Source organism: Streptomyces sp. NPDC036764, assembly GCF_055609385.1.
This window is the reverse complement of the sequence record NZ_JBVJPT010000013.1, coordinates 255,239-304,711: the sequence shown is the minus strand read 5'-3', so window position 1 is coordinate 304,711 and position 49,473 is coordinate 255,239. Positions and strand designations below refer to the sequence as shown.

Below are 49,473 nucleotides of genomic sequence, written 5' to 3'. Positions count from 1 at the left end.
TGGACGTGAGAGATGGGAGGGGGGGAGGGAGGGGCGGGTGGGGGGGGGGGGGTGGGGTGCTGTAGGGGGGGGGGGTGGGGGGGGGGGGGGGGGGTTGTGGGGGGGGGGGGTCGGGGGGGGGGGGGGGGGGGGGGGGGGGGGGGGACCCCCCCCCCCCCCCCCCGCCGGGCGCGTCCTCCTGCTCCGGGCGTGTCAGGTGCCTTACGGCCTCGTAGTCGGGCTTGCCCGTGGCCAGGCGGGGGAGTTCTGAGAGGACCCGGACTCGTACCGCACGGGCCGGGAGCCCGGACTCCTCCGCGACCAGCCGCCGGATCCGTGCCTCCTCGTCGGTGCCGCCGAGCGCGGTCACAGAGAGCACCTCCCCGTCGCCCGCGCAGTAAGCGGTGACCCCGTGACCATCCAGCAGTGTCTCCACTTGCTGCGGGTCGATCCGCAGCCCGAGGATCTTCGCGAAGCGGCTGCGGCGGCCGACGATCTCGTACAGCCCGTCGGATGCGCGCCGGGCGAGGTCCCCGGTGTGCAGTTCCTGCACGGTCCGGCCGAGTGCGAGGTCGGCCGTGCTCTCGGCGTAACCGAGCATCACGTTCGGCCCCGAGTAGACCAGTTCGCCGACATCCGGACCATCGCCGTCGACCGGCTGCAGGCGGAACGAGCCGTCCGGTATCGGCACACCGATGGCCTCAGGGCGTTCGGCGGCGAGGCGAGGCGGGAGGTAGGCCATGCGGGCCGTGGCCTCGGTCTGGCCGTACATCACAAACAGCTCCCAACCGGCGCTGCGACCCAACTCGGCGTACCGGGAGACGCGTTCGGGCGCGAGCCGGCCCCCGGCCTGGGTGACCCGGCGCAGGTGCGGCAGCTCCATCCGCTCGAAGCCGATCCGGTCGAGCAGGTCGAAGGTGTACGGCACCCCGGCGAGCGAGGTGCCGCGCGCGGTACGGAACTCCTCCCAGAAGGCGGCGTCGGACACCGACCGCTCGGTGAGGATCAGGCCGGCGCCGCGCAGCAGGTGGCTGTGGATGACGGACAGGCCGTAGCAGTAGTGCATGGGCAGCGTGGTGGCCGCCCGGTCGGTGTCGTCGATGCCGAGATAGCTGGCGATGGACTCGGCGTTGGCCTGGAGGTTGTCGTGGGAGAGTCGAACCAGCTTGGGCGAGCCGGTCGAGCCGGAGGTGCTCAGCAGCAGGGCGAGGTCCGGGTGGAGGGTGTGGGCGCTTTCGGGGTGCCGTTCGTCGAGGGCCCACGTCCCGTCGGCGTTCGGGCGGGCGACGACGTCGGGGGCGTACGCCTCGGTCAGTGCGCGGATCGTGCTCTCGTTGTCGCCGGGGACGAGCAGGACGGGGTGACCGGCGGACAGGGCGGCCAAGTGCGTCACGAGCGCGTCGGCGCGGTTGCCCCCGGCCAGCAGCACCAGCCGCCGTACGGGCCCGAGGCGTTCGGCGGTGGTGGCGACCCGCTCGGCCATCTGGCGATACGTCAGCTCTTCGTCCGGCGTGATGAGCGCGACACGGTCGCCGTACGCCGCGAGTCCGCGCGTGAACGGCACGGTTTTCGGCCACGGGGCTGAAGGTGAGTCGGGGACGGCAGGTGCCGGGAGGGATCCGGAGAGGTGGATCACGGGGCGCGCCCTTTCCGCGGCAACGTCCGCTGTGTGCACATGACCCTTGACGATTAGGTAAGCTTTACCTTATTCATAGCATGGTCATAATCAAGCCACAGCAAAGCCACAGGATGGCTTCGCCCCTCGCTCTGCACCGACGTGACCGGTGGCGTACAGGCGAGCCCCGTAGGAAGGCACACACCATGCGACGCCCCTCGGTTCGCCGGATCACTGCGCTGGCCGCGGCCGGCCTGTTGCTCCCCGCCCTCGCGGCCTGCGGCTCCGACGACAAGGACGGCGCGGGCGCGGGCGGCGATTCTGCCCTCGTCATCTACTCCGGCCGCAACGAGAAGCTGGTCAAGCCGCTTCTGGACAAGCTGGAGAAGGCCGTCGGCACCAAGGTCGAGGTGCGCTACGGGGAAAGTGCCGAACTGGCCGCGCAGATCCTGGAGGAGGGCGACCGCACCAAGGCCGGGCTCTTCTTCTCCCAGGACGCCGGGGCGCTGGGCGCCCTGTCCAGGGAGGGCATGCTGCAGAAGCTGCCGACGGCCACGCTCGACAAGGTCGACGAGGCGTATCGCGGCTCCGAGGGTGACTGGGTGGGTCTCTCAGGGCGCGTCCGTGTGATCGCCTACAACCCGGACAAGGTCGCCGAGGCCAAGGTCCCGGACAGCGTCTTCGACGTGGTCGAGCCGGAGTGGAAGGGCAAGGTCGGCTTCGCGCCCACCAACGCCTCTTTCCAGGCTTTCGTCACCGGCATGCGGGTCCTCAAGGGCGACGAAGTCACCCGCAAGTGGCTGGGAGACCTGAAGGCGAACGGCGCCAAGACCTACGCCCACAACCTCGCCACCCTGGACGCCGTCGAGGCCGGCGAGGTCGAACTCGGCCTGGTCAACCACTACTACTGGTACGAGCGGGTCGCCGAGAAGGGCGAGGGCAAGGTCAACTCCAAGCTGCACTTCCTGCCCGGCAAGGACCCCGGCGCGCTGATCAACGTCGCCGGCGCCGGCATTCTCAAGGACAGCGGGCAGAGCGCCACCGCCCAGAAGGCCGTGGACTACCTGCTGTCGAAGGAGTCACAAACCTACTTCGCGGACAATACCAAGGAGTACCCGCTGGCCGCGGGCGTCACCAGCACCGTGGAGAGCCTGCCTTCCTTCGAGTCGCTCCAGTCCCCTGACATCGACCTCGGCAAGCTGGAGTCCCTCCAGGAGACGCTGGTCATGCTCCAGGACGTCGGACTGGTCTGACCGTCGTGCGCACACCGTCGTCCACCTCGCGCCCGACCGGAGCCCCGGCCCCGCCCGGTTGCGAGGCAAGTGGGGGCCGTACGGCTCGCTCTCTCCGTACGCAGGTCAGGGCATTCCGTACGTGGGGCAAGGCCCGCAGGCCCGATCGCAGACCGCCCCTGATCCTGCTGCTCCCTGCCTGCGTCGCCGCCCTCTTCGCCCTGCTGCCCCTCGGCTACCTCGCGGTCCGCGCCCTGGAACGCGGCCCCGCCTTCGCCTGGGAGGTCGTCGCCGACGAGCGGACGCTCGACCTCCTCGGCCGCAGCCTCGGTCTGACCGCCGTGGTCGTCGCGGCGTGTCTGGTACTAGGAGTCTCCCTTGCCTGGCTGACCGTGCGCACCACCTTGCCTGGGGCCCGCGTCTGGTCGGTGCTGGCCACCCTGCCGCTGGCAGTGCCGAGTTATGTCGCCGCGTTTGCATGGCTGTCGGCCGAGCCGGACCTCGCCGGCTTCGGCGGTGCCGCCCTCGCGCTGACGCTGGTCAGCTTCCCGTACGTCCATCTGCCGGTCGCCGCCGCGCTGCGCGGCATCGACCCGGCGCAGGAGGAGGCCGCACGCTCCCTCGGCTGCGGCCCTCTTCGGACCTTCGTGCGCGTCACGCTCCCGCAGCTGCGGCCCGCGGCCGCGGGCGGGGCGCTGCTCGTCGCGCTGTACGTACTCTCCGACTTCGGGGCGGTGTCACTGATGCGGTATGACACCTTCACCCGGGCCATCCACACCTCCTACCGCGCCTCCTTCGACCGCACCCCGGCCGCCGCGCTCAGCGTGGTGCTGGTCGTGATGACCATCGCGCTGGTGGCCGCCGAGGCCCGTACACGCGGACGCGCCGGGCACGCCAGGACCGGAACGGGCACCGCCCGCCCGGCGGTCCCGGTCGCCCTCGGCCGACGGCGGCCGCTCGCCCTGCTGTGGTGCGGGACGGTGGTGGCCGTGGCCGTCGCCTTCCCGCTGGGCACCCTCGGGTACTGGCTGGCCGTCGGCAGTTCGGCCACCTGGGATCTGGGCGGGCTCGCGGAGACGGCCTGGGCCACCTTGGGGATCGCGGCGGCGGGGGCCGGCCTCACCACGCTCCTCGCCCTGCCGGTCGGAGTGATCGCCGCCCGGCACCGGGGGCGTGGCGCCCGTCTGCTGGAGCAGGTCGCGTACGCGGGCCACGCGCTTCCCGGCATCACCGTCGCGCTCGCCCTGGTGTTCTTCGCCGTGCGCTACGCATACCCTCTGTACCAGCAACTCCCGCTGCTGGTCTGCGCGTACGCGGTTCTGTTCCTACCGGTCGCGGTGGCCGCCACCCGCGCGGCCGTGCTCCAGGCACCACCCGTCCTGGAGGACGTAGCCCGCACGCTCGGGCGACGGCCCTGGCAAGTGCTGCGCGAGGTCACCGTGCCGCTGGCCGCGCCCGGCGTCGCTGCCGGGGCCGCGCTCACGTTCGTGGTCTGCATGAAGGAACTCCCCGCCACCCTCCTCCTGCGCCCCACCGGCATGGACACCCTCGCCACCCGGCTCTGGACCGAGACCGGCGCAGGATCCTTCGCGGCAGCCGCCCCCTACGCCGCCGTGCTGATTCTGCTGGCCGCCGTCCCCTCCTACCTCCTAGGCAGGCACCGGACATGAACGACACGAACGCACTCCACGTCGAGGGGCTCACCAAGTCCTACGGAGCCGGAGAGCCAGTCCTGCGGGAGCTGGAACTAACCGTTCCGGCGGGAGCGCTGGCTGCTGTGCTCGGCCCCTCTGGCTGCGGCAAGACCACCATGCTGCGAGTCATCGCCGGATTCCTGCGCGCCGACGCGGGCACCGTCCGACTCGGCGACCGGCTCCTGAGCGGGCCCGGCGTCCATATCCCCCCGGAGCGGCGCCGTATCGGCATCGTGCCCCAGGAAGGCGCCCTCTTCCCGCACCTGAACGTGGCCCGCAACGTCGCCTTCGGACTGACCGGCGTCGACCATACCGAACGGCGGCGCATCACCGCGGAGATGCTCGAACTGGTCGGCCTCGCCGGATACGGCGACCGCATGCCGCACGAGCTGTCCGGCGGCCAGCAACAGCGCGTCGCCCTGGCCCGCGCACTCGCCCCGCGACCCGGGCTCGTGCTTCTCGACGAACCGTTCAACGCCCTCGACAGTGCCCTGCGTGCGGAAGTGCGAGCGGACGTACGGTCCGCGCTGCGAGCGACAGGCGCCACGGCCGTCCTCGTCACCCACGACCAGCAGGAGGCCCTGTCCACCGCAGACCTCGTCGCCGTCGTACGAGACGGACGGGTCGCCCAGTGCGCCACCCCGCAGGACCTCTACCAGTACCCCGCCGACACCTGGATCGCCGGCTTCGTCGGCGACGCCGTCCTGCTCCCCGCCACCGTCGACAGCGACGGCACAGTCCGGACTGCTTTGGGCCCCGTGCCCCTCGCCGAGCCCTCCAAGGGTCTGCGCACCGGTACAGTCCTGCTCCGCCCGGAACAGCTCCGCCTGACCGATGCGGACTCCAAGGGTGCGGTCAGAGGCACGGTCACCGACGTCTCGTACTTCGGCCACGATGCCATGGTCACGGTAGCCGTCGAAGGCCACGACACCCCCGTCGACATCCGCGTAGTGGGCCCGCTTCCGCTCCGGCTCGGGGAGAAGACGGGCATCCGCGTCGAGGGCGGGGCGAGCCTCCATCCCTAGCAGCCGGCCTCCGGGACTGACGGCCTGTACGTTGCCCGCACAGGTCGCATCGGCGTGATGCGGCTGGCGTCGGCGTGAAGCAGGGTCACGAGTGCCGATGGCTGGGCCTGCGCGCAGATGCCACCGTACGGTCCTGGCTCCACGCCGATCCGATGTGTTCGCCGGGACACGACGTGCTGCAGCAAGCGACAGGCTCATGCAGTCACGCGGGATGCACCTCCAGCATCAGGGTCGGCCCCGTCGAGCCGGCCCTGATGCTGTACGCACGATGGCGGTCAGGCCTGATAGGCCACTAGTGCCATCATGCCGACCTCACCGTGATACGCGTTGTGACAGTGCAGCATCCACTGCCCAGGATTGTCGGCGTCGAAGATGACGGACAGCTCCTTCTTCGGCAGCACGATGGCGGTGTCCTTGCGCGGGCCGCTGTTCCCGAGCTGGTAGGTGTGGCCGTGCAGGTGCATCGGGTGCCACATCTCGGTGGTGTTGACGAAGTCCAGGCGGACCCTCTGCCCTTCCTCAACCGTGAGCGGATTCGCGGTCGGGTCGTCCATTGCGAACGCCTTGCCATTGATGGCCCAGTCGTACCTGTCCATGCCACCGGTCAGCTCGACGCGGTGAACCCGGTCCACCTTCGAGGAGGGCAGTCGGACCTCGTGTGCCGCGCGCAGTTGAGATGCCGTGAGGATCACGCCATTCAGCTCCTTCGGGCGCGCGGTGGTCTTCGGTGCGCTCCCGGATCCCGTACGCATCACCGCCATGCCGGTGGCGTCCTTGCCCTCGGCCAGCGCAACCAGCGGGAAGACTCCGTCGCCGAGGGTGACCAGGACGTCGTACCGCTCCCCCATCCCGATCAGCAGGGCGTCGCCCTGTTGGTGCTCCACGGGGAACCCGTCGGTGTGGGTGACGGTCAGCTTGTGGTCGCCGAGCGCCAGCCGGTAGGCCGTGTCACCGCCTGCGTTGATGATGCGCAGGCGGATCCGCTGGCCGGGCTTGGCCTGGTAGACGGCGGGGTCGGCGGGAACACGGCCGTTGACCAAGTGGTACGGATACCTGACGTCGCCGGCGTCGCCGCCGAGCAGCTCGCTCTCGGCGCCCATCAGCATGAACTTCATCGACATCCCGCCGGAGGAGGGGGAGGCAGGCGGGGACGAGGAGGCGTCCCCCATCTCCATGTCCCCCATGCCGTGGCCGTCGTGACCACTGGAGCCGGAGTCGCCACCCATGTCCATGCCGCCCATGCCCTGCCGCAGTTCAGCGAGTACCTCGTCGGGGGTGCCGGTCACTCCGTCGACCCAGTCGTCCAGGACGATGACCCACTCCTCGTCGTACGACAGCGGTTCCTTGGGGTCCTCGACGATCAGCGGCGCGTACAGGCCATGGTCCAGTTGGACCCCGACGTGGGGGTGGAAGAAGTAGGTGCCGGGGGCGTCAGCGATGAAGCGGTACGTGAAGCTGGAGCCCGCCCGTACGGCCTGCTGTGTCACCGGGGGCACGCCGTCCGCGTCGTTGCGCATGGCGATGCCGTGCCAATGGATGGACGTCGTGGTCTTGTTCGGCAGCTGGTTGGAGAGTTCAGCGGCCAGGGTGTCTCCGACGGAAAGGCGGATCGCCTTGCCCGGGGCCTCGCCGCCGAAGGCCCAGCTCTTGGCCGTGACGCCGCCGCCGAGGTCGAGCATGGTGGGCGCGGCCGTCAGGGTCACCTTCTGGGTCCTGCCAGTGCCCTTCCGCTTCTTCTCCGCGGCGGCGACCGCCGAGCCGGAGGGGTTCACCAGGGCGGGCGTCGCGCTGGAGCCGGAGCTGCAGGCCGCAAGCGCGCCCGCGCCTGCGACGCCGAGTCCGGCGAACAGGACGGAGCGGCGGTTGATGCTGTTCATGGGTGTCCTCGATCTCTGTGTGCGCATGCGGGAGTTGGCGTGCTCGGACGACTCCTCGGCATGACAAAGGCGCGAGGAAGCCGGTGGGCACGGCCTAAATGCGCAACTGAGAGAGAACGGAGAGATCTGGGGGCGCCCGGTCCACCGTCCCAGCGGCCTTGGGCCCTGTGGTTGCGGCTCCGCTAGTGGCGAGACTCCACGGCACCGGGGCCTGTGCCGGTGGCGGGAGCTTTACGACCTCGAAACTCGCGGTCGCACAGTGCTGCATGGCCATACCCGAGCAGGCCGGGCCGTCGGCCCTGTTCATCGCCGGCATGGCGGCCGTCGGCCCTGTGCCCTGCGCGGCAGTACTTCCGTGCGCGTAACCGGACATGGCCGTCGCCGGTGCCGGGCTGCTGTCCGCCATCGCCATGCCGGGCGCCATCACGTGCGCTGCGGACGAAGAGGTCGGACCGATCGCCGCAGCGGCTGTCTCGTGGTGAATCAGTACGGCGAGTGCCGCGAGGAGGGCGATGACGGCAGCACACGCCAAGCGGACGGCGCCATACGAGGCGCGGGTCCGCGGAGCCCAGGCTCCCCGTGCTGTCATCGCTTCCCTCTGAGTTCCCGGTGAGACGAGAGCCCTCAATATACCCGGAGGGGGTAAGCATCGCCCATGCACGATTCCGCGGCCCGCATCAGTGGAGCCCGTGAGCGCCAGCGTTCTGGTGCGCTCAGACCTGAGAGACGGACACAGCGCCCGACGCACTGCGACTCTCACGCTCCGTCTGCCGCTTTCGCCGGCCGTAGGCGGTGACGCCGCGCGGCTTGTACACCGCAAGGATCACGGCCAGCAGCAGTGCGACCAGCGCAAGCACGGAGTGCAGCACGGGAGAGAAGCTGCGCACTGCCGACAAATCGAACTTCGGGTCGGCTGCCATCTGTGCCATGGACCTGAACGTGCCCATGTAAGTAAGCAAGACCCCGGTGGCGACCACATTGATCAGGAGCTTGAACAGCACCCAGTAGTGCCGAACGAGACCCCAGGGCGTCCCCAGGCACTGGACAATGCCGGTGAGCAGCGCTGCCAACGACAGGGGGACCAGGGCGCACCAGGCAGCCGGCTCCATCACGAGGTAGGCACCGCGTGCCGTCGCGGGATCCTGGCTGATCATGCCGATCATCGCCAGGGCGAGAAAGACGACGACCGCACCGACCCAGCCCACCGAGGACGTGACGTGCGCAACGAGGGCCAGCTTGCGCAGGCGCGGCGGCATGGTCATCCGATGCTCCGTACATCCGGTCCGGCGATTTCCGTGACGCCGATGACCGGACCCTGCCCCCCGAGGTGACGGCCCGGACCGTGCTCGCCAGGGACCAGCAGCATGACTACGAAGAGAAGAACCACGATCAGTGCGATGAACCCGGACACCTTGACCCAGCGCGGCATCCCCGCAGTCGAGGCTTGGCCGGGAACCTCACCCGACTTGGCGCGACCGTTCGGCTCCTGGGGCAGGTCCACCATGAGGGGGTCTCCTTGTCTCGCCTACCGCTGGGCGGCGTGCCCGTCGAATGACCTCAGTTTTATCGATACACTTTGTCACTGTCAAACCATACTGTCACCCCATCGGCATCGCGTACCCTTTTCTGCGTGCCGAAGCTGTGGAACGAGACGATCGAGGCGCACCGCCGCGATGTGCGCAACGCCATCCTGGACAGCACCGCCGCCCTGGCGGCCGAGCACGGACCCCTGTCGGTGACGATGTCTCAGATCGCCGAGAAGGTCGGTATCGGGCGGGCCACGCTGTACAAGTACTTCCCGGACGTCGAAGCGATCCTGCACGCCTGGCACGCACGCGAGATCGGCGGCCATCTCGCTCACCTGACGGAAGTCCGGGACCGGACCGACGGGACCCGTGCGCGCCTCGAAGCGGTGCTGGAGGCCTACGCCGTCATCACCCACGGATCCCACGGCCATCACGACACGGACCTGGGCGCATTCCTGCACAGGGACAGCGGCGACCACCTGACCCACGCGCACCAGCACCTTCAGCACATGGTTCAGGACCTGCTGGCCGAGGCGGCTCAGGCGGGCGACGTCCGGACCGATATCCCGCCCGCCGAGCTCACTCGCTACTGCCTCAGCGCCCTCGCGGCGGCACGGACCCTGCAGTCCGAGGCCGCCGTGCGGCGGCTGGTCACGCTCACCCTGGCCGGTCTGCGCCCTCCACAGGACTGACGCCCTCGGGGAAGGAAGCCCCTTCTGCTCAACACCTCTCGGCACAGCGAGGCACTAAGGACGTGCGTAGATAACAGCCAGGGGGCGACGGAAGTCGACGCGGCCGCGGAACGACGTGCCGTCGACGGCCGGTCGATGCGGAGGGCAGCGATGGGAAGTCCGGCCGCGAACTGGACGCTGGCGGCGATCGCCGTGCTCGCGGCAGTCGTGGGCGCGGCCCGGCCGGCCGCAGCCGACAGCAGCGAGGCCTGGTTCGCGGCCGGAGGTGAGTTCGTCATGGCCGGCGGCGTGGCCGCGATGTTCCTGCCGGCGCCAGCGCCCAGTTTCGGGGGGGGACCACAGTCTGTGACGAAGCCGTGACAGCTTCCGGCTCACGGAGGACCCCTCGCATCTGCTGGCCGTCGGCCAGACGCCGGCACCGATCAGTGCACGTGGGGGGCGCCGGTCGACTCAGGCTTGCCACGCGGCACAAGGCCCAGGGCTACGATGGCGCCGGCACCGGCCGCCGCGGCACAGACCGTGAAGGCGTCGCCGAAACCGCCCACTGTGCCCCGCTCGAAGCTGGAGGCGGCGACGGTGGAGACTACGGCGACACCGATCGAACCACCCACCTCGTGGAAGGTGTTGACGACGCCGGAGGCGAGGCCTGCCTCTTCGTGCTTCACCCTGGCCAGTGCACTCGTCGTGGCGGTGACGAAAACGGCGCCGAGGCCGAGGGCAGCTATCACGAAGCCCGCCAGCAGCCCGGCGTACACATTGCCCGTGTCCGACAACTGGGTCAGCGGGATGGTTCCGGCGGCCGCGACGGCCATGCCGGCAACAGCCGTCGGACGGCTGCCGATCCGGCCGACGAGCCGGGACCCGAGGTGTGCGCCGATACCGGCGGCCACGGCGACAGGCAGGAACACCAAGCCGGTCCGCAGCGGGCTGAAGCCGCGGATGTGCTGGAGATAGACGGACCCGAGGAAGAAGTACGCGATCAGCAGTGCGGTAGCGATCAGCATCAGGAACGCGCCCGCGAGCACCGGCCGCCGAGTGAACATCCGCAGATCCATCAGCGGCGCCAGGCTGGCTCGTTCCACCGCCGCGAAGACCGCGTACGCAACCACCGCACCTGCCAGCGGCAGCATGGTCGCGGCGTCCGCCCAGCCGCTGTCGCCCGCTTCGACCAGGCCGTAGATCAATGCGGCGGTGCCTGCGGTGACGAGCAGTGCGCCCGGCACGTCGAGTCGTGCGGGCTGCGGGGCGCGGGCCGGGACAAAGGCGGGGAGCGCGACCAGCAGGAGCAGCCCGACCGGCACGTTGATGAAGAACACCCACTCCCAGCCTGGCCCGTCGGTCAGGGCTCCGCCGAGGAGCACGCCGGCCGCGGAGCCGGTCCCGCCGATGGCCGCCCAGACGCCGAGAGCCTTGTTGCGTTCGGTGCCGTGGAAGGTGGTGGTGACGAGGGAGAGCGCGGCCGGGGACAGCAGGGCCGCTCCGACGCCCTGCCCGATCCGGCCGCCGAGCAGCGTCGGGGCGTTCTGCGCCAGGCCGGTGATCAGTGAGGCCGCGGTGAACAGGACGAGTCCGGCGAGCAGGGTGCGTCGCGCACCCAGAGCGTCGGCGAGCCGGCCGCCGAGCAGCATCAGCCCGCCGAAGCAAAGGGTGTAGGCGGTGACCACCCAGGTCAGCGTCGACCGGCGGAGATCGAGGTCAGCCGCCATGTCGGGCAGGGCGACATTCACCACGGTGACGTCGAGGACCAGCATGAACTGGGCCAGGCAGATCAGCCCGAGAGCGGTCCAGCGGCGCGGATCGGCGGATGGACGGCCTCCCTGTTCGGCGGTGTGCGGCGCACCGGGCGCGGGATGGGTCATGACGAGTCCTCCGGGTGCGTGGTTCCGGTATTTCCTCGTCGCAGACGGCGCGAGGCGAGAGGGTGAGGGGCCTCTCTCATCTGAACTGTACTGTTCAGTTCACATGAACTCAACTGTACAGTTCAGATGACTGTTAGGGTCGTGGCATGAGCGTGGACAGCGTCAAGCAGCCCCCAAGCGGACCCCGCAGCGAGCTCAAACGGCAGGCCATCGTGCGAACTGCCCGCGAGCTGTTCCTGCGGGAGGGCTTCGGCGTCGGGATGGACACCATCGCGGCCGAGGCGGGCGTGTCGAAGGTGACGGTCTACAACCACTTCGGCAGCAAGGAAGCCCTGTTCACTGCGGTCATCACGAGCGCCTTGGACGAGCCGCTCGCCGGGGAATCGTCAGCGGCGCTGGAGGGACTGGCGGAGGCGGAGGACCTGCGGGCCGCCCTCGTCGAGGCGGCCCGCACCTGGGTTCATGCTGTGCGCTCCAACCATGAGGTCACTGCACTGCGTAACCTCGTCGCCGCCGAGCTCCACCGCTTCCCCGAGCTGGGCGACGCCTGGCGGCACCACGGAACGGAAAGCCACCACCCCGCCGTCGCCAATGCCCTGCGCACCCTCGCCGAGCAAGGCCGCCTGGAGATCCCCGACCTGCAAGTGGCGATCATCCAGTTCTACGGGCTACTGGTCTTCCCCCACATGGTCTTCAGCTCCTACGGCACGCACATCGACGAGGAACTGACCGGGCGACTCATCACCAGCGGCGTCGACATGTTCCTCGACCACTACGGCCCCCGGGGCGCATAGCGCCCGTTCGCACCGGAGACCGGGAACGGCGCTACGACAGGCCCAGCACGCGTATGGCCAGTCCGGCCGCCGGCTTGGGACCGAACGAGGTGGATTTCCGGGGCAAAAGCACTCCGGCACCGGCCAGATCCCACACCGTGTCCTCACTGAGCACTGGCAACAGCAGCGCACTGCCCCCACCAGGTGCGGAGACAGCCGCAGTGGCCTGGCGAATGTCGTGGAGATACGTCACGGCGCCGGGCAGGTCGGGCGTGGACCAGGCGAGGCGGAGCAGCAGGTGGTCGCTGACAGCGGCGGGGAGTTGCGCCCACTGGTGGGCATGATCCGCCAATGCTTCTCGCAGTGCCCCGGGGTCGGGGTCGGTGATGCTCCAAGCCCGTCCCTCACCCATCAGTATGAGTTCGCCGCGCTCCGGCGGACGCGGCTCTCCCGGGAGCGGCTGGACTCGAGCTACTTCCGCGGCGGCACGTGCGGCTTTCTCTGGTTCCAGCGAAGGCAGTACGCGATGGATGGCGGAGAGCTGCAGGGAGTAGGTATTGGTGTCGACCAGCAGCGCGAGGCTGCTGTCCCACGGGCTTGCCCCATCTCCGCTCAGTTGGAGGCATGCGGCATGGCGGTGGTGGCCGTCGGCGATGAGAGCCTGCCCGACGGACAGTCCGGTGGTGACGAGCGCGAGTTCCTCCGGATCGTCGCAGGCCCACAAGCTGTGGGTGATCTCTTCGATCCGGGCGACTGTGACCGGCGCTCGGCGGGCGACCCGCTCCATCAACTGCGCGGTCGCCGGCTCCGTGTCTCGGTGGGCCAGGAGGAGCGGTTCCATCTGGGCGCGCAGTCCCGACATATGCGTGGCGCGCTGGTGGACGACGTGGGCCGACACGTCTTCGTGTGGCAGCAGCCGTCCTGCTTGGCGTGGCAGCAGCAGGTCGCCGATCAAGCCGCGTTGGAGGATCCGGGCGCCACGCTGTTGTTGGTAGACGTACAGGGCGGGCCGCTCGTCCCGGCGGAGTACGCCGCGCCGCAGCCAACGGCCCAGTTCGCGGGCCGCGCCGTGTGCTGCATCCGCGTACAGCAGGCGGGCCGCGTGGTGGGGGTGACGCCGGAGCGCGCGGGCCCGGGCGGGGTCGAGGTGGTCGTAGGGCGGGGCAACGAGGTCGGAGGGATCGCCGACTCGTTCCGTGTCGTAGCGCACGGCTCGAAAGGGGCGGAGCTGGAGCGGGGCAGGATTCGGGTGGGCCAGGTCGGGTGCGGCCATCAGGAATCTCCTGGTCGAGGGCAGGGTCCAGCAGCGGCGGGGCTCCAAGCGGTGCCCCGCCCCTGCTGGACGGCGGGCTGTTGGGCCGAGTGGGTCAGACGGTCGCGTGCAGCGGTGAGGCAGCGGGTGGTGCTGCCAGTCGGCCGGTGCGGTGCAAGCCGTGAAGGGCGACCGCGCACGCCAGACCGAGCGCGGCGAGCGTGATCCATGGCAGCGCTGGCATACCGGCCGCGCGGGCCCCATCGAGTGCGGCGCCCGTGCCGAGGTTTCCGACGGTGATGCCGATGCCGCAGATCGTGTTGTAGAGCCCGTAGTGCGTGGCGACGAGGCGGTCCCCGGCAAGGCGGACGATGGTGTCCATCTCGAACGGGTAGGCGATCATCGTGCCCAAGGCGAGCAGCAGCGCGGCGAGCGTCGGCGGTACCGCCGCGAGCAGCCACAACCCGATCCCGGGGGCCGGTACGGGAATCGCCGTGGCCAGCAGCAGGGGAACGAAGGCCAGGCCCATCGCCAGCAGCCCTCGCACGAGCGCCTGCCCGGGCTCATAGCGTGCCTTGCACCAGGCCGTCACCCGCGTCTGACCGAGGATGGTGCTCAGCCCGGAGACGGCGAACAGCACCGCAACCGCCGCCGTGCCGAACTCTCCGTCGCCGCCGAGCCGGCGCACCTCCAGCGGCAGGGCCAGGTAGACCTGGAAGGTCAGGACGTACGACCCGATCATGGCGACGGAGAACAGGACGAACGGCCGGTTGGCGAGGATGCCCCGCCACTCGGCGAGCACCCCGGGACCTTCGCCGCTCTTGTGCCCCTTTGCATCCTCGGCCCGCCGGGCGGGCAGCGCGCGGATCTGTACGGCGCTCAGCAGCGCGAAGATCCCGGCCGCCACCAGGCAGGTGACGCGGAAGTCCACCCCGGTCAGCACCATGCCCACGAGCGGTCCCAGCAAGATGCCGGCCTGGTAGAAGACGTTGAACAGGGCGAACGCCTCGACCCTGCGTTCCCCGGCGTCGGCTGCGAGGTACGCCCGCACGGCGGGGTTGAACAACGCCCCGGCCAGCCCGGTGGCAGCCGAGGCGGCCAGCAGCGCGGGGAGCGAGTCCACCAGTCCGAGCGTCGCGAAGCCGAGGGTCCGCAGCACGCACCCGGCGACGATCATCGGCTTGTAGCCCAGCCGGTCGGCCAGTGTCCCGCCGACGAGGAACATGCCCTGCTGGCTGAAGTTCCGTACGCCGAGTACGAGTCCGACGATCCAGCCGGCCAGGCCGAGAGTGCCGGAGAGGTGGGCGGCCAAGTAGGGCATCAGCATGTAGAAGCCGAGGTTGATGGTGAACTGGTTCACCATCAACAACTGCACACTGCCTTCGTACGACCGGACCTGAGCGAACAGCCCCTTCACCGGTCCTCCTCCGACGAGTCGGACTCGACGCCCGGTGCGTCCGCGACGACGTCCTGCTCCGTCCCTTGCAGGGTGAGGGGATCGACCACGGTGGTGCACCGGGTCCAGCGGGTGACCTCCTTCTCGTCCAGGCGGCCGACCAGGTCGGGCTCGGGGGCCGGTGGCCCGTCCAGCAGGCCGTGGGCGGCGCAGTAGTCGTCGTCGTAGACCGTCCCCAGGTAACGCTGCGGGCCGTCGGGGAAGACGGCGACGATGCGTGCGTACGCCGGCATCGTCCGGGCCAGCCAGCCGGCCACGAGCGCGACCGCGCCCACGCTCCACCCGCCGGTGGCGTAGTGGGAGGAGGCCAGTTGGCGGCACGTCCACACCGCCTCGTGCGGGGCGACCCAGTGCACCTCCGAGAAGTTGTCGTAGGCGACGTTGCGGGGGTAGATGCTGGAGCCGAGTCCGCGCATCAGACGGGGCCGGGCAGGCTGGCCGAAGATCGTGGAGCCGGTGGTGTCCACGCCGACGACGGTCAACTCGGGGTAGAGCTGCCGAAGGACCCGGGAGACGCCGGCCGAGTGGCCTCCGGTGCCGACACTGCACACCAGCACGTCGATGTGGCCCATCTCGGAAGCGAGCTCAAGGGCCAGCGGCGTGTAGGCCGCGACGTTGTCCGGGTTGCTGTACTGGTCCGGGCACCAGGAATCAGGGTGCTGCTCCAGCAGCCGCTGAACGCGCTCACGGCGGGCCTGCTGCCAGCCGCCCGTGGGGTGGGGCTCGGAGACGACGTTGACCTGGGCGCCGTACGCGGTCAGCAGCCGGGTCATGGACAGCTCCAGCCCCGGGTCGGTGACCAGGGTGACGGGGTGGCCGTACACCATCCCGGCGAGCGCCAGTCCCAGACCCAGGGTGCCGCTGGTGGATTCGATGATCCGTCCGCCGGGCCGCAGGTCGCCACGGGCGCGGGCCCGCTGCACCATGTGCAGCCCCGGTCGGTCCTTGATGCCGCCGGGGTTGAACCCCTCAAGCTTCGCCCAGAAGCCACGTCCGGCAGGGGCCAGCGGCTGCGACACCCGCAGCAGGGGGGTGTTTCCCACCAGCCCGGACAGGGCCGACTGACCGGGGGCTGCCGCGGTCTTGGTCAATGACTGCATGTCTCTGTTTTCACTCTCGCTCGATGAATGCAACGGGTGCGGGTACATCTCGCGCCCCGGGACGACATGGCGGATCACGGATCCGCGCTCAGGCCTGGGGACGAGGCAGCCGACGAAGCCGGCCGGCTGCGAGCGAGTGGTCTAGATCCGCCACCGAGACGTACGAACGAGTGCCGCACGGCCGGTGCGCGCGCTGCGGCGTCTGCGGATTTCATGCCGTACGACAGGTTTGAACTCCGCCGCGGACACGGTGGCAAGGACGACGAGGGCCGTCGGGGCGAGGGGAAGGTCCTCATTCGACTGGCCCGCCGGACGGAGGATCACGTCCGATACGCAGTCCTCAACACCGTGAGGTGCATGGGGGCCATGAGGATCGCCGCTCACCGCCACGGCCGGAGAGGCGGTGGGAGGCGGCACCGCCCCATGCGCTTCGTCGAGCACACCGTGCATGACGGCGCACAACACGAGCGTCATCACGATCGTGCCGCGAAGCACCGAGACGAGCCAGTGCCATGGAGGTGAGTCGCATGGCGCCAAGGGGGCGCGAGCGGGCGTACGGGAAAGGGTCGGCACAGGTCCTCCGCGCTGCCACCGCTCTCCGACAACGACGAAGGAGAGGCCGCAGACATGGGTGGGGTCAGGACAGCATCGACGAACCTGACCGGCCCTCATGGGCACGGAATCCGAGTTCGTCGCGCGTGATCAGCCGAGCCGGTGAAGACCGGCAGGCCGGTTGGAGGACTCTGTGCTTCTAGACTTGCTGCACAACGGAGGCTGCTCTCAGAGCTGCGGGTGATGCCTCGTCAACGGGCTCCCCTGCCGCAGGTACGCGTGCCGCCGAGGCGTCCACGTCACGGCGTGATTCACGAACCGATGCTGCAAAGCAGGGTGTTACCGAGGGAGAACTCTGCTGCGGCTGTCCGGAGGCGCATTGCTCGCCAGGATGTGACGGTTCGTGACCGCCATGACGGTTGTCCGCTGCTGCGTCGAGCTGCGGCACGGAGTCGACGGCCGCATGGCGCGTGTGCTCGACCGGCTTTGCCACGGGGGCCATTGCGCTGGTGGAGAGGTGTCCCTTGGCACTCTCCACGTATGCGCCGTGCGTCACCAGGACGCCGAACAGGAGCACGGCCAGTGCCACCACGCGTAGCAACGGACCCGCACCGGAGCGGGATCCGCCTATGCGCGGGGGCGACCAAGCCGTAACCATGCCGTGATCATAGCGGCCCGTCGGTGGTGATCGACCACCAGTCCTGGAACATCGGGTTAACTCGCCAGGCTTATGGCTGGTTTGCTGCGGCGAGTGTGCCGGCGTACCCACGAGGGCCCGGCGAGCGCCGCCCTTCATAGTGCGTGTTCCGCTTCGGCGGGTTCGGCCTGCGCCAACTCTTCGGACCCGTGCGTCGTGCCGCCCTCCTGGACCGTGAAGGCTGCCGTGCGCACTTTGCCGTCGTGCTGGAAATCCAGGAGCAGGCGGTACGCCGGCACGGGGCGCCGTTGCGGTGAAGGAGACCTCCGGGCCGGGCTGAGTCTTGCCGTCGCCGGGCTCGCCGTTGGGGTGAACATGGAGGTAGGCGAGGCCACCGGAGCGCAGGGCGACCATGTGGCCGTAGGCGCCCAGTACGAACGGGGAGGCCTTGCGTGACGGCTGGGACCAACCCAGGTGCGGATTCCGGGGAAGTATCCGTGGTCATCGCCCGCTTCGGTAGCTACCGTCACGCCGAGCGCATGCTGGCGTCGCTCGGGCGGGGGTTCCACAAGGGTGGCACGACTGCTGCCGTGGTCAGAGGAAACCCCGACGGGTCGCTGAAGGTAACTGCGTCTCGGGTGCTGTCGGCCGGTGATTTCATGTCCACCCTGATCCGTGTCTCGCTGTCATGAATGATCGGGTTCTTCGGCCTGTTTCCATGCTGAAAGGCGCAAAGAGTGGGGGTCCATGCCGCTCGCGTGCGGAAAGGGCACACCGGATCGGATGAGCACCGGGCCCACGAGCTCCTCGCCGAAGCCGGCCCGCATGGGGCCCTGGTGCTGGTTCGGTGCAAGGACCACCAGACGCGGCAGATGGTTGCCGCGGCAGCGGCCGACAGTGCGGAAGGTAGCTGGGGTGGCTCGCTGGCAGAGTTTCTCGCCGCTCTTGACCCCAATGGCGCTGACGATTGGGTGCGCGCCGCCGTCGGCGAGCCCTCCAGCACGAACCGCTAGGCGGATCGCATCGTGCGGCAAAAGCGAAACCTGTCGTTCCGCGACGCTGTTAGCAGGTTGCGGTGGGGGCGTTGACTGATAGCGCGGGCCCGGGGCCGGACTGCCCGACGTGAGGCCAGACCATCACGCCGCATGATCGCATGGGCCGTGCTGCGGATCGTGGGATCTGCCGCCGCGCCGGTCGCCCTCTACTATGCGCTGCCCCCACTCCTCGGCCTGGGTCACCGCCACGATGCTGATGATCGGGCTTGTGGTGTTCGTCGGACTGGTCGCGTTCCAAGTCCGCGCGATCCTCCGGTCGCCGTTCCCGGGCCTGCGGGCCATCGAAGCCGTGACCACCAGCGTTCCACTGTTCCTGTTGTTGTTCGCCGGCACGTATGTCGTCATGGCCACGATGTCGGCCAGTAACTTCGGCGGCCGGCTGACGCACACCGACGGGGTGTACTCGCCGTCACCGTGTTCTCGACGGTCGGGTTCGGCGACATCACGGCCAAGACCGAGGCGGCACGGCTCGTGGTCACCGGGCAGATCGTCGCTGATCTCGTCATGCTCGGGCTCGCCGTCAAGGTCATCCTGGGCGCGGTCAGCCGTCGTCGGCGGCCGGGAGACGCCGACGGCACACGTCCGCCCAGCGGATCCACCGCTAACCGCCGGGTGTGATGCCACAGGCGCGCTTGACTCGGCGGCCGGGACCGGGCCACGAGAACGCTGGGTGGCCGGGTTGCCCGGGGGAATCTCACCCCCGGGCAACCCGACCACTGAACCACCGGCACCTTCGGGGCTCACTTTGCCTTCAACCTGGCGCCCCACGGGACCGTAGTTTCCAGCGGCACAACAGGGCGAACGTTGTCTGATGCAGCGCTAGGCCCCGCGGCGCCGGGCGTCCCGGACCAGACGCCCGGTGGGTGCCAGCGGCCACGGAGAAACCGGACGGCCCGGATTCTCCAGGTCGAAGGCCAGTTCCCTGAGGAGATAGTGTTCCCGGCCGCGAATCACCACGGTGAGCCAGTAGCGGCGCCTTTGCGGGTCGACCCGGTTGATCAGCAGACTGCCGTAGTTCCGCTCCCCGAGCAGCGCTACCGCCCATTCGGCTCTGTACTCTCCATCCGATGAGAACGCCAGGTGGAACCTGTTTCCCCCCGCGATGCGGAACAGCTCGTTCAAAGTGGTGGGTTCGTGGGAAATAGGCGATGACACGAACTGCCAGATCTCAGGGATCGCCCGGTGGCGGGGCGAACTCGAAGTGATCCGGTGGATGCCTCCGGAATGGATGTCGCCGCCGAGCACGATGACGACTCGCGGCCGGGCACCTTGGTTGCGGGTGTCGTTCGCCGGATCGAACAGGACATCCAGGACTGCCGCCAGTTCGGGCCGGTTGTCCTTGTCGTTCCACTGATCGGCGAGGTCCGGCTCGATCACCTCGCCATCGCGGACTCGTATGGGGTCGACGGCATCCTCCTCCACAAGGATCTGCCCGAGGATGCCCACGGGCGACAGGCTCAGGAACCAGCCGAGCGCCGAAACGGCGGGTCGTAGGAGCCGGCCACCCGGCACGGACTCCTCGATGATTCTGGCGACGAGCTCCGTCCCGCCCTCACCCCAGGGGTTCTTGATCATCGCGGCCACCCGCTCGGTGTTGCCCACCGCCAACGGCACCGGCGCGACCAGCACGATGACATCCGCCGACTGTGCATCCCCTCGGAACGCCCAGTCACGCAGACGATCGAGCTGCCCGGTGCCGAGCACCGGGGTCCCCGCCGCAGGGCGTCCCCTCTGCGTGCGGTCATCGAGGACATAGAAGGCGACCGGTCCTCGCCGGAACCCCTAGTCGACGGCGTCCGTGCTCGCCCAGTTCGTCTTGTCCAGGCCGCAGGGCCCGTGAGCCTGCCGGCAAGCAGCGTAGGCGCGAAGCCCGGCGAAGACACGCCGCTGGTCGTCCGCGGACCCGATGGTGTCCGCCGCAAAGGTGATTCCCCAGTCATCCGCCACGTCGTGGTCGTCGAGCATCATGTATGTCGGATGGTGTCGCAGCGCATCACGGACGGGACGATAGCGCCAATACCTCTGATACTGCGCCGCGTAGCGCCTGAACCACGTGTCGGTGCTGTCCAGTGCCGGTTTGGCGACGGCGTCCCCATAGATCTGGTCCCCCATGAGGAGAAGCAGGTCGTGCCGGGGAGACGACGCCTCCAGTTCCTGCCAGCGATCCAAGGATTCTGTCGTCCCTGTGGGCTGGTGGCAGGAAGCGAAGGCCACGCTCAGCGTCGTCGGTGCGACGGCGGCCGTACGGAACGACCCGCCGGCCATGCGGAGACAGCGCTTAGGGTGACCCGCCGGCGCCAGGAGGTCCACCGTCTGACCTGGTGTTCGTCCAGTCCGGCCAGCCCTTTCCGGTCCGCGTGAAACGGTCCGCGATCCGGCCCATAAGGGCAGCGAGCATGTCCCGCCGGCGAGCCAGGGCTACGCTACGGCCCGCGGCCAGCTCTTGATCTTCGTTTGTCCACACAGCACGCGATGATCACCAGCGGCCGCACCTGTCCTCACACCGCCCCTGGCCAGCGAGATCGCGGTCTACGGCTGGGATACCTACGATAAGCATGCTGGTCAATCTCGGCGCCTTCGGTTGGAGGAGGTTCGCGATGACACACGATGGCGGGCTGAGGCTGCATCTGCAGCGTGTCCTCCACGCACCGCGCTCGGTCGTATTCCAAGCGTTGACCGAACCGCAGGAACTGGCCAAGTGGTGGGGCCCTGACGGGTTCACCATCCCAAGTGTGGAAAGCGACCTTCGGCCAGGCGGTAGGTATCGGATCGCCATGCAGCCTCCGGAGGGCGATCTGTTCTACCTAGTAGGGGAATTCGTTGAGGCCGACCCTCCGGAACGCCTGTCCTACACCTTCCGGTGGGAGGATCCCGACCCCGAGGATCGGGAGACGGTGGTGACGCTGTCGCTTCGCGATATCGGCGGTACACGGGCCGAGTTGGTCATCAGCCAGGGTGACTTCGCCACTGAGGCGCGCCAAGCTCTTCACGAGGAGGGCTGGACTCAGAGTCTCAACAAGCTGGAGGAGCTGGTGTCGTCGGCCTGAGATCTTTGCCACGGGGAGGGGCCCTGACGGTGGCCGTACCTGTCTTCGCACCGCCCCTGAACAGCAAGATCGCGATCTACGGCTGGAGTATTAGAGGGCGGCTACGCTTGACTCTCTCCGGCGGGAAAGTCGGGTGGTCGGCGAAGAACTGCGCCTCCGCCTGCATCCAGTCAAGGGACTCCATCGCCTGCTCGACGTCGCCGTGATCAAGGTATGCGCTCAACCGGGCCGTACGCCTCACCGAGCATCCGGTGATACTTCGGCCGTCGCTCCACATCCTCGAACCGCGCCTGGAGGAAGTCGGGCCAGCGCGCCGCCTCGCTATCCAGTAGGTCGACGGCCACGCCACCGTGGGTGAGTACTGAGAGGTCGTCCGGGTCGGGCCCTAGTCCGGCACAGAGCAGCCAGCGCAGGAGACGCCGGTGGTTCCGACAACAAAGGTCTTCTTCGACGAGGTCCGAACGACGTGCGCTCCCATGGCGGCCTCTCTGGGACTCACTGGTCCCGAGGAAGAGGATGTGGTGATGCCATGCGCTCGCTACAAGGGCACTGTGGTTGAGTACTGGGTCTCTCTCGATTACTCAGAGGGAAGCAAGACGTGCAGCGCCGTAATCAATACAGAGGCCTACCTGCTGACGGTCGGCCTCAAGCCGCTTGCCATCACCGCCGGCGTCGTGGACAAGCGCGGCGGCATCTCCTTCAGCGCCCGCAACCAAAAGCAGCTACTCAAAGCCCTCCTGGGACATGCCGACTACGCCAGCGTGTGCACCCGTTCCTCGATGACACCGCTGCCGCGTGAACCGTGATCCGACCCGACAGACGGGGTGGCGGAGCGGCGGCTAAAGGGTGTTGCACAAGGCCGTGATCAGGGCATCTCCGTTGTATGGCTGGGGTGTTGAGGGCTGAACGGGTGTGGGTGGAGACGTTCACGGGGCTGCGCTTGACGCAGTTTTCGCGGTTGCTCAAGGCAGTGCGGGAGCGCGGTGGCAACGGCACGATGCAGGGCCGGCCGTGGAGCCTGCCGCTGGCGGAGCGGGTGCTGCTGGTCGCGGTGTACTACCGGACGAACCTGACCATGCGGCAACTGGGACCGCTGTTCGGAGTGTCCTCGTCCACCGTGTGCCGGGTGATCCAACGTCTCGGTCCGCTGCTCGCACTGGAACCCGTCTCCCGCCCGGCCGACGCCGCGGACCGGTTGTGGATCGTGGACGGCACCCTGATCCCGGTCCGCGACCGCAAGGTCGGCGCGTCCAGCCGCAACTACCGCTTCTCCGCGAACGTGCAGGTCATCGTCGACGCCGACACCCGCCTCGTGATCGCAGCGGCCCGACCGGCACCGGGCACCACGGCAGACGCCCACGCCTGGCGCGCTTCCGGCCTGGCCCAGCACTGCCAGGACGTGACCGTCCTGGGCGACGGCGCCTACCTCAATTGTGGAATGGTCGTGCCGCACCGCAAACGCCCGCGCCGGCCCCTGCTGGCAGGCGAAGAAGCGGACAACGCCGCCCACCGCAAGGTGCGTGCCCGGGTGGAGCATGTGATCGGACGCATGAAGAACCACAAGATCCTCCGCGACTGCCGACAGCACGGCGACGGCCTCCACCACGCCGTCCAAGCCGTCGCCCACATGCACAACCTCGCCCTCGCATCATGACCAGAAGACCGCAGTCACACGCCCTGACCTGCCAAACACGGCCTTGTGCAACACCCTTTAAGGCTTGTCCCGTATCACCTGACCGCAATTGAGATTTCTTCGGCGTGCCTGCCTCCACGACATGCTCCTCGAAGCCGAGGTTCTGCAGGTTCTGCAGGTAGTGGCGGCTGCAGTCGGGCAGAAGACGGATGCGGATCAGCTCAGGGCTCGAACGAGTCCTTCGTGCTGGTCCTCCGAGAGCGTTTGACACCGCTGCACGCCAGGAGCTCGGTCCCGGTGGCGTCGAAGTACAGAGTGAAGAACCAGAGCCGGTCTGCTGCGTCGATGATCCAGGTACGCAGTTGCTCGCCGCGGTGCCGCGCGAGGATCTCAACGGTCTCGTCGAGGCCGATGATCTCCTGCAGGCCGCGGGCCAACGACCGTCGCAACCTCGCTGCGGCGATGCCGGCGACCATCCAATGGAGCCCCTCGCCATCCAAAACCCTTACCTCGGTGCCGGCGGCGATGGCCTCGCGTGCTGGCCTGCACGCGCTCGTCTGGTTGGTGAGCATCGCGGCGATGCCGGGCTGACTTGGGGGCTCGTCTTCGGTGGCCATGCGGCGACTGTAGAGATTGAACGTGGGCGTTGCTACGGGATGCCCGGGTCGCTGAGCCCGGCGACCCGGCCGGTGGGGCGGTCCTGCTCATGGACATCGGCCTGGACGCCCGCGCTCCGCAGCCGGGCCACCAAGGCATCGAGATCGCGAACTCAGAAGTTGATCGCCCACTGCTGTCCGGGCGTGCGGAAATGCTCCAACCCGCTCGGGAGCGGCGCGAACACAGTTGGCACAGTCTCGGTCTCCCAGGACCGCTCATCGTAGGTATCCCGTGGGCGTCCTACGACGAGGCGAGTCTCATACCAGGCTGGCCAGCGCCCCGGGGTCGCCAGCACGGGAGAAGACCCCGCCGATGCCCGTCACGCATTCCACGCCCCCATCCTGCCCTGCCGGCCCACTCGGCGCCCCTGGCTTGAGTCTTGACGTCCGAAAGTAGGGCACAACTACCCAGTCACTAGCTCGACCCACCAGGGCAACTCGCGACGGACTTCATCCCTAGCGCGACCATGTTCGATACGACAACGGCTTCGAAGACCGCATGCTCTCGTGGTGGGGCGGACGAACCCATCACGCCCGTCGAACACGCCGCCAGGCCGGCGCTCGCGTCTGCGTGAGATCTCCATGGGTTCAGGCATGAACGGACGTCAAGCCACGCATGGACGGAAGGCCGCGCACTTCTAGACGGAAGTCGTTCGCTCCTGGACGGAAGACGGATGCCCGAGCGTCGGCGGTGTTTCTAGCGTCGACCGGACCGATGACGACCCGCACCGCTGAACCATCACGCAGAGGATTTTCATGCCCGCACTGTCCACCCTTGCCGCACTGCCGCGGTTTCGGCACCGCTGGGCGGCCGTGGCCGGCCTGCTGGTGCTGTCCCCGATCAGCGCGGAGTACCTCATCGGCTACGGCGAAAGCACGGGTCGGCCGCTGGAGCTGCTGGCGGGCCTGTTCATCCTCGCGCCGCTCTACGGAACCGTCGCGTTGCTCATCCGCGAGACCGCTCGGCGCGCCGGTTGCGGCTGGCCGACGATCCTGCTGTTGAGCGCGGCCTTCGGGGTGGTCCAGGCCGGCTTGATCGACCAGACCCTGTTCGACAATGAGGTCGACGCCGATGGCCCCGACTGGGCGGCCCAGGCGCTGGTCACCCTCATCCCGGGCCTGGGGGTCGATGCGGCGAGCTTGCTGAACTATGTCGGGGGGCATGTGATCTGGAGTTTCGCGGCTCCGATCGCGGTGGTCGAATCCTGTGCCCCGCGCATCGCGAACCGGCGGTGGCTGGGCCCGGTCGGCGTCGGCGTCATGGTGCTGCTGTGGGCGCTGAGCGCCGCGCTGGTCCACAACGACACGGCAGCGGACTCCACCGCCGGTCCGGCGCATCTGATCGGCGCCGCAGTGGCCGCCATCGCCCTGATCGCCGCCGCGTTCACCGTCCGGCCTGCGCGGACCCGGTCGTCTGCGAAAGCGCCGTCGTGGTGGCTGGTCGGCGGTGTCACCGGGGCCGCCTGGTGTGCCAGTCAGCTCCTGCCGGCGACCTGGGCTGGGGTGACGGTGAACGTGGCCGCCATGGTCGTAGTCGGCTGGCTGCTGCTGCGCCGGTCGCGCCGCCAGGGCTGGGACCGTCGGCACGTCCTGGCCGCCGCGGGCAGTGCCCTCGTCGTCCGCGCCGGGCTGTCCTTCCTGGTCGAACCGCTCGGCGACAACGTGGATTTCACAGCGAAGTACGCGGTCAACGCCGCGATGCTCGGTGGTGTCTGCGTCCTTCTCCTCATAGCCGCTCATCGTCTGCGTCGACAGGAGCCGGGCGCATGCTGACCGTCCGCGGCATCTCCTACCTGGTCGGCGAGGCGAGCTCCGATGAGGTGCGGCGGGACATGGAGGTCATCGCCCGGGATCTGCTCTGCACCACGGTGATGCTCATCGGGGACCGCAAGCGGTTGATCGATGCTGCCCGCACCGCCCTCGAGACCGGTCTCGGCGTCTACCTGCGGCCCAGCGTTGCCGAGCTGCCTCAGCCGAAGCTGCTGGAACACCTGGACACCGTCGCCGAGGCGGCCGAAGAACTCCGCCGGGAACACCCCGACCGAGTCACGCTCCTGGTCGGCAGCGAGTTCTCCCACACCGTGCCCGGCATCGTCCCCGGACCTCGCTCGTTCCTGCGCCTCAAGCTCATCGTGCGTTTCCACCGCCTGCTGCGGCGCAGGATCGACCGGCGGCTCCACATGCTGCTCGCCACCGCCGTGACCACCGCGCGCCACCGCTTCGGTGGGCCGGTTACCTACTCCGCAGCCGGATGGGAACACGTCGACTGGTCGCTGTTCGACCTGGTCGGCGTCAGCCTCTACCGCTCTGGCCGCAACCACACCACCTACGCAGAGCGCCTGCGTGCCCTGGTTCGCGAACACGACAAACCCGTCGTCATCACCGAGTTCGGGTGTGGTGCCTTCACCGGAGCCGACCAGCGGGGAGCCGGTTCCTTCTGGATCGTCAACTGGTTCGCCACACCGCCTCGTATCCGCGGCGACCACCCCCGTGACGAGAGCGTCCAGGCCCGCTACCTCGGTGAACTCATCGACCAGTACGACGCCGAGGGCGTGCACGGCTGCTTCGTGTTCACCTTCGCCATGACCGACTTCCCGCGTCATGAAGATCCTCGTCTCGACCTCGACAGGGCCGGCTTCGGGGTCGTGGCGGTGACCGGCGACGGCGCGTGCAGCCCCAAGGAGGCGTTCCACGAGGTCGCGCGGCGCTACCGGGACCTAGCCGTGGAGGAATGACCGAGCGAGCGCAGCGGCCAGGCATCCAACACCGAACCCCCTAACCAGCCACGCACACACCACACCCCAAACCAGCGACACGGATCCAAGCCCCCGCCACGCAAGGGCATCCGCAGCACCAGCATTGTCATAGTGCTTCCGTCGGTGGGGGGTTGTCGGAGTCCTGAAGTTGCTCCAGGAGAAAGGCCACGACTTCTGATCGAGCTTCGAGAGCGGGATGGCCCGGGATGTCGCGGACTTCATGGGTGAGAACTGCGTGGGCTCCGCGTTTGAACCACCGCTGTTGCCGGGGGTCGGAATTGAGTGGGATCACCCGGAAGGCGGGCCCGAATCGGGCGCTCAGGGTCGCGAAACGCTCTCGTGGGGCCTTGCGGTCCTCACTGAAACGCAGGCCCAGAAGGCAGAGGCCGTCATCTTGGGCACGCTCGTAGGCGCGCTGCACCTCGCCTTCGGACGCACCCGCGTCAGCTCGTTGGGCAGCAGTGAGCGGCAGTGGGACAGACGGCTGACTGAGGACAGCAGCCAGAACAGCGTCATCTGTGGCAGCAGCCAGAGCGAACCCGCCGGTGAAGCAGAGGCCGATGACGCCGACACCCGCAGCCCTGGTGCGGGTAGCCAGATCGCCGGCGAGGGCCCGGATGAAGTTGGCTACGGGTCGGTCGGCGTTCGTGGCGAAGGCACAAAATTCGGCCGAGACACATACACGAGCCAAAGAAGCGATTGTCCGGGCGCGAGAGGCGGATTTGCCCGGCTCCCCGAACAGCGACGGGATTGCGACGGTGAAGCACTCGGTCGATACCAGGTACTGGCCGAGTCCCAGTACTTCCGGGGTAATGCCGGGGAGTTCAGGAAGAAGGACCACGCCCCGAGCGCCTTCCCCCTTTTCGTAATAGTTGTATGTGCGGCTACCGAATGGGAACGACTTCTCCCGCCAACCGGCCAGGTCTGAGGTAGGGGCTTTGCTGGTCATGACCTCTCCCTTCCGTCAGGTTCGCCAGAAGGACGCGCAAGGTCTGCTTCGAGTGGCGACTCCGAGGTGAACGAGGCGCTTGTTGGTGTGGGGCATTCCGTCGGATGCGTTCTTCACAGCCGTGTCGGTCCGCTTGCTCCAGGCCTCGCCCCCAGCAGGACGACGGCAGCCATGCCGGCCACTACACCACCGCGTCCATCCTCAGGGCTGCGGCAGGCCTCGATTGCGGCGCTGACCCTGGGCATCGCTGCTTCGGCGTGGTGCCGCGCTGCGTGCGCTCTGCCGATTGCATTCCTCGTGTGCTCGATCCGTTTCCAGCATGGCACTCGCCGTCCTCGTCGCCTTTCGCGCGCCTCACCTTCCAAACGTGCAGCGAGCCGCGCCCTACCGCAAAAGGAGCTGACGCGAGAACTGCGGGGGCTGACGGACTGATCGCAGCCCGACCAATTCGGGGCCCTCTGAGACCGAGAGGCGTAGCACTTCGGGCGTAGAGCCGAGCCAACGGGCGTGACTGGCGGTCGATACGGCGGCGCTCATCCACGCGGTGCGTTCAGATCCGCTGTGCGGCAGCAGCAGTTGACGCTGCTATCAAAGGCGAAGGGAACCAAGGAAAAGATAGCCCTCCCGACACTGCCGTGAGAGGCGCATGCCGCGGTGAGTGGCGAGGCCAGTGCGGCAGTGAGACCATTAGATCAGCGGGGTTGAGGCCCCTCATCTGTGCTGTGACGGCTCGAGCAAGCTTCTCTCGTCACGGTATCAAGTCGCCTCGCCTCTCAACGGGTTGTGCGGCGATGTACTCCGCGATGTGTGGGCTGAATCTTCTCCTTGCAGGAGGGATCTCATGGCCAAGCGTCTGATCGTCTGCTGCGACGGCACGTGGAATTTCGCCGACCAGCCCAACAAGACGAACGTCACCAAGATCGCCCTGTCCATCCCGCAGTATGCCGACATTGAGCAGCGTGTGTACTACCACAGCGGTGTCGGAACTGGCCGGTGGGAGCGTCTGCGGGGCGGCGCGTTCGGTGTGGGGCTGTCCCGCAACATCCTCGACGCCTACCGCTTCCTGGTCCACAACTACGAGCCTGGAGACCATCTGTACCTCTTCGGGTTCAGCCGGGGCGCATTCACCGCCCGCAGCTTGGCCGGTCTGGTGCGCAACTCCGGCATCCTGCACCAGGCATATGCGGACCGGATCAAGGAAGCCTGGGCCCTGTACCGCAGCCGGACAGAGAAGCCGACAGACACAGCATCCACCTTGTTCAGGCGGACGTACGCGCATGAGACGGGGATCCGATTCATCGGAGTATGGGACACCGTCGGATCCCTCGGCATCCCGGTGCCCGAGCCGGGGTGGCTCGCCGCAGGCGCCAACATGGTCAATCGGCGCTGGGCGTTCCACGACACCACGTTGAGCAGCTGGGTGAAGGGGGCATATCAGGCGCTCGCCATCGACGAGCAGCGCTCGCCGTTCCGTCCGACACTGTGGCACCAGCAGCCCGGCGCGGCCTATACGGGTCCCGAACTTGATCAGAGTGACAACAACGGCCAGGCAAACGAACAGACACTCAAGCAGGTGTGGTTCACAGGGGTCCACTGCGACATCGGGGGCGGCTATGCAGAAACCGGTCTCTCCGACATAGCCCTGCTCTGGATGGTGCAACAAGCCGAGGCACATGGGCTGCAGTTCAACGACACGGCATTCAGCGAGACCAGCGATTTCAATCTCAACCCCGACGCCATGGGCGTACTGCATGACTCGCGAACGGGCCTGTACCGACTGGCCGATCCGGTTCCACGACCTATCGGAGCGGCCGTGAACGAGGACAACCAACCCGACGGGCGCGAATGCCTCTCAGAGACAGCCAAGCAACGCCACGACACTGACATGTACTACTCCCCGATGGAACTCATTGAATATCTCGACAATTCGGAGCAATGCATCGAAATGGTGAGCTAGCTGATCCCAGAGGTTGTCCCGTATGGGGTGTGAGTTATCGGGTGAGGGCCAGGTTGTGTAGCCGGGCGATGCCGAGCATGGCCTGGTGAACGCCGTTGCCCTTGAGGCGGCAGTCGCGCAGGATCTTCCAGTTCTTCAGCCTGGACAGGGCGTGTTCCACGCGGGCTCGGGCCCGGCGATGGACCGTGTTCTCCGCCTCCTGCTGCGGGCTGAGGTGCGTCTGGCCACGTCGTCTGCGGTGCGGGATGAGAAGGCCGGTGCCCTGGTAGCCGCCGTCGGCGATGACCGGGGCCTCGCGGCAGGCCCGGTCGACACCGGACTCGGTGAATGCCCGGCAGTCGTTGCGACTGCCGGGCAGCGGGAGGCCGATCGCCACGACCAGGCGGCTGTTGGCGTCGATGACGACCTGCAGGTTGGTCGAGTACCGGTAGTTCTTGCTGGAGGCGGCGATGCTCCGGTCGCGGGTGGGCACCAGGGTGCCGTCGACGATGTAGACGGTGTCCTTGGGCGGCCGGCGGGCCGGGGAGATGGCCAGCAGCGGTGCGAGGTGATCGAGGATGCGGTCGGCCGCAGACTTCGAGACCCCGAACAGCGGTGCCACCTGCCGCAACGTGAGATTGGTTCGCCAGTACGTCGCCACCAGCAACACCCGGTCCTCCAACGGCAGTCGCCAAGGCCGGCCCCGCTGAACGTCGCCGCCACGACGCCGTACCAACGCCACCAGCCTGGCGAACTGCACCTCGGTCAGCCCGGAGAACGGCTCGATCCATTTCGGATCAACCGCTGAGATCACCCCACCCATGCCCAGCCAACGCATCAACCGCCACATCGGTTACGGGACAACCTCTAGACGCAGAACCAGCGCCCGCCGACACGGCTGGAACACCTCCGGACCCAGCAGCACCCGTTGCCCTCTCGACCGGACGGCCGTGACGCACTTCTCCAGTCTGGCTCGCCGCTGGGCACAGCTCCCGGCGTAACGGTCGGATAGCTCGGCGTCCGCGGCGCGGTAGGTCGGCGCCGGGCCGCCGGCCATCTCGCGCCGACAACCCCTGGACCAGTACGTCATACATCGCCCCGTCGATCACGGCGGTGGCATACCTTCCGCTGTCGTCGGCAGTCCAGTTCAGGGGTTTCGGCGTCGACTCCGAAACCCCTGAACGAGCACCATCTCGTGGATGCGACGCACGGGATGAGGCGTGCGGGGAGGTACCGGTCGTCCGGTCAGGGCGCGCAGGGCGTCGAGCAGTTGCGTCGGCGGAACCCCCAGTGCGGTGCACGCCCTCGTCAGATGACCGGCCATCCTGATCATTCGTCCAGCACCGCCAGGGCGTCGACCTCCACGAGCAGTCCCGGCGGAAGCTGCATGTAGATGGTGGTGCGGGCGGGGAAGGGCTCGCCGACGGCCGCTGCGTACGCCTCGTTCATCTCGGCCAGGTGGGCCGGATCGGTGAGGTACACGCGCAGCATCACGACGTCCTCCAGACTCGCGCCGCCCGCCTTGAGTACGGCGGTGACGTTGCGCAGGGTCTGGGTGGTCTGCTCGGCGACCGTGGTGCCGACGACTTCGCCGGTGTCCGGGTCGAAGGGGAGCTGCCCGGACACCTGCAGGACGGGGCCCTTGCGGATGCCCTGGGACAGCGGAGCCGGCAGGGAGGGTGCGTTCTCGGTGGTGATGACGGTTCTGGTCATGGTGTTCCTTGAAAGAGGGTGAGCAGGAAAGACACAGGTGCGGGGTCAGCTCCAGGCCTGTCGTTCCTGGCTGCGGGGGTCGTCGGTCTGGGTCCACTCGGCGTCGATGTGCATGGTGGCCCGGCGCTCGGTGTCGTACGGGTCCCAGCCGGGGTCGCCGGTCCTGGCGAAGCGAACCCAGGTCTCGTGTACGCGGGCGGCGAGGTCCGCGGGGGGCTTGTCGGGGCCGAGCAGGGCGGCGGGGCCGTTCAGCTCGGGCCGGTCCGCGAGGTCGAAGACGAAGGGCAGCTCGACCGCGTGGGTGGCGCCGAGTTCTCCGTCCAGGGCCTGGGAGCGCCAGGCGAACTCGTAGGCGTAGGTGGCGGACTTCGGGTGGGCGGCGTGGGCGCCGGCCAGGGCGCGGCTGCCCGCGCCGAACAGTGCGTCGGCCATGATGGCGGAGCGCAGTTCCGCGAAGGACGCCTCGGGGCGGGACTTGCGGTAGGTCTCGACGAGCTGCGCCGGATCCGGGTGCGAGCGCGCCGCGGCCTCGTCGACGTCGGCGGCGGTCGAGGTGGCGTACTTGCCCACCGGGACCAGGTAGAGGTTGCCCTCTTCGGTGTTGGTGCCGACGAGCAGGTCGACGTCGGCGCTCAGGCCGGCAGCAACGGACTCGGCTGGCTGTGTGTCGTGGACGAGGCTGAAGGGGCTGAGTCCGATCAGCGGGTCGCCGTGGGTCTCGGTCTGCAGGTCGATGCCCGCGAGCCGGGAGGCGGCGTCGACCAGGCGCTCGTCGGAGATGTCCGCGAAGGCGTCGACGTGGGGGGCGATGTTCAGGGCCTCGGCCGCGGCCCGGGTGACGCGGGCGGCCTGCTCGGTGGTGAACGCGCCCAGGCCACTGCCGCTCTGGACGATCGCGCGGCGGAAGAGGCCGGCGGCCTCGGGGGTGGCGAGGACGCCGCCGACGATGGTCGCTCCGGCCGACTGGCCGAAGAGGGTGACGTTGTTCGGGTCACCGCCGAAGGCGGCGATGTTCTCCCGTACCCAGCGCAGCGCGGCGACGACGTCGAGCAGGCCGCGGTTGGCAGGCGCGCCGGGGATGTCGAGGAACCCGGCGATACCGAGCCGGTAGTTGAGGGTGACGAGAACGATGCCGTCGCGGGCGAAGGCGGAGCCGTCGTACATGGCGGACCGCGTCGATCCGGCGACGAATCCGCCGCCGTGGACGAACACCATGACGGGCAGGCCACCGTCCGCGGCGGCAGGCGTCCAGACGTTGCCGGGCAGGTCGCCGTTCGCGGCGGCGGGCGTCCAGACGTTGGCGGTGAGGTAGTCCTCGCCGCGGCTCCAACCCGTGCCGAAGTAGGGGGCCATGTCCACGCTGCCGAGCTTGCGTTCCGACTGCGGCGCGTTGGGCCCCGGGATGGTGGCGTCCCGTACGCCGTCCCACGGCTCGTGCGGCTGCGGCGGGGCGAACCGGCCGGCGCCGCGGGGCGGGGCGGCGTAGGGGATGTTGAGGAAAGCGGTGGTGTCGCCCTGGCGCAGGCCTCGGACTGCTCCCTGGACCGTGGTCACGACGGGGTCGGGGTGGTGGTTCATGTCTCGTGTCTTTCCGCAGGCCTCAGGCCTGCTCGGTGTACGGGGCGAAGGGGGCCCAGCTCTTGATGGCGAACTTGCTTCCCTCGCGTGCCACTTCGGCGGCGCCGTGGCCGCCCAGGTGTGCGGGGATCACGAGTGCGTTGTTGTCGGCCGCCCAGCCCAGCACCCTGCGGCGGGTGGCGCGGGCTTGTGCGGGGTCCTCGCAGAAGCAACTGTTGGCGTCCGGTTCGAGGATCTGCACGGGGCTGTGCAGCATGTCGCCGACGAACACCGCGCGGTCCGTCCCCGAGGTGAGAGTCAGTACGGAGGAGCCGGGGGTGTGTCCGGGAGCCGCGTCCAGGCGCAGGTCGGCGTCGATCTGGTGGCTGTTCTCCCACAGCAGTGTCTGGCCGGCCTGGTGCACCGGGGCCACGCTGTCCTCGAAGACGTTCTGGTTGCCGCGGCCGAGCAGCGGTTTGTGGCCGTTCTCGGGATTCCAGAAGTCGAAGTCGTCCTTCGGCATCAGGTAGGTGGCGTTGGGGAAGGTGGGCACCCATTGCCGGCCGTTCAGGTAGGTGTTCCAGCCGACGTGATCGATGTGGAGATGTGTGTTGATCACGATGTCCACGTCCTCGGGCTCGACGCCAGCCCGGGCGAGATTGGCCAGGAAGCCTGTTTCGAGGCGGTTCCAGACCGGTGCGTACGGGCGATCCTTGTGATTGCCGACCCCGGTATCGACGAGGATGGTCTGACCCTCGCTGCGCAGCAGCCAGGTCTGGATCGCGGAATTCACGACGTTGGTCTCGGAATCCAGGAAATGCGGGGTCAGCCAGGGTGCACCGTCGTCCCACACTTCCTTCGGGCTTTCCGGGAAAAAGGTGTCGGGCGTCATTTCGACAGGGCCGAAGTATTCCCATATCCGGGTGATGGAGACGTTGCCCAGCTTGATTTGTTCCATGAGACATCCTTGGGAATGCGGAGGATTTCACTGGAACCGTACGAGAGGCCTCGGCGCGCCCGGTATCCGTCACGTGACTGCACCTGCGCGCTGGCCCGGCCGGCAGGCTCGGCCGCTTGTAGCCTGGGTGGCCAAGGCAGAGCGGCTCCCGTTCGAAGAGCAACAATTCCTGGAGACTGCGTGGACGAGCACACAGGCGACCTCGGTTCGGTCACGACACCGGAGCCGGATCCGGGGGAGCTCATCGTCGGCCGGGACGAGGAATTGGCACGCCTCTTTCGGGCGGTGGACTCGGCCTCGGCCGATCCGGTGCTGATGCTGGTCGGTGACATGGGCACGGGGAAGAGCGCACTGCTGGATCGTGCCGTGCGCCGGGCTGAGGCCGGCGGCGCTCGCGTACTGCGTGCCGAGGGGAGCGAGTCGGAGTCGAGTCTGGCGTTCTCCGCACTGCATCAGTTGCTGCGGCCGGTACTGGCCGAGGTGGACGCACTGCCGGGGAGGCAGCGCGCTGCGCTGCAGGACGCCTTCGGCATTGGGTCGGCCGCATCGGGACCTGATCTCATGCTGATCGGAGTGGCCGTCCTGAGCATCCTGTCTGCCCTGGGCGACCACCATGCCGTGCTCGTGGTACTGGACGACGCTCAGTGGTTCGACCGTGCTTCCCTGGATGCGCTGTCCTTCGCGGCCAGACGGCTGGAAGGTGAACCGGTCACGATGCTGATCGGAGCCCGTGGCGGCGATCACCTTCCGGGATTCGACCGTCATGTGCCCACGCTCACCCTGGGACCGCTCGACAGCCCTGAGGCCGATCGGCTGCTGGATCTGCAGCCGAACCGCCCCACCGGCCGAGCCAGGACGCGGATCCTCGACCAGGCAGGCGGCAACCCGCTGGCTCTGGTGGAACTGACGAGGGCAGCCTCCGACGACGACATGGCTGCGGCGCTCACGTCCGCGGGTCCACTTCCGCTCACCGATCGCCTGGAGCGCATTTTCGGCGCCCGCCTGAACAGCCTCCCCTCCCCCACCGCGCGGGCGCTGCTGCTCCTGGCCGCCATGGACAGTGCCGACTCCGCGATCGTCGACACGGCGGGGCTGCCGGGCGCCGAGGACGCGGCCTGGCTGCCCGCCGAGCAGGCCGGGCTGGTCCGGCGCGCCGGCCGGGACCTCCGGTTCCGCCACCCACTGGTCCGGTCTGCCGTCTATCACGCGGCGTCCTTGGTCGCGCAGCGCGAGGCTCACCTCACGCTCGCCGAGATACTGCGGGACGAACCGGACCGGCGTGCCTGGCATCTGGCCGCCGCCTGCCCGGGCCCCGACGCGGCCGTGTCGGCGGACCTGGAGCGGACCGCCACCCGGGCGCGCCGGCGCGGCGGCCACGCGGCGGCGGCCAAGGCCCTGCAGCGCGCCGCGGAACTCGCACCGCGGCGCGAGGACAGCGCCCGGCTGCTCGTCGAAGCCGCTTCAGCGGCCGTGTTCACCGGAGACATCGCCTGGGTCGAGGAACTGGTCACGGCGGCAGGCGCGCGCACGGATGACGAGGCGCTGTTGGCCTCCGCCACCGTGCAGGCCGGACGACTGGCGGTCCTGACCGGACGCCACACCGCGGTCTTCTCCCGACTGACCGACGCCGCCGGGCAGTTGGCTCTCTCCCAGCCCGCCACCGCGCTGGACCTGGTGGCCGGCGCCGCCGTGGTCCGCTTCTACTGCGGCGAGGACACCCAGCACCGCCGCATCCAGGACATCCTGCGGAGCCTTCCCGAGGACGCCTCACACGCGGGCCTGCGCACCTGGGTGAGGGCCGTATCGAACCCCTTCGACGACCGAGCCGGCCTTGTTTCCCTGCTCCGGCCGTTGGTCGCCGAGGCGCAAGCTCGGCCGGAGCAGCTCACCACCGTCGGGATCATGGCGTGGCTCCTGGACGAGACCCCGCAGGCCGTCCGCGCCTTCGACGAGGCCTTCGACCGCTGGGAGCTGCAGGGACCGCTGCCCGAGGGCCTGGGCGGCGCAGTCGCCTGGGCCTACGTGGAACGAGGACGGTGGGAACAGGCCCGTCAGGCCTGCGCCCGCACCACCGCGGTCGGCCGGGCGGCCGGCCTCGATCACGCCGTGGCCTGTGCGGCCGCCGTGGACGCAGTCGTGCTCGCCTTCCAGGGTGACGCTGCCGCGGCCCGCGCCCGGGCCGAGGATGCGCTCACGCTGATCGATCCGCTGGAAAGCCGCTCGGTCTCCGTCTATGCCCGTCGTGCGCTCGGCGCCGCGGCAGCCGCGGAAGGCGCCTACGAGAACGCGTACGACCAACTCCGCCTGGTCTTCACGGCAGATGGCGCGCCCGTGCACTATCACGCTTCCTACCCTGCCCTCGCGGATCTGGCCGCCGCCGCTGTGCGCTGTGGCCGCCGTGCGGAGGCCGTCTCGATCATCGAGCGTTCCGCCAGCGCGCTCGGGGACGACGCTTCCCCCCGCCTGCGTGCGCTGATCAGCCGAGCCCGTGGCCTGCTGGCGGACCCCGAGGACGCCGAGCCGCACTTCCGGGCGGCGCTGGCAGATCCGGTACTGGAGAACTGGCCCTTCGAACGGGCACAGAGTCTGCTCGACCTCGCCGAGTGGCTGCGGCGCCGTCGGCGCATCGCAGAGGCGCGGGCGCCATTCGCAGAGGCCTTGGAGGCCTTCCGGCGCCTGGGCGCACGCCCGTGGATCGAGCGCGCCCGGGCCGAATCGCGCGCCGCCGGCCTCAACGTCACAGATGCGGCCTCCGACGCGCTCGCCGAACTTTCCCCGCAACAGCAGCAGATCATCCGGTTCGCCGCCCGCGGGCTGACCAACCGAGAGATCGGCGAAAAGCTCTTCCTCTCCCCGCGCACGGTCAGCTCGCACCTCTACCGCAGCTTCCCGAAACTGGGCATCACCGCCCGATCCCAACTGCGCGACCTCATCGAGGGCAGCCTCGCTACGGCCGGCCACCAGGAGTAAAAGGCACCCCGGCCACGGAAGCAGTCACCTGACGCATACCGCCCGCCATCGCACCGGACCAGACTGGCCACCAGGGCGAGGCAGCAGTAACCCGCCAGGCGGCCCCCTTCGCCCCGCTATCCCGAGGCCCCCAATTGCTCCCGGAGGCCTTGCGAGAGGCAGGCCCCAGGCCAACGCTCCCGGGCTGCTTGCGGCCCCGCTCGTCGTGGCCGTACGGGGACGGCTGACCACGACGAAGGACCGGAAATCCATGGTGGCTGCGAAGACGGCGTCGCTATGGGAGCGATTTGCCGCAGCCGACCCGGGTCTGCTACGTCTGACCGCAGGGCTGCGTGCCGTGCTCGACCTCACTCTCACCCTCGTCGCGCTGACGGCACTGGATCAGTCCGCTGTCGTGCTCCTGACCGGCGGCTTCACAACGGTGGTCATCTCGTTGGCGATCAGCGACCTGCACCCCCGACAGCAGTTCCGCACCCTGCTCGCCGGGGCTCCTGTGACCCTTGCCGCCCTGTCAGCCGGCGGCCTGCTGGCACCTTTCCCCTTCGCATCCCATCTGGCCTTCCTGCTGTTGATCTTCACGGCCGTCTATGCGCGCCGCTTCGGACGACCGGGCCTGGGCCTCGGGATCTTCGCCTTCATGGCCTACTTCCTGTCCCAGTTCGCCGGGATCCAGTCCCACCAACTCCCCCAACTGACTGTCGCGTTGGCCCTCGCCTTCGCGTCATGTGCCATCACTCGCCTCTGTCTGGTGCCCACGACCTCCTACGGAATCCTCAGGCGCCTGAGGGCGGCATTCACCAGACGGCTTCGCGAGGCACAGCAAGCCACGTCGGATCTACTCTCAGACGGCGGGGCCAGCGCCCGCAGAGTCGAACGACGCCTCGACCGTCTGCACGCCTGCGCGCTGCTGCTTCAGGAATTCCTCGACCAGGCTCCGGCCGGGCTGCTCCGCGACACGACGGCGGAGCTGGAGCGGACTGCACGTGCGGACGCGACTGCGCGGCACCTCGGAATACTTGCGATTCGCGCATCGGAGGATTCGACGGCGCCTTCCGCCAACACGCTCAGGGAGACCGTGGCCCTGACGGATCGAGCAGAGGGCGACCTGGTGGAGTTCCGTCCAAGAGCAGCACGGCCTTCAGGCCCGTGGCGGCATACGACGCGGCAGGCGTTCCAGGTGAGCGCTGCGGCCGCGCTCGCGGTACCCGGCGGGCATCTCCTCTCCCCTGACCTGTGGTACTGGGCCGTGGCCACGGCATGGGTCGTCTTCATCAACGCCGAGCACACCGGGGACGTCCTGCTGCAAAGCGCCCGGCGGCTGATCGGCACCGTCGCCGGCGTGCCGTTCGGATACGGCCTCGCGGTCCTCGCCGACGGGCGCACATCCTTGACCCTGGCCTTCCTTCTCGCCTGCATCTTCGGGATGTTCTACACCCCTCCCGGCAGCTACTGGGCGGTGACATTCTTCATCACCGGCTCGCTCAGCATGGTGCTCGCAATCCTGCACACGCTCTCTCCAGAACTGCTCACCCTGCGCATCCAGGAGACCATTCTCGGAGCCGGGTGCGGAATTCTCGCAGCCGCACTGGTCGCCCCCACGACCGTCCGCACAGTCGCCGAAATACGCCTGAAGGAGCTGCTGTTCATTCTCGACCACCTCGCGGGCTGCACGCCGCACGTCGGCACACCAATACCCGCACTCGATGCGCATGATCTTGATCAGGCACTCGAGGCCTTCCTCACGGCCTGCCGCCCCCTGGTCCATCCGCTCAATCCCCACCGCGCCGAGCGCGCCCGAGTCCGCCGGGTTCTCGAACGCGCAGAGGCCACGTCCTTCCACGCGCGAAACCTGGCCATCGAAACAGGACGTGTACGAGACGCAGCAGCGCTGCCCGCGTCTCAACTCTCGTCAACAGCTCGGCGGGATCACACGAGCCAAGGCACCTTGTTCCCGCAGCCCTGTACACCCTGCCCGTACACCACCCGGCCTGACATCTGACAGCAGCCGCAACCCGTGCGCGTATCCCTCCCTGTCCGGGAAGTCGCATACGGGTTCCGGTGCGCCGCGGCTCAGGATTTTGCGAACCGATCCGCACCAAAGCCGACCAAGACCTCGCCGAATTGCTGCCGCCCTAGAGGACTCGGCCGTGTCGGCGGCCGACGCCGCGCCGGTGCAGAACCTATTGGCGGCGACGAGGAAACTGTCACCTGGGCGTGTCGCCAGATCAGTCCGATCGAATTGGTGCACCGTCGTTGTCATGACGACGACCGCCCAGTGCCCATTCGCGGCGCCGGCCCGCGGGATGGAATGGATTCCCGGAAGTTCCTTCCCGATGAGATCCGAAAATTTCCCGGAGGAACGCCCGGTACACCCGGCGATGGTCGACGTCTTCTGGATGGACGAGCATGGAACCGGCTGGCCGTGCCGCCGCCCGCAGAGGCGGGAACCGCGGCAGCACCGGCCCAATTGGTCGGCCGGTCCTCTCGTCCACAGGTGGCAGACGGCCCTTACACCCGGGAGCATCTGATCCGATGGTCCTCGACCTGATCATGATCGGTACGGCCATCACACTGGGGCCATTGCACAACAGCGCCTTCATCCTGCTGCTCTCCTCGCAGCGCGGCGTTCGCCTGGGCCTGGCATTTCTGTTGTCGTGGCTGGCCAACCTGATTGTGGTGATCGCCTGCGTGGTGCTGCTGACCGGCGGTCAGCCCCCCGCCCGTCACAGCGCGCCCTCGACCGCCGTGATCGATGCGAAACTCGCCATCGGCCTGGCACTGATGCTGTACGGCGCATACCGGCACCACCGACCACCCCGCCCGCACAGCCCGCCACGCTGGACCACCCGGATCGACCACGCCTCCACGTTCACGGCAGCCGGCCTGGCATGGGTGCTGCAGCCCTGGGCACTCGTCGGCGCCGGCGCCGCGACCGCCGTCGACGCCAACCTCTCCACCCTCGCCGACTGGCTCGCACTGACCGGCTACTGCCTGCTGGCCACACTCAGCCTTATCGTCATGGAGATGTACGTGGTCTGGGCACCCGCAGCCGCGCACGCCCGGTTGAACGCCCTGCGGAGCTCGATGGAGCAGCACCAGGAGCAACTGATCGTCACGCTCTCCCTGCTCGTCGGCCTGTTGCTGACGGCCCGGAGCATCGCCGAGCTGGTCTCCTGACACCGACGGCTCCGGTGGCACCACCCCGACACGCGTCCCCGGTGATGCTGACACCCCCACCCACAAGAGGGAACCGACCGGAGTCACGGGCGAGGGATTCACCGTACGGGGGACCACGTGGCGTCTTTCGCAACACCGAGGGCCGGACGAACACGGCGGTTCAATCGCAGTGGAAAGCCCATGGGCCGGGATCCGCTACGCGACGACGCGCGAGCCGGGCCGAGGCCGGCTGTGTCCGGCCGGCGGTGGAGGAGCACAGCCCTCGGCCGCCTCAACAACCGACGCGCGTCACAGCACGCCCTGCGCAGACGGAAGCGGCATGGACGCAGCCCCGGAAGTGGGCTTGTCAGTGATCAGGGCCGCGCCGGGTGAACGTGGTCACCAATTCCTCTCGTCGTCGTGCGGTACGTGCACCGCCACGCGCGTCGTCGCCGTCAGGTTCCCTGCCGCAACCACCTCGCCGTGCCCTTGGCAGCAACTGTCGCGCTGCAGTAAACGGTTGACCAGGGCGAAGGCGTCCTCGGTTTTGGGGTGGGTCTTGCCCAGCCGGGTGTTCAGGATCAGCGCTCCCCTGCGCGCGAGGTTCGCTGCGGCTGGGTCGTTCAACGCGTGCACGGCTCGGGCCTTGAGCAGCAGGGCGTACCCGATGTACAGGTGGTCCGGCGCGTAACTGGCCTCGCGGATCCGTAGCGCACGAGAGATCAGCGGCACGGCCACGGCGTGGTCGTCCAGGTCGAGGTGGACACTCGCCAGGGCTATCAAGTCGAAGCTGACGTACGGGTCGTCCGGCCCGTACGCCACCTCGTCGATCCGCAGCGCCCGCTCGGCCAATGCCACCGCCGCCTCGTGATCACCGAGCAGGTGTCGGATTCGCGCCAGGGTCGCCAAGTCCGTTGCGATGGCGGGGCTATCCGCCGGCAGACAGGACTCGTGCAGGCGCAGAGCACGTTCCGCCAGCGGGCGCGCTTGCTCAGGCGCGCCGCGGTCCCGGTGGATCTGCGCCAAGGTGATGAGGTCGAAGCCGATTTCCGCATCCCTCTGTTCGAGCGATTCATCGATCGCGAAGGCACGCTCACACAGGGGCAGTGCCACCGAATGGTCCCCGATGGAAAGAAGGAACGCCGACGCCAGCCTCAGCAGCGTCGCCGTCTCCGCGGCGCACTCGGTCGGCGGATCGTTCTTGGTCACCAGGAGCGCGTGCGGCAGCAGTTCCTGCCATCGCGATCGCGCATCCGGGTCACCGTGGATGTCGTGTGGCACCGCCTCGAGCAGCGCCCGGCACAGTCGCACCCGAGCGTCGGTGCGCACGTCGTCCGGCATCGCGGCGCGGATGGCGGCCTGCACCAGCCGGTGCAGCACCAGAGAGGAGGATCCGCGCCTCGCGAACCCCAGGCCGGCCAGAGCACCGACCGTCGTGTCCCACGCGACCGGGTCGGCCGCGGCAGCAATCAGCGTCTCCGTGCTACCGCTGAACACGTCCAGCGGGATCGGCTCCGGTGCCAGGAGGGCACACAGCTCCAGCAGCCGCTTCGCTTGCGGCTGCGCGATCTCCAGCCTGCGCAGGCCGAGTTGCCACAGGGTCGCGACCACTACCGTCGGCCGGTCCGCCAGCTCGCCCAGCGCGATCATGTCCTCCAGCCGCGACGTCAACAGAGCCAGGTACTCCTCAGGCTCAGTCTGGTTGTAGTCCATGTACCCGGCAGCCTGCTCCAGCGCCAGCGGCAGGTCCCCCAGGTGCTCGGCGATCCGGTCCGCCGCCACTGTGGTCATGCCGCACACCCGCCGGGCCAGCAGTTCCACCGCCTCGCGCCTGGTGAACACGTCCAGGTCGATGACGCCGGCTCTGCTCGACCAGCCGCGCAACCTGGTCGTGACGATGACGTGGCCGTTGCTGTCCAGGTCGCCCGACGGCAGCGCGTCCGCGAGCGGGCCAGGTCTCTCCCCGTTGTCGAAGATGATCAGCCAGGGCCCGCGGTCCAGTAATTCGCCGTACACCCGTGGGATGACCTGCTCGGAGCTCACTTCCGCCAGTCCCAACTCCCTGGCAAGCGACGCGAACTGCGACGCCACCAGATCGGGATCCTCTGCGTCTACGAACGCCACGAACCGGTACCTCGACCGGTACAGGTGGGCGTACTCGATCGCAAGCTGCGTCTTGCCGACACCACCGAGCCCGTGCAGAACCTGCATCGCACCGGCGTTGCCCGAGGTGAGGCGCTCCCGTAACTCCCGCAATGTGGCCTCGCGGCCGGTGAAGTTGATGTTGCGCGGCGGCAGCCGATAGGACGCCGGACGGGGCCGCGAGCCCGACGGCCGCGCCGCCGGTGCGCGGACCTCCCTGACAGTGGTCTCGAACAGGTCGGTGAGCGTGGCATGGTCACCCCGCAGTCGCGCGAGTTCTTCCTCCGGGGAGAGGTCGATCTGACCGGCGTGCGCGGCGCGGACGCACGCGGTCACGTAAGCGGCGACCCGCTCCCACGGGGGCGGCTTTGTGAACTTGCCTGCCAGCAGGTCCGACAGCGACGACCGAGTGAGGACCTTGTTCTCGTCGTAGGCCAGCAACTGCGCCTGGGTGGGTGACCCCGAGGACGTGCGCAACCGCTGCAACCGGTGGACAAACCAGCTCTGTGGCGAGCTCGGTCCCCTCATATACGCCGCTTCCCCCGTCACGCTCTCCGGAATCGTCCGGACTTCGGAATCCAGAAATGTAGCTCAACCAGCGGGGACGCCCAGCGGATCCGGACTCCTCCGAGACCTCAGCACCCGAGCGGTGCCACCCCTCAACGTATACGGCGGCACGGGTGCCGCAGCAGGGACCTCAATGACCGGGCGGCGCCACAGGCGGCACGCCCATAATCTGAACTCGAGGGGATCAATCATGGAATTCAAGGGAAGCCTCATTCGACTCGCCGGTGCGGGCGCGGCGATCGCGTTCGGCTCGACGCTGCTGGTCGGCGGCGCAACCTCGGCGCAGGCGGCGCCGGTGAACTACCAGGTGATCAACGGCAACAGCAGCAACTCCTGCCTCCAGGTGAACGTCTCGGGAGGCAAGGGAAACCTCGTCCTCGGCAAGTGTGACCGCAGCGCGAAGCAGGTGTGGCAGATCACCGGCGGCATCTTCAGGAACCCCGCGTCAGGCCACTGCCTCGACGGAAACGGCGCGGATGTCTACACCTTCCCGTGCAACGGTGGCGCGTATCAGAAGTGGACGACCACGTCCGGCACTGCGAAGTCCATCAGGCACACCCAGAGCGGCAAGTACTTGGACGCGAACGGAACGGTCGGGGCCCAGGTCGTCTTCCAGCCCACCATCGGCACGGCGTCCCGCTGGGTGATCGACCCGGTGTGATGCGTCGGCCGGCCGCATGAGGACGGCGGGCCGTCGCCTCTGGCGGCCCGCCCTCCCGGAAGACACCGGTGTCCTTGCCGCTCGTCGGTAACGCGGGGCGACGAGGACCTGGCCACCGCGTTCCGTTTCTGTTGGCCGTTATGCCGGGTCGATGCGGAAGACGCTGCCGCCAATGGCGAGCACGTACAGTTCGCCATTGCCGCCCTGTGCGAAGGAGATGACCTCGCCGCCGTTGACTCCGAGGTCGTTCACGGCGGTCACCTTGCCGTTCTTCAACTGCAGGGAGCGCACGGTGCCGTCGCAGTAGTCGCTGTACACATACTGGCCCTTGAGGTCCGGGATTGCCTTGCCCCGGTAGACGTATCCGCCGGTCACCGAGCAGCCGAAGTTGCTGCGGTCGTACTCGTGGACCGGCGGTACGTGGTTCGCGGGTTCCGTGCCGCCACGGAAGGGATGGGTGCCCTCCATCTGGGCCCAGCCGTAGTTCTCTCCGCCCTTGCTGCTTGCCGGGGCCCAGTCGATCTCCTCCCAGTCGTTCTGGCCGACGTCACCGATCAACAGGTCGCCCGTGCCGGCGTCGAAGGAGAACCGCCACGGGTTGCGCAGCCCGTACGCCCAGATTTCGTCCCTCGCGTTCGGGTCGTTCACGAACGGGTTGTCCGGCGGGATCGCGTACGGCTTGCCGCCCCTCGGGTCGATCCGCAGGAGCTTTCCGAGCAGCGTGTCGAGGTTCTGTCCGTTGCCGTGCGGGTCTCCGCCCGAGCCTCCGTCACCGAGCGCGATGTAGAGATAGCCGTCGGGGCCGATCTTGATGTCGCCGCCGTTGTGGTTCGGATAGGGCTGCGTCTGGGTGAGGACCGTACGCCGGGTGTGCGGCTGGATTTTGCCGTGCCGTACGGCGAACTCGTCCACGGTGCTGGTGCCTTCGAGGTTGGTGAACGAGATGTAGAAGTGCGCGAACCTCTTGTCGAACGCGATGCCCAGCAGCCCGCGTTCGCCGTCGGTGGTTGTCTCGGCGGATATGTCGAGGACGGGCTTGCTGAGCCCCTTGTCGTCCAGGGTCCTTACGGTCCCCGGGCGTTCGGCGATCCAGAGCTTGCCTCCGGGACCGGCAGCGCCGGCGGTCGGATTCTGGGCCGTGGCCACGTTCTTGAGGGTGACCTTGGCCGCCTGCGGTGCGGCGGCCGGCTCGTCGGCCGACGCCGCGGTCAGCGCGAGGGAAGCGACGAGACAGATCGTGCCGATGATCGCCGAGCTTCTGGTGCGAACTCTCACCGTGTTCCTCCTGGAGGCGGTGAATCAGGTCGCGCGGCAGCCGAGGCTCGTCGTGCGGTGCCGCTGGCGCCAACACGCAACCTGGTGCGGGTGGGGGGAGAGAGCTGTGTGCTATTGGCCGGCTACGGATGAGGATACTGGGGGCACGGCCGCTTGGTATAGACCAGCTAAACGAGAAGTCGCGAATCAGCCAAGGCAGGGACGCCTACCGGCAGATCGGCCGGATCGCCGCCAGTGGCCCGACCCTTGCCGCGGAGTCGGTCGAGTCCCCCACCTCAGCGACGGCCAACACCTCACCACCGAGACCCCAGGCACTACCCCTCGCCCACAGCGAACAACGGCGATAACTACAGGCGTTCATCGAAGCCAACTGCACCACCATGAATGGCGAACACCTCGCCGCCGAAGCCACTTCCAGCGCGTACGTCAGACGCGGGTGGAGTACTGGTCCAGGAGGGCACGCAGGCGGTCGACGTCATCGGCCGTGCTCAGCCCGTGCTTCGGCAGGACCTCAAGGCACAAGATATTGGGGTCCCGGCTCAGCAAGACGAAATGGCCACGCGTCTCCCGGTAGCCCTGCAGGACCGACCACTTCTGGATGAGCGTGCTGTGGTCACTGCTGGTGGTCATACCGGCCGCGGACACGACAGTGCGGTACTCCCCCTGCCATCCGACGATGCGCTGCACCTGGGCAGCCTGCAACCGCGGATAACCGCCGACGAGCACCACGACGAGCACGAACAGAACTGTAGAAACCACATCGACGCTGCCCCGGCTTATCGTGCCCAGCAGCCACTGGCCCACCCACAGTGCGAGGAACACCGTCCGCAGCACCAGCCCCCACCGCTTGATCCGCTGCCGGGTCCGCAGACCCACCAACGTGTCAGCGGGCTGCGGGCGATACACCAACTGCACCGCCGTCTCGTCCACGACATCAGCGGCGCCTTGCGTACTGTTGTCGGTGCTTTCGCGGCCCTCGGCCATGGTCCCTCCCCGATGAGACAACCCGCGGATCCTACCGGCCCCCCAGTACCAGGGCGCACGGCCACTACGGCGAAACAGCCATCGCCCAAGCACGCCGCACAACCAGCCCATGCCGACCCTGCCCAGATCACGCCTCGGCACGTGCCGGACAGATCCGCTTCTGGGGGCGGTAGAGGCGATTGGCGACATCGCGGAGGCGGCGGGGAAGTTGCGGGCGGCTTCTCGCCGGAGCCGGGCACCCAGTTCAGTGCGGTGCCGGCATCGGGTCCAGGGCGTTCCCGACGGTGCAGCCGCCCTCTCCGGGCATCCGCTGCATCCGGGACGGCACCCACACCTCGGTGGCGCCGGGGCCCACTCGGGCGAGAAGGCAGTCCTGCGGGTCGAAGCCGTTGCCCTTAGCAGACAGGAGAACGCCGACCCGGCCGTCGTCCGCCTTCACCTCGGTACGGATCGCCGGGTCCAGGTCCAGAGCAGTGAGCGTACGGCGCACCTCGGCCTCGTCCGCCCGGCCGCCCTGCGGCACCCTGGGAAGTTTCGCGCGGAGCTCCTCGTACGGCAGCCGGGGCGGTTCCGGAAGCGGGGGGAAGGTCAGCGGAGGGCCATCCGGGCAGTCCACGTCACGCGGATCCTCCCCCCAGTCCGACTTGGGTGACACCCGCACCGCGAAACAGCGCCGCACGGTGACCTCTTCAGGGTCGAGCCATCCGTTGTACGCGGAGCCGGACGTGCGGACGACCACGTCGATGCCGTCCCCGTCGTGTGTCGAGGTACCGGTCACCCGCAGCAGCTCCACCCCGTCGATGCCGGAAGCAGAGCGCCCGACCTCCTCCGCCGTGCGCGGGCGCTGGCTGTAGAGTCGCTGGCCCGCATTCCTGGCCACCTCCCGTGCCGAGTCCGTCGCCTCGTCCTCGGAGGACGGCACCGCCCCGCAGCCGGCGATGAACAGCAACAGGGGGGCGAACAGCAGCAGTCGGCGCATGCGTCCACCCTTCCGGCGCCGCGCGCGGCGGGCGACCGCTCGCGTACTCAGACCGACGTAGGTGATCGTACTCAGCCGGTGCGGCGATCAGACATGGGCGCACCCTGTGAGGTTCCGCGGCGGACGTACAGCGTGCGGTGGCGCAGTCGTTGGAGGACGGCGTCAAAGCTTCGGCCCAACCGCTCACTTGATTACGCCGTGACGGAGGAGCGAGTGCACGAGAGCCGCGCCGCCCGCCGCTGCGCTCGGGCCCACCCGAGGGCGTCGTCGACCGTCGGCGGGGTACCGGGAATCACTGCCAGAATCCGGCTCACCCGGAACTCCGCCCCAGTCGCCCTCGTAGTCGCCTGTCAGCACCAATGCAGTAGGGCGGCGGCGACGCCGAGCAGCCTTCCGGTCACTGCGATGTCGCCGCCGCCCTAACGTGTTGGCCTGCCTGCCCCTGCTGTGGAGGGAGCTGCCTCGTGTGTCAGATCCGGCCACCGGTCATGCGGGTGATCGGACCCAGCGTGCGCCGACTTGAACGCCGACCGGCCGCGTACGACATCGCGCTCAGCGCGGTAAGCCCCGCCCCCACGCCCGCGGTGAGGACCTTGCGGCTGGCGATGAGCGTCCAGGCCGACTTGGCGAACGCGGCAGCCTGCCCCGAGGCGGAGACGACCGCCAGGCGACCGGCCTCGACGCGCTGGGCTGCCGTATGAGCGACCGAGGCGGTCGCCTCAGCCGTGCGGTCGGCGGCGCCAGCGGCGGTCGACGCCGCATCACCGGCCTTGTCGGCAGCCTTGTCCGCCGCCTTCGACGCCGGAGCAGTCGCGCGCGACGTGGTGCGACGGGCCTTGGACGCCGCCGCCTTCGCGGGTACGGAATCTTGACCGGTGTCGTTGTTCGATGCGCTCATGGGCGTCGAGTTGCCAATCCCTCCGAGAGCAAACATGTTCGACCACAACCACCTGAGCCAGGGCGCCGCCCACCGGCACACCGACAGAATCGCCTGACCGAACTCGTTCGCCCGAGGGCCACGAAGCACTCCAGGTTGCGCGTACGCAGCCCGTCGTAGACCGAGCCTGCTCGTGTGGACGGTGGCTCATTCGCCAGGTGAACGTCACGCAGTTCGCCGGATCACCGCTGCCTCGCCTCAACCGGCTGCCGGGTCACTGCGATCGGCGCGATCTGCCACCGAACCCATAACCGGATAGCCCATCCGGTTGCATGTTACTGTCCCAGCTAAACGGATACATCATCCGATTGCTTGTCGGGCGGAGGAACTCATGACGAAAACAGCGGTGGTCACGGCCGGAACGGGCGGCATTGGCCTCGAGACAGCGCTGGGATTGGCAGCCGCGGGATTCGCAGTCACGGTGGTCGGACGCGACGCCGAACGGGGAGCCAGGGCGGTTGAGCGGATCAAGGCGACGAACCCCGCACGCCCCGGCCGGTTCCTGGCAGCGGACCTCTCCTCGCTCGACCAGGTGCGCGCACTCGCCGACGGCACGGCCGCCGAACACGCCGCCTCGGGGGAACCGCTGACAGTGCTGGTCAACAACGTCGGGGCGATGTTCGCCGAGCGACAGGTCCTGAACGGGGTCGAGGCGTCGTTCGTCGTGAACCATCTCTCGCCCTACCTGCTGACGGAACTGCTGCTGCCCACACTGACGGCCGGATCGCCCAGCAGGATCGTGAACGTGACCTCGGGCGCCGTCGGCGTCGCGAAGGGGGTGTTCGACGACGTCGAACCGCCCGGCGGCTACTACGGCTTCCACTGGTACGGACGCGCCAAGCTCGCCAACCTGGCCTACACCCTCGACCTGGCCGACCGGCTGGACGGCACGGGCGTCTCAGTCTTCGCCGCCGACCCCGGAGGCGCCGCGACCGACATGACCAACGGCACCCTGACCGACCCGAAGATCGTCTCTCCTGCCCTGCGGCTGCTGTGGCCGCTGGTCCGCCGCAGGTTCGAACGCTCCACGTCCGCCCCGGCGTCCGTGGCGGCCAAGCCCTCGATTGCCGCCGCCACCGATGAGTCGCTGGCCGGCCGCACCGGCCTCGTCATCGGCCCCCAGGCGCATCCCGTCGCCGCCTTCCGCGCCGCAACCGACCACCGCCTCGCCCAGGCCGTACGCCGGCTCAGCGAAGCCCACGCTCCCCTGTCTGCCTCTGCCGGCGACTGAGCGACCGCCGGTGAACACCGGCCGGCCAGAGCCGACACCGGCTCATTCTCGCCACCGCTTGTCGCCATGTCCCCGGACCGCAGTCGTCCACCTGCCCGTTCGCAGGGCTCGTCACGTGAGGAATCGACCATGACCGCCACAGCCCCAACCAGCTACGCCCGAACCGTCCGTGGCTCCGGCCCAGGCCTCCTGCTCGCCCACGGCGCGGGCGGTGGCATCGACGCCAACTTTGGACCGATCATCGAAGGGCTCGCCGCCGAGCACACCGTCGTCGGGGTCGACTACCCGGGCTCCGGGCAGACCCCCACCACTCCCACGCCCCTGGAGCTCGACACCCTGGCGGACCAGTTGATCGCCGCGGCGGACGCCGAAGGACTCCGCACGTTCGCTCTCTGCGGGTACTCGCTCGGCGGCCCGGTCGCGATCCGAGCCGCCGTCCGCCACCCGCACCGGGTCACCTCACTGGTGCTGAGCGCGACCTTCGCCGGCCTCGACACCCGCACCGACCTGGCCGCCGCGATCTGGCACCAGCTCTACGCATCGGGGCAGCACCTCCTGCTCGCCCAGTACCTGAGCCACCTGGCTTTGAGCGCACCGGTGCTGAACTCGCTCACCCCCGACCAAGTGCGCGCAGCCGCCGAACAGACCGCCTCGGCTCTCCCGGCCGGCACCAGTGCCCAGGTGGACCTGGTCCGCCGCATCGATGTCCGCGCCGACCTCGCCGCGATCACCGTCCCGACCCTCGTCGTCGTGACCACCGGCGACGCGCTGATACCAGCCGCCCTCCAGCGCGAGCTGGCCACGGCCATCCCCGGTGCGCGGACCGCCGAACTCGCCACCGGACACCTGCCCTTCCTGGAGCAGCCGGACCAGTGGCTGGAGCTCATCACCGGCTTCCTCGGCCGCGAGCGGGACCGGTCCTGACAGCCGGGGTGGGGGGGGGGGGGGGGCGGCCCCCCCCCCCCCCCCCCCCAAGAAACCCCCCCCCCCCCCCCCACCCTTCCTAAAGAAAGAACCTCGTACCCAGACACAAGAACGTAGA

General features: G+C 68.7%; 42 protein-coding genes and 1 pseudogene. 20 read left to right on the top strand and 23 right to left on the bottom strand.

From position 1 onward, the window contains the following. Window positions 1-1,543, bottom strand: a 1,543-nt coding sequence (locus ACZ69Q_RS35680; RefSeq protein ID WP_471050265.1) for an AMP-binding protein, incomplete at its 3' end; no start/stop codon positions are given. A gap of 257 nt (window positions 1,544-1,800) precedes the next feature. Here ACZ69Q_RS35680 and ACZ69Q_RS35675 point away from each other — a divergent pair. From ACZ69Q_RS35675 to ACZ69Q_RS35665, 3 genes are read left to right on the top strand one after another with little or no spacing between them, the layout of a single operon-like run. Beyond that, window positions 1,801-2,847 (top strand): iron ABC transporter substrate-binding protein, encoded by a 1,047-nt coding sequence (locus tag ACZ69Q_RS35675; protein ID WP_471050262.1) that lies wholly within the window; start codon window positions 1,801-1,803, stop codon window positions 2,845-2,847. A gap of 5 nt (window positions 2,848-2,852) precedes the next feature. Further along, window positions 2,853-4,496 (top strand): ABC transporter permease, encoded by a 1,644-nt coding sequence (locus ACZ69Q_RS35670; protein ID WP_471050259.1) that lies wholly within the window; start codon window positions 2,853-2,855, stop codon window positions 4,494-4,496. Next, on the top strand, window positions 4,493-5,545 hold the full coding sequence (locus ACZ69Q_RS35665) for an ABC transporter ATP-binding protein (protein ID WP_471050256.1): 1,053 nt from the start codon (window positions 4,493-4,495) through the stop codon (window positions 5,543-5,545). Before ACZ69Q_RS35670 ends, ACZ69Q_RS35665 begins: the two co-directional genes overlap by 4 nt. Before the next feature lie 275 nt (window positions 5,546-5,820). Here the strand turns inward: ACZ69Q_RS35665 and ACZ69Q_RS35660 are convergent, their stop codons facing one another. The 3 genes from ACZ69Q_RS35660 to ACZ69Q_RS35650 form a co-directional block, all read right to left on the bottom strand. After that, window positions 5,821-7,422 carry a multicopper oxidase family protein gene (locus ACZ69Q_RS35660; protein ID WP_471050253.1) on the bottom strand — a complete coding sequence of 534 codons (1,602 nt, stop codon included), beginning with the start codon at window positions 7,420-7,422 and terminating at the stop codon, window positions 5,821-5,823. A gap of 713 nt (window positions 7,423-8,135) precedes the next feature. Further along, entirely contained in the window at window positions 8,136-8,684 is a 549-nt protein-coding gene (locus ACZ69Q_RS35655; RefSeq protein ID WP_471050250.1) for a hypothetical protein, read from the bottom strand. Next, on the bottom strand, window positions 8,681-8,926 hold the full coding sequence (locus ACZ69Q_RS35650) for a hypothetical protein (RefSeq protein ID WP_471050247.1): 246 nt from the start codon (window positions 8,924-8,926) through the stop codon (window positions 8,681-8,683). Before ACZ69Q_RS35650 ends, ACZ69Q_RS35655 begins: the two co-directional genes overlap by 4 nt. Window positions 8,927-9,052: 126 nt before the next feature. Here ACZ69Q_RS35650 and ACZ69Q_RS35645 point away from each other — a divergent pair, with 126 nt between their 5' ends. Together ACZ69Q_RS35645 and ACZ69Q_RS35640 are read left to right on the top strand one after the other, a co-directional pair. Further along, window positions 9,053-9,640: a TetR/AcrR family transcriptional regulator gene (locus tag ACZ69Q_RS35645; RefSeq protein WP_471050244.1), complete on the top strand. Its 588-nt coding sequence runs from the start codon at window positions 9,053-9,055 to the stop codon at window positions 9,638-9,640. Between the two features lie 150 nt (window positions 9,641-9,790). Next, window positions 9,791-10,000 (top strand): hypothetical protein, encoded by a 210-nt coding sequence (locus ACZ69Q_RS35640; RefSeq protein ID WP_471050241.1) that lies wholly within the window; start codon window positions 9,791-9,793, stop codon window positions 9,998-10,000. 62 nt (window positions 10,001-10,062) lie between these two features. Here ACZ69Q_RS35640 and ACZ69Q_RS35635 read toward each other — a convergent pair whose 3' ends face one another. Further along, entirely contained in the window at window positions 10,063-11,499 is a 1,437-nt protein-coding gene (locus ACZ69Q_RS35635; RefSeq protein WP_471050238.1) for an MFS transporter, read from the bottom strand. 146 nt (window positions 11,500-11,645) lie between these two features. Between ACZ69Q_RS35635 and ACZ69Q_RS35630 the strand changes: the two genes are divergently transcribed. Continuing rightward, the gene (locus ACZ69Q_RS35630; RefSeq protein WP_471050235.1) at window positions 11,646-12,293 is read left to right on the top strand and encodes a TetR/AcrR family transcriptional regulator; all 648 of its coding nucleotides are present in this window, start codon (window positions 11,646-11,648) and stop codon (window positions 12,291-12,293) included. A gap of 31 nt (window positions 12,294-12,324) precedes the next feature. Here the strand turns inward: ACZ69Q_RS35630 and ACZ69Q_RS35625 are convergent, their stop codons facing one another. The 4 genes and pseudogenes from ACZ69Q_RS35625 to ACZ69Q_RS35610 form a co-directional block, all read right to left on the bottom strand. Then, window positions 12,325-13,545, bottom strand: a complete 1,221-nt coding sequence (locus ACZ69Q_RS35625) for a DUF1015 family protein (RefSeq protein WP_471050232.1) — start codon at window positions 13,543-13,545, stop codon at window positions 12,325-12,327. 94 nt (window positions 13,546-13,639) lie between these two features. Further along, window positions 13,640-14,941: an MFS transporter gene (locus ACZ69Q_RS35620; RefSeq protein ID WP_471050229.1), complete on the bottom strand. Its 1,302-nt coding sequence runs from the start codon at window positions 14,939-14,941 to the stop codon at window positions 13,640-13,642. Next, complete coding sequence (locus tag ACZ69Q_RS35615; RefSeq protein WP_471050226.1) at window positions 14,938-16,080, bottom strand: PLP-dependent cysteine synthase family protein; 1,143 nt, start codon at window positions 16,078-16,080, stop codon at window positions 14,938-14,940. Before ACZ69Q_RS35615 ends, ACZ69Q_RS35620 begins: the two co-directional genes overlap by 4 nt. A gap of 1,344 nt (window positions 16,081-17,424) precedes the next feature. Next, a pseudogene (locus ACZ69Q_RS35610) lies at window positions 17,425-17,701 on the bottom strand (hypothetical protein); the annotation flags it as partial. 65 nt (window positions 17,702-17,766) lie between these two features. On the opposite strand from ACZ69Q_RS35610, the gene ACZ69Q_RS35605 reads away from it, so the two are divergent. Then, entirely contained in the window at window positions 17,767-17,961 is a 195-nt protein-coding gene (locus ACZ69Q_RS35605) for a hypothetical protein (protein ID WP_471050223.1), read from the top strand. A 444-nt stretch (window positions 17,962-18,405) separates the two neighbouring features. On the opposite strand, the gene ACZ69Q_RS35600 is transcribed toward ACZ69Q_RS35605, so the two are convergent. Continuing rightward, entirely contained in the window at window positions 18,406-18,669 is a 264-nt protein-coding gene (locus ACZ69Q_RS35600; protein WP_471050220.1) for a hypothetical protein, read from the bottom strand. A 69-nt stretch (window positions 18,670-18,738) separates the two neighbouring features. Here ACZ69Q_RS35600 and ACZ69Q_RS35595 point away from each other — a divergent pair, with 69 nt between their 5' ends. Beyond that, window positions 18,739-18,942 carry an ion channel gene (locus tag ACZ69Q_RS35595; protein ID WP_471050218.1) on the top strand — a complete coding sequence of 68 codons (204 nt, stop codon included), beginning with the start codon at window positions 18,739-18,741 and terminating at the stop codon, window positions 18,940-18,942. A gap of 201 nt (window positions 18,943-19,143) precedes the next feature. On the opposite strand, the gene ACZ69Q_RS35590 is transcribed toward ACZ69Q_RS35595, so the two are convergent. Both ACZ69Q_RS35590 and ACZ69Q_RS35585 read right to left on the bottom strand, forming a co-directional pair. Then, window positions 19,144-20,028 carry a hypothetical protein gene (locus ACZ69Q_RS35590; protein ID WP_471050215.1) on the bottom strand — a complete coding sequence of 295 codons (885 nt, stop codon included), beginning with the start codon at window positions 20,026-20,028 and terminating at the stop codon, window positions 19,144-19,146. A 78-nt stretch (window positions 20,029-20,106) separates the two neighbouring features. Further along, window positions 20,107-20,589, bottom strand: coding sequence for an aminotransferase class I/II-fold pyridoxal phosphate-dependent enzyme (locus ACZ69Q_RS35585; RefSeq protein ID WP_471050212.1), 483 nt, complete (start codon window positions 20,587-20,589; stop codon window positions 20,107-20,109). 290 nt (window positions 20,590-20,879) lie between these two features. Between ACZ69Q_RS35585 and ACZ69Q_RS35580 the strand changes: the two genes are divergently transcribed. From ACZ69Q_RS35580 to ACZ69Q_RS35570, 3 genes are all read left to right on the top strand, one after another. Continuing rightward, a complete protein-coding gene (locus ACZ69Q_RS35580) occupies window positions 20,880-21,371 on the top strand; it encodes an SRPBCC family protein (RefSeq protein ID WP_471050209.1) in 492 nt (163 codons plus the stop codon). 422 nt (window positions 21,372-21,793) lie between these two features. Next, window positions 21,794-22,177 (top strand): hypothetical protein, encoded by a 384-nt coding sequence (locus ACZ69Q_RS35575; protein WP_471050207.1) that lies wholly within the window; start codon window positions 21,794-21,796, stop codon window positions 22,175-22,177. Window positions 22,178-22,254: 77 nt separating this feature from the next. Continuing rightward, the gene (locus ACZ69Q_RS35570) at window positions 22,255-23,025 is read left to right on the top strand and encodes a transposase family protein (RefSeq protein ID WP_384194852.1); all 771 of its coding nucleotides are present in this window, start codon (window positions 22,255-22,257) and stop codon (window positions 23,023-23,025) included. 200 nt (window positions 23,026-23,225) lie between these two features. Here the strand turns inward: ACZ69Q_RS35570 and ACZ69Q_RS35565 are convergent, their stop codons facing one another. After that, window positions 23,226-23,621 (bottom strand): hypothetical protein, encoded by a 396-nt coding sequence (locus ACZ69Q_RS35565; protein WP_471050204.1) that lies wholly within the window; start codon window positions 23,619-23,621, stop codon window positions 23,226-23,228. Between the two features lie 795 nt (window positions 23,622-24,416). Between ACZ69Q_RS35565 and ACZ69Q_RS35560 the strand changes: the two genes are divergently transcribed. Both ACZ69Q_RS35560 and ACZ69Q_RS35555 read left to right on the top strand, forming a co-directional pair. Then, window positions 24,417-25,433, top strand: a complete 1,017-nt coding sequence (locus ACZ69Q_RS35560) for a hypothetical protein (RefSeq protein WP_471050201.1) — start codon at window positions 24,417-24,419, stop codon at window positions 25,431-25,433. Then, on the top strand, window positions 25,427-26,395 hold the full coding sequence (locus ACZ69Q_RS35555) for a hypothetical protein (RefSeq protein WP_471050199.1): 969 nt from the start codon (window positions 25,427-25,429) through the stop codon (window positions 26,393-26,395). The genes ACZ69Q_RS35560 and ACZ69Q_RS35555 overlap by 7 nt, the downstream gene beginning before the upstream one ends. A 127-nt stretch (window positions 26,396-26,522) precedes the next feature. Here ACZ69Q_RS35555 and ACZ69Q_RS35550 read toward each other — a convergent pair whose 3' ends face one another. After that, window positions 26,523-27,365 (bottom strand): dienelactone hydrolase family protein, encoded by an 843-nt coding sequence (locus tag ACZ69Q_RS35550; RefSeq protein WP_471050196.1) that lies wholly within the window; start codon window positions 27,363-27,365, stop codon window positions 26,523-26,525. An 841-nt stretch (window positions 27,366-28,206) separates the two neighbouring features. Here ACZ69Q_RS35550 and ACZ69Q_RS35545 point away from each other — a divergent pair. Further along, window positions 28,207-29,322, top strand: a complete 1,116-nt coding sequence (locus ACZ69Q_RS35545; RefSeq protein ID WP_471050194.1) for a DUF2235 domain-containing protein — start codon at window positions 28,207-28,209, stop codon at window positions 29,320-29,322. Window positions 29,323-29,356: 34 nt separating this feature from the next. Here ACZ69Q_RS35545 and ACZ69Q_RS35540 read toward each other — a convergent pair whose 3' ends face one another. The 4 genes from ACZ69Q_RS35540 to ACZ69Q_RS35525 form a co-directional block, all read right to left on the bottom strand. Further along, the gene (locus ACZ69Q_RS35540) at window positions 29,357-30,124 is read right to left on the bottom strand and encodes a transposase (protein WP_471050301.1); all 768 of its coding nucleotides are present in this window, start codon (window positions 30,122-30,124) and stop codon (window positions 29,357-29,359) included. 506 nt (window positions 30,125-30,630) lie between these two features. Beyond that, a complete protein-coding gene (locus tag ACZ69Q_RS35535) occupies window positions 30,631-31,014 on the bottom strand; it encodes a RidA family protein (RefSeq protein WP_471050191.1) in 384 nt (127 codons plus the stop codon). 45 nt (window positions 31,015-31,059) lie between these two features. Continuing rightward, window positions 31,060-32,592 carry a carboxylesterase/lipase family protein gene (locus ACZ69Q_RS35530; RefSeq protein ID WP_471050188.1) on the bottom strand — a complete coding sequence of 511 codons (1,533 nt, stop codon included), beginning with the start codon at window positions 32,590-32,592 and terminating at the stop codon, window positions 31,060-31,062. Between the two features lie 22 nt (window positions 32,593-32,614). Further along, window positions 32,615-33,529 (bottom strand): MBL fold metallo-hydrolase, encoded by a 915-nt coding sequence (locus ACZ69Q_RS35525; RefSeq protein WP_471050185.1) that lies wholly within the window; start codon window positions 33,527-33,529, stop codon window positions 32,615-32,617. A gap of 180 nt (window positions 33,530-33,709) precedes the next feature. Here ACZ69Q_RS35525 and ACZ69Q_RS35520 point away from each other — a divergent pair, with 180 nt between their 5' ends. The 3 genes from ACZ69Q_RS35520 to ACZ69Q_RS35510 all read left to right on the top strand — a co-directional run bounded on the left by ACZ69Q_RS35520 (window position 33,710) and on the right by ACZ69Q_RS35510 (window position 39,676). Then, window positions 33,710-36,499, top strand: a complete 2,790-nt coding sequence (locus ACZ69Q_RS35520) for a helix-turn-helix transcriptional regulator (protein ID WP_471050182.1) — start codon at window positions 33,710-33,712, stop codon at window positions 36,497-36,499. A gap of 250 nt (window positions 36,500-36,749) precedes the next feature. Next, window positions 36,750-38,498: an FUSC family protein gene (locus tag ACZ69Q_RS35515; protein ID WP_471050180.1), complete on the top strand. Its 1,749-nt coding sequence runs from the start codon at window positions 36,750-36,752 to the stop codon at window positions 38,496-38,498. A 533-nt stretch (window positions 38,499-39,031) separates the two neighbouring features. Further along, complete coding sequence (locus tag ACZ69Q_RS35510) at window positions 39,032-39,676, top strand: GAP family protein (protein WP_471050178.1); 645 nt, start codon at window positions 39,032-39,034, stop codon at window positions 39,674-39,676. A 378-nt stretch (window positions 39,677-40,054) separates the two neighbouring features. On the opposite strand, the gene fxsT is transcribed toward ACZ69Q_RS35510, so the two are convergent. Continuing rightward, the gene (gene fxsT, locus ACZ69Q_RS35505; protein WP_471050176.1) at window positions 40,055-42,238 is read right to left on the bottom strand and encodes an FxSxx-COOH system tetratricopeptide repeat protein; all 2,184 of its coding nucleotides are present in this window, start codon (window positions 42,236-42,238) and stop codon (window positions 40,055-40,057) included. A 316-nt stretch (window positions 42,239-42,554) separates the two neighbouring features. On the opposite strand from fxsT, the gene ACZ69Q_RS35500 reads away from it, so the two are divergent. Further along, window positions 42,555-43,025, top strand: coding sequence for an RICIN domain-containing protein (locus ACZ69Q_RS35500; RefSeq protein WP_471050174.1), 471 nt, complete (start codon window positions 42,555-42,557; stop codon window positions 43,023-43,025). Window positions 43,026-43,163: 138 nt separating this feature from the next. Here the strand turns inward: ACZ69Q_RS35500 and ACZ69Q_RS35495 are convergent, their stop codons facing one another. The 4 genes from ACZ69Q_RS35495 to ACZ69Q_RS35480 all read right to left on the bottom strand — a co-directional run bounded on the left by ACZ69Q_RS35495 (window position 43,164) and on the right by ACZ69Q_RS35480 (window position 47,161). Then, window positions 43,164-44,300: a PQQ-dependent sugar dehydrogenase gene (locus ACZ69Q_RS35495; protein ID WP_471050172.1), complete on the bottom strand. Its 1,137-nt coding sequence runs from the start codon at window positions 44,298-44,300 to the stop codon at window positions 43,164-43,166. A 426-nt stretch (window positions 44,301-44,726) separates the two neighbouring features. Beyond that, entirely contained in the window at window positions 44,727-45,284 is a 558-nt protein-coding gene (locus tag ACZ69Q_RS35490) for a YcxB family protein (protein WP_471050170.1), read from the bottom strand. A gap of 244 nt (window positions 45,285-45,528) precedes the next feature. Further along, window positions 45,529-46,263 (bottom strand): translation initiation factor IF-2, encoded by a 735-nt coding sequence (locus ACZ69Q_RS35485; protein ID WP_471050168.1) that lies wholly within the window; start codon window positions 46,261-46,263, stop codon window positions 45,529-45,531. Window positions 46,264-46,732: 469 nt separating this feature from the next. Further along, window positions 46,733-47,161 (bottom strand): hypothetical protein, encoded by a 429-nt coding sequence (locus ACZ69Q_RS35480; RefSeq protein ID WP_471050165.1) that lies wholly within the window; start codon window positions 47,159-47,161, stop codon window positions 46,733-46,735. A 370-nt stretch (window positions 47,162-47,531) separates the two neighbouring features. Here ACZ69Q_RS35480 and ACZ69Q_RS35475 point away from each other — a divergent pair, with 370 nt between their 5' ends. Together ACZ69Q_RS35475 and ACZ69Q_RS35470 are read left to right on the top strand one after the other, a co-directional pair. Continuing rightward, a complete protein-coding gene (locus ACZ69Q_RS35475) occupies window positions 47,532-48,431 on the top strand; it encodes an SDR family NAD(P)-dependent oxidoreductase (RefSeq protein ID WP_471050163.1) in 900 nt (299 codons plus the stop codon). A gap of 129 nt (window positions 48,432-48,560) precedes the next feature. Beyond that, complete coding sequence (locus ACZ69Q_RS35470) at window positions 48,561-49,355, top strand: alpha/beta fold hydrolase (protein WP_471050161.1); 795 nt, start codon at window positions 48,561-48,563, stop codon at window positions 49,353-49,355. The last annotated feature ends 118 nt before the right edge of the window (window positions 49,356-49,473 follow it).

Excerpts from the sequence above, each read along its gene's own strand:
- ACZ69Q_RS35675 (WP_471050262.1), top strand. The coding sequence starts at position 1,801 with ATGCGACGCCCCTCGGTTCGCCGGATCACTGCGCTGGCCGCGGCCGGC.
- ACZ69Q_RS35665 (WP_471050256.1), top strand. The coding sequence starts at position 4,493 with ATGAACGACACGAACGCACTCCACGTCGAGGGGCTCACCAAGTCCTAC.
- ACZ69Q_RS35660 (WP_471050253.1), bottom strand. The coding sequence starts at position 7,422 with ATGAACAGCATCAACCGCCGCTCCGTCCTGTTCGCCGGACTCGGCGTC.
- ACZ69Q_RS35655 (WP_471050250.1), bottom strand. The coding sequence starts at position 8,684 with ATGACCATGCCGCCGCGCCTGCGCAAGCTGGCCCTCGTTGCGCACGTC.
- ACZ69Q_RS35650 (WP_471050247.1), bottom strand. The coding sequence starts at position 8,926 with ATGGTGGACCTGCCCCAGGAGCCGAACGGTCGCGCCAAGTCGGGTGAG.
- ACZ69Q_RS35640 (WP_471050241.1), top strand. The coding sequence starts at position 9,791 with ATGGGAAGTCCGGCCGCGAACTGGACGCTGGCGGCGATCGCCGTGCTC.
- ACZ69Q_RS35635 (WP_471050238.1), bottom strand. The coding sequence starts at position 11,499 with ATGACCCATCCCGCGCCCGGTGCGCCGCACACCGCCGAACAGGGAGGC.
- ACZ69Q_RS35630 (WP_471050235.1), top strand. The coding sequence starts at position 11,646 with ATGAGCGTGGACAGCGTCAAGCAGCCCCCAAGCGGACCCCGCAGCGAG.
- ACZ69Q_RS35625 (WP_471050232.1), bottom strand. The coding sequence starts at position 13,545 with ATGGCCGCACCCGACCTGGCCCACCCGAATCCTGCCCCGCTCCAGCTC.
- ACZ69Q_RS35615 (WP_471050226.1), bottom strand. The coding sequence starts at position 16,080 with ATGCAGTCATTGACCAAGACCGCGGCAGCCCCCGGTCAGTCGGCCCTG.
- ACZ69Q_RS35600 (WP_471050220.1), bottom strand. The coding sequence starts at position 18,669 with ATGACGACATACGTGCCGGCGAACAACAACAGGAACAGTGGAACGCTG.
- ACZ69Q_RS35585 (WP_471050212.1), bottom strand. The coding sequence starts at position 20,589 with ATGGCCGGCGGGTCGTTCCGTACGGCCGCCGTCGCACCGACGACGCTG.
- ACZ69Q_RS35580 (WP_471050209.1), top strand. The coding sequence starts at position 20,880 with ATGCTGGTCAATCTCGGCGCCTTCGGTTGGAGGAGGTTCGCGATGACA.
- ACZ69Q_RS35570 (WP_384194852.1), top strand. The coding sequence starts at position 22,255 with ATGGCTGGGGTGTTGAGGGCTGAACGGGTGTGGGTGGAGACGTTCACG.
- ACZ69Q_RS35565 (WP_471050204.1), bottom strand. The coding sequence starts at position 23,621 with ATGGCCACCGAAGACGAGCCCCCAAGTCAGCCCGGCATCGCCGCGATG.
- ACZ69Q_RS35560 (WP_471050201.1), top strand. The coding sequence starts at position 24,417 with ATGCCCGCACTGTCCACCCTTGCCGCACTGCCGCGGTTTCGGCACCGC.
- ACZ69Q_RS35555 (WP_471050199.1), top strand. The coding sequence starts at position 25,427 with ATGCTGACCGTCCGCGGCATCTCCTACCTGGTCGGCGAGGCGAGCTCC.
- ACZ69Q_RS35550 (WP_471050196.1), bottom strand. The coding sequence starts at position 27,365 with ATGACCAGCAAAGCCCCTACCTCAGACCTGGCCGGTTGGCGGGAGAAG.
- ACZ69Q_RS35545 (WP_471050194.1), top strand. The coding sequence starts at position 28,207 with ATGGCCAAGCGTCTGATCGTCTGCTGCGACGGCACGTGGAATTTCGCC.
- ACZ69Q_RS35540 (WP_471050301.1), bottom strand. The coding sequence starts at position 30,124 with ATGGGTGGGGTGATCTCAGCGGTTGATCCGAAATGGATCGAGCCGTTC.
- ACZ69Q_RS35535 (WP_471050191.1), bottom strand. The coding sequence starts at position 31,014 with ATGACCAGAACCGTCATCACCACCGAGAACGCACCCTCCCTGCCGGCT.
- ACZ69Q_RS35530 (WP_471050188.1), bottom strand. The coding sequence starts at position 32,592 with ATGAACCACCACCCCGACCCCGTCGTGACCACGGTCCAGGGAGCAGTC.
- ACZ69Q_RS35525 (WP_471050185.1), bottom strand. The coding sequence starts at position 33,529 with ATGGAACAAATCAAGCTGGGCAACGTCTCCATCACCCGGATATGGGAA.
- ACZ69Q_RS35515 (WP_471050180.1), top strand. The coding sequence starts at position 36,750 with ATGGTGGCTGCGAAGACGGCGTCGCTATGGGAGCGATTTGCCGCAGCC.
- ACZ69Q_RS35510 (WP_471050178.1), top strand. The coding sequence starts at position 39,032 with ATGGTCCTCGACCTGATCATGATCGGTACGGCCATCACACTGGGGCCA.
- ACZ69Q_RS35500 (WP_471050174.1), top strand. The coding sequence starts at position 42,555 with ATGGAATTCAAGGGAAGCCTCATTCGACTCGCCGGTGCGGGCGCGGCG.
- ACZ69Q_RS35490 (WP_471050170.1), bottom strand. The coding sequence starts at position 45,284 with ATGGCCGAGGGCCGCGAAAGCACCGACAACAGTACGCAAGGCGCCGCT.
- ACZ69Q_RS35485 (WP_471050168.1), bottom strand. The coding sequence starts at position 46,263 with ATGCGCCGACTGCTGCTGTTCGCCCCCCTGTTGCTGTTCATCGCCGGC.
- ACZ69Q_RS35480 (WP_471050165.1), bottom strand. The coding sequence starts at position 47,161 with ATGAGCGCATCGAACAACGACACCGGTCAAGATTCCGTACCCGCGAAG.
- ACZ69Q_RS35475 (WP_471050163.1), top strand. The coding sequence starts at position 47,532 with ATGACGAAAACAGCGGTGGTCACGGCCGGAACGGGCGGCATTGGCCTC.
- ACZ69Q_RS35470 (WP_471050161.1), top strand. The coding sequence starts at position 48,561 with ATGACCGCCACAGCCCCAACCAGCTACGCCCGAACCGTCCGTGGCTCC.